Source organism: Rhizobium sp. Root274 (assembly GCF_001429245.1).
In the GTDB taxonomy this organism is placed as follows: domain Bacteria; phylum Pseudomonadota; class Alphaproteobacteria; order Rhizobiales; family Rhizobiaceae; genus Allorhizobium.
Genome location: NZ_LMJE01000001.1, coordinates 1,284,151 through 1,341,821, shown reverse-complemented (window position 1 = coordinate 1,341,821; position 57,671 = coordinate 1,284,151). Strand labels below are relative to the sequence as shown.

At 62.3% G+C, this 57,671-nt stretch carries 50 protein-coding genes and 1 tRNA gene (2 of these 51 only partly in view); 29 read left to right on the top strand and 22 right to left on the bottom strand.

Annotation, left to right across the window (positions count from 1 at the left end; genetic code table 11):
• Positions 1-1,027, top strand: partial view of a 4-hydroxyproline epimerase gene (locus ASE36_RS06635; protein WP_062276692.1) — the 3' portion only. It extends 14 nt beyond the left edge of the window; 1,027 of the gene's 1,041 nt are visible here — the last part of the coding sequence; its start codon lies off the left edge, out of view; it ends in the stop codon at positions 1,025-1,027.
• Between the two features lie 225 nt (positions 1,028-1,252).
• Entirely contained in the window at positions 1,253-1,939 is a 687-nt protein-coding gene (locus tag ASE36_RS06630) for a Crp/Fnr family transcriptional regulator (RefSeq protein ID WP_244474673.1), read from the top strand.
• A gap of 21 nt (positions 1,940-1,960) precedes the next feature.
• On the opposite strand, the gene ASE36_RS06625 is transcribed toward ASE36_RS06630, so the two are convergent.
• Positions 1,961-2,389, bottom strand: coding sequence for an RbsD/FucU family protein (locus ASE36_RS06625; protein ID WP_062278154.1), 429 nt, complete (start codon positions 2,387-2,389; stop codon positions 1,961-1,963).
• Positions 2,373-3,620 (bottom strand): ROK family transcriptional regulator, encoded by a 1,248-nt coding sequence (locus ASE36_RS06620; RefSeq protein ID WP_156378581.1) that lies wholly within the window; start codon positions 3,618-3,620, stop codon positions 2,373-2,375. The genes ASE36_RS06625 and ASE36_RS06620 overlap by 17 nt, the downstream gene beginning before the upstream one ends.
• Before the next feature lie 224 nt (positions 3,621-3,844).
• Between ASE36_RS06620 and ASE36_RS06615 the strand changes: the two genes are divergently transcribed.
• The 10 genes from ASE36_RS06615 (at position 3,845) to ASE36_RS22530 (ending at position 14,748) form a co-directional block, all read left to right on the top strand.
• Entirely contained in the window at positions 3,845-4,870 is a 1,026-nt protein-coding gene (locus ASE36_RS06615; protein WP_062276688.1) for a sugar ABC transporter substrate-binding protein, read from the top strand.
• Between the two features lie 111 nt (positions 4,871-4,981).
• Positions 4,982-6,040 carry an ABC transporter permease gene (locus ASE36_RS06610; RefSeq protein WP_062276686.1) on the top strand — a complete coding sequence of 353 codons (1,059 nt, stop codon included), beginning with the start codon at positions 4,982-4,984 and terminating at the stop codon, positions 6,038-6,040.
• Positions 6,040-6,822, top strand: coding sequence for an ATP-binding cassette domain-containing protein (locus ASE36_RS06605; protein ID WP_062276684.1), 783 nt, complete (start codon positions 6,040-6,042; stop codon positions 6,820-6,822). The genes ASE36_RS06610 and ASE36_RS06605 overlap by 1 nt, the downstream gene beginning before the upstream one ends.
• On the top strand, positions 6,819-7,442 hold the full coding sequence (locus ASE36_RS06600; RefSeq protein ID WP_062276682.1) for a nucleoside triphosphate hydrolase: 624 nt from the start codon (positions 6,819-6,821) through the stop codon (positions 7,440-7,442). Before ASE36_RS06605 ends, ASE36_RS06600 begins: the two co-directional genes overlap by 4 nt.
• Positions 7,443-7,651: 209 nt before the next feature.
• Complete coding sequence (locus ASE36_RS06595; RefSeq protein WP_062276680.1) at positions 7,652-8,050, top strand: response regulator; 399 nt, start codon at positions 7,652-7,654, stop codon at positions 8,048-8,050.
• Positions 8,051-8,077: 27 nt separating this feature from the next.
• A complete protein-coding gene (locus ASE36_RS06590) occupies positions 8,078-8,572 on the top strand; it encodes a molybdopterin-dependent oxidoreductase (RefSeq protein ID WP_062276678.1) in 495 nt (164 codons plus the stop codon).
• Between the two features lie 44 nt (positions 8,573-8,616).
• Positions 8,617-10,836: an ATP-binding protein gene (locus ASE36_RS06585; protein WP_244474672.1), complete on the top strand. Its 2,220-nt coding sequence runs from the start codon at positions 8,617-8,619 to the stop codon at positions 10,834-10,836.
• 16 nt (positions 10,837-10,852) lie between these two features.
• The gene (locus ASE36_RS06580) at positions 10,853-11,953 is read left to right on the top strand and encodes an HD domain-containing phosphohydrolase (RefSeq protein ID WP_062276674.1); all 1,101 of its coding nucleotides are present in this window, start codon (positions 10,853-10,855) and stop codon (positions 11,951-11,953) included.
• A 70-nt stretch (positions 11,954-12,023) separates the two neighbouring features.
• Positions 12,024-13,061: a dihydroorotase gene (gene pyrC, locus ASE36_RS06575; RefSeq protein ID WP_062276672.1), complete on the top strand. Its 1,038-nt coding sequence runs from the start codon at positions 12,024-12,026 to the stop codon at positions 13,059-13,061.
• Between the two features lie 484 nt (positions 13,062-13,545).
• Positions 13,546-14,748, top strand: a complete 1,203-nt coding sequence (locus ASE36_RS22530; protein ID WP_062276671.1) for a hypothetical protein — start codon at positions 13,546-13,548, stop codon at positions 14,746-14,748.
• A 102-nt stretch (positions 14,749-14,850) separates the two neighbouring features.
• Here ASE36_RS22530 and ASE36_RS22145 read toward each other — a convergent pair whose 3' ends face one another.
• Complete coding sequence (locus tag ASE36_RS22145) at positions 14,851-15,006, bottom strand: DUF3096 domain-containing protein (RefSeq protein ID WP_082510950.1); 156 nt, start codon at positions 15,004-15,006, stop codon at positions 14,851-14,853.
• A 199-nt stretch (positions 15,007-15,205) separates the two neighbouring features.
• Here ASE36_RS22145 and ASE36_RS06565 point away from each other — a divergent pair, with 199 nt between their 5' ends.
• Both ASE36_RS06565 and ASE36_RS06560 read left to right on the top strand, forming a co-directional pair.
• Entirely contained in the window at positions 15,206-15,898 is a 693-nt protein-coding gene (locus ASE36_RS06565) for an orotate phosphoribosyltransferase (protein WP_062276667.1), read from the top strand.
• A gap of 77 nt (positions 15,899-15,975) precedes the next feature.
• Positions 15,976-16,902, top strand: a complete 927-nt coding sequence (locus ASE36_RS06560; RefSeq protein ID WP_062276665.1) for a carbohydrate kinase family protein — start codon at positions 15,976-15,978, stop codon at positions 16,900-16,902.
• 47 nt (positions 16,903-16,949) lie between these two features.
• Here the strand turns inward: ASE36_RS06560 and ASE36_RS06555 are convergent, their stop codons facing one another.
• The 4 genes from ASE36_RS06555 to ASE36_RS06540 form a co-directional block, all read right to left on the bottom strand.
• Positions 16,950-17,372 carry a glyoxalase superfamily protein gene (locus ASE36_RS06555; protein WP_062276664.1) on the bottom strand — a complete coding sequence of 141 codons (423 nt, stop codon included), beginning with the start codon at positions 17,370-17,372 and terminating at the stop codon, positions 16,950-16,952.
• The gene (locus tag ASE36_RS06550) at positions 17,369-18,700 is read right to left on the bottom strand and encodes an MATE family efflux transporter (RefSeq protein ID WP_244474671.1); all 1,332 of its coding nucleotides are present in this window, start codon (positions 18,698-18,700) and stop codon (positions 17,369-17,371) included. Before ASE36_RS06550 ends, ASE36_RS06555 begins: the two co-directional genes overlap by 4 nt.
• A gap of 360 nt (positions 18,701-19,060) precedes the next feature.
• Positions 19,061-20,689 carry a glucose-6-phosphate isomerase gene (gene pgi, locus ASE36_RS06545; RefSeq protein WP_062276660.1) on the bottom strand — a complete coding sequence of 543 codons (1,629 nt, stop codon included), beginning with the start codon at positions 20,687-20,689 and terminating at the stop codon, positions 19,061-19,063.
• 99 nt (positions 20,690-20,788) lie between these two features.
• Positions 20,789-22,495 carry a long-chain fatty acid--CoA ligase gene (locus ASE36_RS06540; RefSeq protein ID WP_156378580.1) on the bottom strand — a complete coding sequence of 569 codons (1,707 nt, stop codon included), beginning with the start codon at positions 22,493-22,495 and terminating at the stop codon, positions 20,789-20,791.
• Between the two features lie 303 nt (positions 22,496-22,798).
• Here ASE36_RS06540 and ASE36_RS06535 point away from each other — a divergent pair, with 303 nt between their 5' ends.
• Together ASE36_RS06535 and ASE36_RS06530 are read left to right on the top strand one after the other, a co-directional pair.
• Complete coding sequence (locus ASE36_RS06535) at positions 22,799-23,191, top strand: PRC-barrel domain-containing protein (RefSeq protein ID WP_062276658.1); 393 nt, start codon at positions 22,799-22,801, stop codon at positions 23,189-23,191.
• Between the two features lie 340 nt (positions 23,192-23,531).
• Positions 23,532-24,452 (top strand): alpha/beta hydrolase, encoded by a 921-nt coding sequence (locus tag ASE36_RS06530; RefSeq protein ID WP_062276656.1) that lies wholly within the window; start codon positions 23,532-23,534, stop codon positions 24,450-24,452.
• A 10-nt stretch (positions 24,453-24,462) separates the two neighbouring features.
• Here ASE36_RS06530 and ASE36_RS06525 read toward each other — a convergent pair whose 3' ends face one another.
• The 10 genes from ASE36_RS06525 to ASE36_RS06480 form a co-directional block, all read right to left on the bottom strand.
• Positions 24,463-26,466, bottom strand: coding sequence for a CocE/NonD family hydrolase (locus ASE36_RS06525; protein ID WP_062276654.1), 2,004 nt, complete (start codon positions 26,464-26,466; stop codon positions 24,463-24,465).
• Positions 26,467-26,648: 182 nt separating this feature from the next.
• On the bottom strand, positions 26,649-28,280 hold the full coding sequence (locus tag ASE36_RS06520) for an ABC transporter ATP-binding protein (RefSeq protein ID WP_062276652.1): 1,632 nt from the start codon (positions 28,278-28,280) through the stop codon (positions 26,649-26,651).
• Positions 28,273-29,100, bottom strand: coding sequence for an ABC transporter permease (locus ASE36_RS06515; RefSeq protein WP_062276650.1), 828 nt, complete (start codon positions 29,098-29,100; stop codon positions 28,273-28,275). The genes ASE36_RS06520 and ASE36_RS06515 overlap by 8 nt, the downstream gene beginning before the upstream one ends.
• Positions 29,097-30,104 carry an ABC transporter permease gene (locus ASE36_RS06510; RefSeq protein WP_062276648.1) on the bottom strand — a complete coding sequence of 336 codons (1,008 nt, stop codon included), beginning with the start codon at positions 30,102-30,104 and terminating at the stop codon, positions 29,097-29,099. The genes ASE36_RS06515 and ASE36_RS06510 overlap by 4 nt, the downstream gene beginning before the upstream one ends.
• Before the next feature lie 104 nt (positions 30,105-30,208).
• Entirely contained in the window at positions 30,209-31,792 is a 1,584-nt protein-coding gene (locus ASE36_RS06505) for an ABC transporter substrate-binding protein (RefSeq protein ID WP_062276646.1), read from the bottom strand.
• Between the two features lie 113 nt (positions 31,793-31,905).
• Complete coding sequence (locus tag ASE36_RS06500; protein WP_062276644.1) at positions 31,906-32,688, bottom strand: carnitinyl-CoA dehydratase; 783 nt, start codon at positions 32,686-32,688, stop codon at positions 31,906-31,908.
• 4 nt (positions 32,689-32,692) lie between these two features.
• Positions 32,693-34,759 carry an acetate--CoA ligase family protein gene (locus ASE36_RS06495; RefSeq protein ID WP_062276642.1) on the bottom strand — a complete coding sequence of 689 codons (2,067 nt, stop codon included), beginning with the start codon at positions 34,757-34,759 and terminating at the stop codon, positions 32,693-32,695.
• Between the two features lie 205 nt (positions 34,760-34,964).
• Positions 34,965-36,125: an acyl-CoA dehydrogenase family protein gene (locus ASE36_RS06490; protein ID WP_062276638.1), complete on the bottom strand. Its 1,161-nt coding sequence runs from the start codon at positions 36,123-36,125 to the stop codon at positions 34,965-34,967.
• A 33-nt stretch (positions 36,126-36,158) separates the two neighbouring features.
• Positions 36,159-37,655, bottom strand: coding sequence for a carnitine 3-dehydrogenase (locus tag ASE36_RS06485; protein ID WP_062276636.1), 1,497 nt, complete (start codon positions 37,653-37,655; stop codon positions 36,159-36,161).
• Positions 37,656-37,722: 67 nt separating this feature from the next.
• Entirely contained in the window at positions 37,723-38,625 is a 903-nt protein-coding gene (locus ASE36_RS06480; RefSeq protein WP_062278150.1) for a 3-keto-5-aminohexanoate cleavage protein, read from the bottom strand.
• Between the two features lie 112 nt (positions 38,626-38,737).
• Between ASE36_RS06480 and ASE36_RS06475 the strand changes: the two genes are divergently transcribed.
• Positions 38,738-39,718, top strand: coding sequence for a GlxA family transcriptional regulator (locus ASE36_RS06475; protein WP_062276634.1), 981 nt, complete (start codon positions 38,738-38,740; stop codon positions 39,716-39,718).
• 16 nt (positions 39,719-39,734) lie between these two features.
• Here the strand turns inward: ASE36_RS06475 and ASE36_RS06470 are convergent.
• From ASE36_RS06470 to ASE36_RS06460, 3 genes are all read right to left on the bottom strand, one after another.
• Positions 39,735-39,810: transfer RNA gene (locus ASE36_RS06470), tRNA-Thr, on the bottom strand.
• 149 nt (positions 39,811-39,959) lie between these two features.
• A complete protein-coding gene (locus ASE36_RS06465) occupies positions 39,960-41,033 on the bottom strand; it encodes a DUF1176 domain-containing protein (protein WP_062276632.1) in 1,074 nt (357 codons plus the stop codon).
• A gap of 47 nt (positions 41,034-41,080) precedes the next feature.
• Positions 41,081-42,043 carry an NAD(P)H-dependent flavin oxidoreductase gene (locus ASE36_RS06460; RefSeq protein ID WP_062276630.1) on the bottom strand — a complete coding sequence of 321 codons (963 nt, stop codon included), beginning with the start codon at positions 42,041-42,043 and terminating at the stop codon, positions 41,081-41,083.
• A 249-nt stretch (positions 42,044-42,292) separates the two neighbouring features.
• Between ASE36_RS06460 and ASE36_RS06455 the strand changes: the two genes are divergently transcribed.
• Complete coding sequence (locus tag ASE36_RS06455; protein ID WP_062276628.1) at positions 42,293-43,483, top strand: hypothetical protein; 1,191 nt, start codon at positions 42,293-42,295, stop codon at positions 43,481-43,483.
• 48 nt (positions 43,484-43,531) lie between these two features.
• On the opposite strand, the gene ppk2 is transcribed toward ASE36_RS06455, so the two are convergent.
• A complete protein-coding gene (gene ppk2 / locus ASE36_RS06450; RefSeq protein ID WP_062276626.1) occupies positions 43,532-44,413 on the bottom strand; it encodes a polyphosphate kinase 2 in 882 nt (293 codons plus the stop codon).
• Between the two features lie 292 nt (positions 44,414-44,705).
• Between ppk2 and phoR the strand changes: the two genes are divergently transcribed.
• The 7 genes from phoR (at position 44,706) to phoB (ending at position 52,269) form a co-directional block, all read left to right on the top strand.
• Positions 44,706-45,866 carry a phosphate regulon sensor histidine kinase PhoR gene (phoR, locus tag ASE36_RS06445; RefSeq protein WP_062278148.1) on the top strand — a complete coding sequence of 387 codons (1,161 nt, stop codon included), beginning with the start codon at positions 44,706-44,708 and terminating at the stop codon, positions 45,864-45,866.
• Positions 45,867-46,053: 187 nt separating this feature from the next.
• On the top strand, positions 46,054-47,094 hold the full coding sequence (locus tag ASE36_RS06440; protein ID WP_062276624.1) for a substrate-binding domain-containing protein: 1,041 nt from the start codon (positions 46,054-46,056) through the stop codon (positions 47,092-47,094).
• 66 nt (positions 47,095-47,160) lie between these two features.
• Positions 47,161-48,621 carry a phosphate ABC transporter permease subunit PstC gene (gene pstC / locus ASE36_RS06435; RefSeq protein ID WP_062276622.1) on the top strand — a complete coding sequence of 487 codons (1,461 nt, stop codon included), beginning with the start codon at positions 47,161-47,163 and terminating at the stop codon, positions 48,619-48,621.
• Positions 48,618-49,973 carry a phosphate ABC transporter permease PstA gene (pstA, locus tag ASE36_RS06430; RefSeq protein WP_062276620.1) on the top strand — a complete coding sequence of 452 codons (1,356 nt, stop codon included), beginning with the start codon at positions 48,618-48,620 and terminating at the stop codon, positions 49,971-49,973. The genes pstC and pstA overlap by 4 nt, the downstream gene beginning before the upstream one ends.
• A gap of 35 nt (positions 49,974-50,008) precedes the next feature.
• The gene (gene pstB / locus ASE36_RS06425; RefSeq protein ID WP_246085115.1) at positions 50,009-50,794 is read left to right on the top strand and encodes a phosphate ABC transporter ATP-binding protein PstB; all 786 of its coding nucleotides are present in this window, start codon (positions 50,009-50,011) and stop codon (positions 50,792-50,794) included.
• A gap of 49 nt (positions 50,795-50,843) precedes the next feature.
• Positions 50,844-51,557 (top strand): phosphate signaling complex protein PhoU, encoded by a 714-nt coding sequence (phoU, locus tag ASE36_RS06420; RefSeq protein ID WP_062276618.1) that lies wholly within the window; start codon positions 50,844-50,846, stop codon positions 51,555-51,557.
• A 28-nt stretch (positions 51,558-51,585) separates the two neighbouring features.
• On the top strand, positions 51,586-52,269 hold the full coding sequence (gene phoB, locus ASE36_RS06415) for a phosphate regulon transcriptional regulator PhoB (protein ID WP_062276616.1): 684 nt from the start codon (positions 51,586-51,588) through the stop codon (positions 52,267-52,269).
• Positions 52,270-52,398: 129 nt separating this feature from the next.
• Here the strand turns inward: phoB and ASE36_RS06410 are convergent, their stop codons facing one another.
• On the bottom strand, positions 52,399-52,935 hold the full coding sequence (locus ASE36_RS06410; protein WP_062276614.1) for a GcrA family cell cycle regulator: 537 nt from the start codon (positions 52,933-52,935) through the stop codon (positions 52,399-52,401).
• Positions 52,936-53,365: 430 nt separating this feature from the next.
• Between ASE36_RS06410 and ASE36_RS06405 the strand changes: the two genes are divergently transcribed.
• The 4 genes from ASE36_RS06405 to ASE36_RS06390 form a co-directional block, all read left to right on the top strand.
• Positions 53,366-54,562, top strand: coding sequence for an aspartate aminotransferase family protein (locus tag ASE36_RS06405; protein WP_062276612.1), 1,197 nt, complete (start codon positions 53,366-53,368; stop codon positions 54,560-54,562).
• A gap of 20 nt (positions 54,563-54,582) precedes the next feature.
• A complete protein-coding gene (gene argF / locus ASE36_RS06400) occupies positions 54,583-55,500 on the top strand; it encodes an ornithine carbamoyltransferase (RefSeq protein ID WP_062276609.1) in 918 nt (305 codons plus the stop codon).
• 123 nt (positions 55,501-55,623) lie between these two features.
• Positions 55,624-56,613 carry an Hsp33 family molecular chaperone gene (locus ASE36_RS06395; protein WP_062276607.1) on the top strand — a complete coding sequence of 330 codons (990 nt, stop codon included), beginning with the start codon at positions 55,624-55,626 and terminating at the stop codon, positions 56,611-56,613.
• Positions 56,614-56,804: 191 nt separating this feature from the next.
• Positions 56,805-57,671 carry the 5' portion of a putative bifunctional diguanylate cyclase/phosphodiesterase gene (locus ASE36_RS06390; RefSeq protein WP_200945155.1) on the top strand. The gene runs 1,059 nt beyond the window's last position, so only the first 867 of its 1,926 coding nucleotides appear in the window; its start codon is at positions 56,805-56,807; the stop codon falls past the right edge of the window.

Here is a 57,671-nt window from a genome sequence, read left to right as displayed (position 1 = left end):
TACGATCCAGCTTCTCGACGTGCATGCCGAAGGTGAAATCGGCAAGGTCGCGATCGGGGGTGTTCCGAAGATTCCCGGTAATACGGTGGCCGACCAGTTGGCCTGGCTGAACAGCGATCCCAAGGGCGAGGAACTGCGGCGCATGCTTGTCCTGGAGCCGCGCGGCGCGCCGATCGGTTCGGTCAACCTGCTGCTGCCGCCCAAACACCCGGACGCCGATGCCGCTTTCGTCATCCTTCAGCCGGATCAGGCGCATGCTAGTTCCGGGTCCAACTCTATCTGCGTGACGACGGCGCTGCTCGAAAGCGGCATGGTGGAAATGCGCGAACCTGAAACCATCGTCATGCTGGAAACGGCAGCCGGCCTGGTCAAGGCCACGGCAACATGCCGAGACGGTCGCTGCGAACGCGTCAAGCTGACCATGGTGCCGTCCTTCGTGCACGAACTCGACGTTCGGCTCCATACCGACAACTGGGGCCCTGTTGCCTTCGACCTCGCCTATGGCGGCATCTTCTACGCGTTGGTTGATGTGGCCCAGGTGGGGCTGACCATCGACAAGGCCAATGCGCGGGCGCTGGTCGAGGCGGGCATGATCCTGAAGCAGGAGATCAACGGCAGCATTCCGGTGGTCCATCCGGAAATTCCGGCGATTTCCGGTGTCGCCTATGTCATGTTCCGCGATGTCGACCCCGACGGTGCCATCCGCACCTGCACCACCATGTGGCCCGGGCGCGTCGACCGCTCGCCATGCGGTACCGGCAATTCCGCCAATCTGGCTACACTCCATGCCCGCGGGCGGGTGAAAGTGGGCGATCAGATGCTGTCGCGCTCGATCATCGGTTCGGAATTCGAGGTGGGTCTGTCGGCCTTGTCGGAGGTTGCCGGTCGCCCGGCGGTCATTCCGACGATCAGCGGCCGCGGCTTTACCTTCGGCCTGCATCAGGTGGCGCTCGATCCCTTTGATCCTTTCGAGCGTGGCTTCGCCCTGACCGACGTCTGGGGTCCATCCTCGGGCTCGATCGGGTAAGGGCTTCGGGGCGTGAGAGGCACCGTCTCGCATGTCCGGCATTTGAATTAAATTCGTCTGATGTTGCTAGGCGAATTGTAAGGGTCTTGATCGCAGCCATCTTGCTATCGTGTGGGGCGATGGAGATAAGTACTCTCTCGAAATCGTGATTCAGAAGATCGACAAGTACAATCAAAGATGAAATCGAATTTAGCGGCAGGCTCCATGGTTCAAAATGTTGCAGGCATGCCAACAACACTCCGGGGTTGTAGGGTGTTCTCCGGCCTGAGCCTTGAAGAGGATCGGGAGTGGCTGCAGCGTTGCCATTCGCGCACGCTTTCGGCCGGCGAAAGTCTGGTCGATTTTGAGGACATGTCCAAGGATGTCTTCATTGTTCAGACGGGTGAGATCCGTGCCGTCTTGCGTTTCTCTGTCGGCAAGGAAGCGATCCTTGGCAGTTTCAAGCGGGGCGACATCCTTGGTGAGCAGGCGGCGGTCGACGACCTCGCGCGCTCCGCGAGCCTGATGGCGGTCAGTGATGCCTCGGTCACCGTCATCCCCTATGCCGTGTTTCACGACATCCTGCAGCAGCGCCCCGATGTGGCGCTCGGATTGCTCCAGCATCTGTCACGCCGCATCCGCGGCATGAACGACCGCCTTTCGGAGATGTCTTTCCTCGATACGAAGCACCGGCTCTACAATACGCTGTTGCGGCTTTCGCGGGTGCGCAATGATGGAAGCCGCGAGCGCATTATATCGCCGCCGCTCGTTCATGCGGAACTGGCCGAGCATATCGGTGCCAGCCGCGAGACGGTCTCGCGCGAGATGTCGAGGCTGGCGCGCGAGGATCTTGTCGAGCGGACGAGCCGGGCCATCGTTCTGAAAAACCCGCTCGAGCTCTCCCGCCGCCTGTCCAGGGCCCTGGAAGGCTGATCCTTTCTCGCCTACGCGAGATCAGGGATAGATGACACCCTTGCGCAGGACGACATTGGCGTAAAGCCGCGGCTCACCCGTCTGGATAACCGTATGGGCGGCCTTTACGCGGTTGTAGAAATCGGCCCCGATCAGCTTTGTCACCGGCACTTTCGGCTCATGCCGGGCGCAGCAGTCGATGATCTCCTGATGGACGGGATCGACCTGGTCCGGCTTGCCGCCGACCACCGACCGGAAGATGGCTTCCGGCACGAAGTCGTCGATCGGCATCACGCTCAGCACGGCGTTGAGCACCGGCACCAGATGGTGGCCGTCGAGGCGGACGAGACGGCGGGCATGTTCGAGTGCCGGATAATTGCCATCAACGATGGCGATTTCGTCGCCATGGCCCATGGCACGCAAGGTGGCGAGAAGTTCGGGGCTCAGGAGGGGATCAATTCCCTTCAGCATGATGTGTGTCCTTGAACAATACGGTTTGGTCGATGAGATAGCGATCGAAGATCGGCAGGCTGGCGCCGCCGATGGCGCGGGCCTGGGCGCCGACTTCGCCCTCGATGATGTCTGGTACGACAACGCCCTGCAGGTCGAGGCGGTTCATCGCTTCGATGGTGGCCTGGACCAGACGCTTGCGCACCCAGTCCGGAAAGCCGCCGTCGATGATGGCGGCGGCAAAGTCGATGATCGAGGCGGCGGCGACCACGGCCTGGGCAAGGGCGGCGGCGGTATCCTGGATCCAGATTTCGAGCGGCTCGCCGAAATCGATCCATTGTTCTGCGGCGTACCAGAGCGGCTGCGGATCGATGCCGCGTTCGCGCAGCAGATTTTCGAGGACGAAGATCGAGGCGATGTCCAGGAGCTGTCGCGTCTCGCCATGTTTGTCGCGCACGGGAAGCGGGCCGATCGCGCCGGCAGTGCCAGTGCGCCCGACAAAGAGAGCGGCATTGACGACAATGCCGCCGCCGATGAAGGAGCCGATGTAGAAATAGACGAAATCCGGATAGCGCTGTCCGGCGCCGAAGACGAGTTCGGCCCCACAGGCACTGGTCGCGTCATTGCGTAAGTAAACGGGGTGCCCCATGCGCGCCTGGACGGCCGCCTGCAGATCCACCTGGCGCCAGATGTCCATGGCCCCGGCGGGCGCACCGACTTCTTCCGCCCAGTTCCACAATTCGAAAGGGGCAGCGATGCCGATGCCGGCGATGCGGTTGCGCTGGGCCTCGTCCATGGCGGCCTCCAGCGCATGGATGCCGTCGCAGATGAAGGGCAGGAGGTGGTCGGGATGCGGATAGGGATAGGTCTGGTGCCTCTGCTCGCGGATCTCGCCGGCAAAATCCATCAGCACCAGATCGGCGCTGCGCCGGCCGATCTTCACGCCGAAGGAGAAGACCGCCTCGGGATTGATGTACATCGGCACGGAAGGCTGGCCGACGCGGCCGCGAATGGGCTCGCCGCGCATCAGCAGTTCGTCGCTTTCGAGCGAGCGCATGATGACCGACACCGTCTGCGGCGAAAGCCCGGTCAGCCGGGCGATGTCCGCCTTCGAACAGCCCGGATGCTGACGCACCAGCGACAGCACCAGACGTTCGTTATAGGCGCGCACACGGACCTGGTTCGAGCCTCCGCCGGCGCTCGACTTCAGGCCCTGATCGACCGCTTGCGTATAGCTTTCCTGTGACACCAAGGCCGCTCCTCCCGACCGCTCCCTTTTACGGCAGCTCCGCGAGAATGTCACAGCGATTTAATAATTCAACTGGATTTATTTATTGACAGCTCAAAACTTCTGTAGTTTTTAATGGGTCGTGGAGGAGTGGGGCCGAGAAACCCCGATCGGATTGCGAAGGCGCGATCCGTGCCGACACGTTGCGGCCGGAGGAGCTGGCCCACCAACTTTCGGGAGGATACCTAATGAAAAAGTCTCTGCTTACCGCTGCCTTGTCGACGCTTGCGCTGGGCGTCGTCTTCGCCGCTCCGGCCTCGGCCGCCGACGTTTCGGCCTGCCTCATCACCAAGACCGACACCAACCCCTTCTTCGTCAAGATGAAGGAAGGCGCGACCGCTAAGGCCGCCGAACTCGGCGTCAACCTGAAGGCCTATGCCGGCAAGGTCGACGGTGACCATGACAGCCAGGTTGCGGCCATCGAATCCTGCATCGCCGACGGCGCCAAGGGCATTCTGATCGCGGCTTCCGACACCAAGGCGATTGTCGACCAGGTCAAGAAGGCCCAGGAAGCCGGCCTGCTCGTGATCGCGCTCGACACGCCGCTCGATCCGGCAACCGCTGCCGACGCCACCTTCGCAACCGACAACCTTCTTGCCGGCAAGCTGATCGGCCAGTGGGCTGCTGCCACCCTCGGCGACAAGGCCAAGGACGCCAAGATCGGCTTCCTCGACCTCGTACCGTCGCAGCCGACCGTCGACGTTCTGCGCGACCAGGGCTTCATGATCGGTTTCGGCATCGACCCGAAGGATCCGAACAAGATCGGCGACGAAGATGATGCACGCATCGTCGGCCACGACGTGACCAACGGCAACGAGGAAGGCGGCCGCAAGGCCATGGAAAACCTTCTCCAGAAGGATCCCGACATCAATGTCATCCACACGATCAACGAACCGGCCGCTGTTGGCGCCTACCAGGCTCTGAAGGCTGTCGGCAAGGAAAACGACGTCCTGATCGTTTCGGTCGACGGTGGTTGCCCGGGCGTCAAGGCCGTGGCCGACGGCCAGATCGGTGCCACCTCGCAGCAGTATCCGCTGCTGATGGCGTCGCTCGGCGTGGAAGCGATCAAGAAGTTCGCTGAAACCGGCGAGAAGCCGAAGCCGACCGAAGGCAAGGACTTCTTCGACACGGGCGTCGCCCTCGTCACCGACAAGCCGGCTGCCGGCGTTGAGTCGATCAGCGTCAAGGAAGGTACGGACAAGTGCTGGGGTTGATCCCCGCAGCTTGATGGCGGACCATGAAAAGATCGGGGCGGCTTCTGGCCGCCCCGTGTCAAATACCGGGCCCGGAGTCCGGCACAAGAACCACATCGGGAGGTATGTCTTATGGCGGGAGCCCAGGAATTCGAGAAGGTGCTGACCCAGAGTGAAACGAGCGTGGCATCCTTCGAGGACCGCTCTACTCTGCGCAAGATCCAGCACTTCCTACACTCAACGCCGGCGGCCGTGCCCCTGATCGTCCTTGTCATGTCGATCATCATCTTCGGCCTGACGATCGGTGGCAAATTCTTCTCCAGCTATACGCTGACCCTGATCCTCCAGCAGATCGCCGTCGTCGGCATCCTGGGGGCGGCCCAGACGCTGGTCATCCTGACCGCCGGCATCGATCTGTCGATTGGCGTGGTCATGGTCATCTCCGCCGTGGTGATGGGCAATTGCGCCATCCACTACGGCATCCCCTCCGGAATTTCCGTCATCATCGGCCTGGCCGTCGGCGGATTGTGCGGCCTCCTGAACGGCGTGCTCGTCGCCAAGGTCAAGCTGCCGCCCTTCATCGTCACGCTGGGCACGTGGTACATCGTGATGGCCACCAACTTCATCTATTCGGCTAACGAGACGCTGCGCGATGCCGATGTCGAGGCCATCGCACCCTTCCTTCAGGTCTTCGGCGAGAGCTTCAAGGTCGGCAAGGCGGTCTTCACGCTCGGCGTCGTCTTCATGCTGATCCTGGTCTTAGGGCTTTGGTATGCGCTCAATCACACGGCCTGGGGTCGGCACCTCTATGCGGTCGGCGACGATCCGGAGGCCGCCCAGCTTGCCGGTATCCGCACCGACCGCGTGCTGCTCGGCACCTATACGCTTGCCGGCGTCATTGCCGGGCTCGCAGCCTGGGTCTCGATCGGCCGCAATGGGTCGATTTCGCCGTCGGCCGCGGTCACCGACTATAATCTTCAGGCCATTACGGCTGCGGTGGTCGGTGGCATCTCGCTCTTCGGCGGACGCGGCTCGATCCTGGGCACGCTCTTCGGTGCCCTCATCGTCGGCGTCGTGTCCATGGGCCTCAACATGCTCGGCGCCGATCCGCAATGGAAGGTGCTGCTCACGGGCGTGCTCATCATCGCCGCCGTCGCAATCGACCAGTGGATCAGAAAGGTAGCAGGCTGATGACCCAGGAACCCATTCTCACCGCCCGCGGCCTGGTCAAGCGTTACGGCCGCGTCACCGCCCTCGACAATGCCGATTTCGACCTCTATCCGGGCGAAATCCTCGCCGTCATCGGCGACAACGGTGCCGGCAAGTCTTCGCTCATCAAGGCGATCTCGGGCGCCGTCACGCCGGACGAAGGCGAGATCAAGCTCGAAGGCAAGACGATCAACTTCCGCTCGCCGATCGAGGCGCGCAAGGCCGGCATCGAGACCGTTTATCAGAACCTCGCTCTGTCCCCGGCACTCTCGATCGCCGACAACATGTTCCTCGGCCGCGAGATCCGCAAACCCGGCGTCATGGGCTCGGTCTTCCGCAAGCTCGACCGTCCCGCGATGGAAAAATTCGCCCGCGACAAGCTGACCGAACTTGGCCTGATGACGATCCAGAACATCAACCAGGCGGTGGAGACGCTGTCGGGCGGCCAGCGTCAGGGCGTGGCGGTTGCCCGTGCGGCGGCCTTCGGCTCCAAGGTGATCATTCTCGACGAGCCGACGGCAGCGCTCGGCGTCAAGGAAAGCCGCAAGGTTCTCGAGCTGATCCTCGACGTGCGCTCGCGCGGCATGCCGATCGTGCTCATTTCCCACAACATGCCGCATGTCTTCGAAGTGGCCGACCGCATCCATGTCCATCGCCTGGGCAAGCGGCTCTGCGTCATCAATCCGAAGGACTACACCATGTCGGACGCCGTCGCCTTTATGACGGGCGCCCGGCCGGCACCGGATGCCGGTCTCGCGGCATGAGCATGACGGTCGACGAACTGGCCGACGAGATCGTCAGGCGGGCTGAAGGCAAGGCCCGCTTTCTCGTCGGGATTGCCGGGCCTCCCGGCGGCGGCAAGTCGACGCTCGCCGATGCCCTTTTCGAAAAACTGAAAGAGCTGGAACAGGCACCCGCCGTCCTGCCGATGGACGGTTTCCATCTCGACAACCGGCTGCTGATCGAACGCGGCCTCCTGCCGCGCAAGGGCGCGCCTGAGACCTTCGACGTGCGCGGCCTTCGCGACATCCTGCAGGCTGTGCGCGCCGGCGGCGAAGTGCTGGTCCCGGTTTTCGACCGTGACCGGGAGCTCGCCATCTGTGCCGCCCGCTGTATCGCACCGGAAGACCGCATCATTCTCGTCGAAGGCAACTACGTCCTGCTCGACCGCGAGCCCTGGCGGCCGATTGCCTCTTCCTTCGATCTGACGGTGATGGTCGCGCCGGAAGAAGACGAGTTGGAGCGCCGGCTCGTGGCGCGATGGATCCATTACGGACTGTCCCAGGACGAGATCCGCGCGAAGGTCGAGGACAATGATCTTCCCAACGGCCGTCTCGTCCTGAGCGCCAGCCATCCGGCCGATATTACGTTGCGATTTGCCTAAGTTGCTGGTCCTGTTCGGGACTTCGTTTCATCGTTAATTCTTAAGTTCTAATTAAATGGGCAATCGGTAAAATTGTACCGGTTTGCTTCAGCCAATCTCAGCCTCCCCCTGATACAACTCCTCCATGAAAGATTAACGCGTGCAACGTCTCCCCGGCAGATGGGGAGGCGCGGCAGTCCAGGGGACCAGCGCCGGAGAGGAGTGGTGGCATGACCATACTGATCGTTGAAGACAACCCGACCAATGCGATGATCATCAAGCATCTCGCAAAGAAGGTGACGAACGAAGAGATGGTCGTGGCCACTGACGGGAACACAGCACTGACCTTCTGTCACGCTGAAACCTTCTCGATGCTGATCGTCGACCATCTGCTGCCGGGCATGTCGGGTCTGCAGTTCATCAAGGCGGTGCGCCTAATGGATCGCTACCGCAACGTCCCGGCCGTCATGGTAACCGCCGAGACGGATCCGCGCCTGCGCGAGGAAGCCCGTGCCGCAGGCGTCACCGATTTCCTGCACAAGCCGGTCGAGGCCATGGCCTTCCGCAAGCTGATCGCCGATCACCTCGGCGCTGCTGCGATCGTCCAAGACCTGCCGAAGTCGGCCTGAACCCTCAACGCGACCTGGAGAAATCCCATGAAAGGCATGCTACTTGCGCTCCTGTTAGGCGCGGTCTCATCGACATCCGCGCTCGCGCTCGATGCGCCCACGGGACCTGTGGTCCTGACGGTGAAGGGCGCCATTACCAATACCAATGCGGGCAACACCGCCGAGTTCGACCTTGCCATGCTCGAAGCACTGGCCGGCCGCAAGGCGACGATGGAAACGCCCTGGACGGACGGCAAGGTGACGTTTGAAGGACCGCTCCTCAGCGCATTGCTGGAGGCCGTGGGTTCGACAGGCACACTACTGTCGGTCAAGGCGCTCAACGATTACGCAGCCGAAGTGCCGGCCGAAGACGCCAAGCTCGCGACGATGCTGGCGACCCGGATGGATGGCAAGCCCATGTCCGTGCGTGACAAGGGTCCGCTGATGATCGTCTATCCGTTCGACCAGAACCCAGACCTTTACAACGAGAAATATTTCTCGCGCTCCGTCTGGCAGATCAAGGAAATCGAGGTCAGCAAGTGAACAACCGGGAAGCGACACTCCGAAAGGCAGCGGGAGGAGGCCATGTGGCCTTCATCCTGCAGCTGATTTCGGCTGTCCTTCTCCTGGTGCTTCTCATCCTCTTCGTGGATATCGCCCGTCAATACCGGATCATGGAAGACGGCGTGCGCGAAAATTCCATGTGGTCCGTCTATCAGCTGGACCGGGAGGCCCGGCAGCTTGATTACAGCCTGTCGATCCTGCGCCGGGGCGAGCCGAATCCCGAGGGTTTCCAGGAACTCGGCCTCCGCTACGACATTCTCTATTCGCGTATCGCAATCCTGGATCAGTCGAAGTTCGGCAGTTACTTCGCTCAGGATCTGAAGATCCGTGGTTACATTGACAATATCGCGACGACAATCACCAGCATCCAGCCGGTCTTCGACGGGATCACAGTTGGCGACTATCCAGCGGCGGAGCAGCTGGATGGTCTGGAAGCCGTCGTTTCCGGCCTCGGCCGCATAACCGAGCAGTTCCTGCTCTATACCAATACACGCGTCAGCTCCGAACGTGCTGAAAGCCGACAGATCATCCTCGGGCTCGAACGCACCTCGGGCATCATGCTCGTCCTGCTGATGGTTTCCGTGGTCTTTCTCGTCGTCACCCTGAACCGGCAGCTGAAATCCGTGCGCGAAACCAGCCGCGAACTCCAGGCCATGGCATCCGAACTGACGGAAGCCTATGAAGCGGCCGATGCCGGCAACCGGGCAAAATCTCAGTTCATGGCGACCATGGGCCATGAAATCCGCACCCCGCTCAATGCCATCCTCGGCATGTCGGAACTGCTTGAACTGTCTGAACTGCCCGATGATGCTCTCTCAAGCGTGAAGACGATCCGCTCCTCCGGCGAGGCGCTGCTGGAGATCATCAACGAGATCCTCGACTTCTCCAAGATCGAACACGGCAAGCTGGAACTCGAGGAACGCGCCTTCGATATCTGCGGTCTGGCGGAGAGCACGGTCAGCATTATCCGCGGTCGCGCCGACGATCAGGACAACACGATCATTCTCGATCTGCCCGAATCCCTGCAAGCCCTGTTCGTCAAGACCGACCCGACGCGCCTGCGTCAGGTTCTGCTCAATCTTCTGTCCAATGCGGTGAAGTTCACCAGCCAGGGGACCGTTACCCTCCGCCTGCGCGAGTTCTACCGCGAAGGCAAGTTGATGATCCGCTTCGAGGTGGAAGACACCGGCATCGGCATCGACGAGGCGGGGCTCGACAAGCTGTTCAAGCCCTTCTCGCAGGTCGACGCCTCGATCAGCCGTCGGTACGGCGGAACAGGTCTGGGCCTTACCATCTGCAAGCAGATCGTCGAAAAGCTCGGGGGCGAGCTCGGCATGAGCAGCACCGTCGGCGTCGGCTCGATCTTCTGGTTCGAACTGTCGGTGGTGCCCGTTGGCCGCGAAGAGGCGGAAAAGGTTGTTGCCAAGACGGCCGCGGAAGAGACGCTGCCGCGCTACCGGATCCTTCTCGTCGAAGACAACAAGGTCAACCAGATCGTTGCCACGCGGTTCCTCGCCCGGTTGGGACAGCACGTCGAGATCGCCAATGACGGCGCCGAGGCTGTCGCGATCACCCGTGGACAGGTCTTCGACCTGATCCTGATGGATATGCAGATGCCGGTGATGGACGGGATCGAGGCCACGCGCCGGATCATCGCCGAAGGGGGACCCTGCGCCTCGACGCCGATCATCGCCATGACCGCGAACGCGTCCGACGACGACCGCCGGCGCTGCATGGATGCCGGCATGCAGGGCTTTGAATCCAAGCCCGTGACCCTGGAAAGACTGAAACAGATGATCGCCTATGCCACCACGCCCGATCGCGGCGCGTCGCAAGCCCCGCATGCCGCCCCCAAACCGGCGCTTGAGCGCTTTGAGCTGCCGGAGCCGGACATGAGTGCCATGCCGCTGCAGGCGCTTCCGGGCCTCGGCATCGAGGGACTGGATGAGGCGCGTCACGCCGAACTGGTCGATGCCCTCGGTGAAGACGTTTTCCAGGAACTGGTTGAATCCTTCTTCAACGATGCGGAAGAACTGTTGGCAGAACTGGATGAGGCGCTGCGCAAGCAGGACCCGGACAGGCGCGATCGCGTGCTCCACACGATCAAGGGGGCGGCCTCGAATGTCGGACTGAACGATCTGGCGGTGAAGGCCAATGCGCTGCGCCACCAGGCCCCCGAAGCCGCCGATATCGACATACTGGGCGAAGAAATTCAGGCCCTCAAATTCAAACTCGTTGCATAGAAGCACGGAGGCGTTCATGCGTATCTTGTTGGTTGACGACAACAGCACCAATCTGAAGCTTCTGACCAAGCTGGTTGGCAAACTCGACAATTGCGAAGCGGTGCCCTTTGCCAGCCCGGACGCGGTGCTCTCGGCCCTGCCGGAGCTCGATTTCGACATTGCCATCATCGACTACCAGATGCCGGTCTATAACGGTGTCGAGCTGTTCACCGAGATTGTCCGCTTCGATAAATATGCCGAGGTGCCGGTGATCTTCGTGACTGCCGACAAAGATATGACGACCCGCATGGCGGCGCTCAATGCAGGTGCCATCGACTTCCTGACCAAGCCGGTCAATCCCGTCGAATTCCAGGCCCGCGTGCAGAATATCGTCAGCCTCGCCCGCGCCCGCCGCCAACTGGCCGACCAGGCGGAATGGCTGCGCCGCGAGGTGGAGCGTGCCGTTGGCGAACTGCGTGAGCGCGAGCAGGAGATCATCCATCGCCTTACTCTCGCTGCCGGCTACAAGGATCCGGAAACGGCGCGTCATACGCTGCGCGTCGCTTCCTATTCCGAAGCGATCGCCATCGAGCTCGGCCTGTCGCCGCAACTCTGCCACGACATCCGCCTAGCGGCCCCGATGCATGACATCGGCAAGGTCGCCATGCCCGATACGGTGCTCTTGAAGCAGGGGCGCCTCACCGAAGCGGAATATCGCCAGATGCAGTCGCATGCCGAAATCGGCAGCGACATTCTCGGTCGCTCGCATTCCTCGCTGCTGCAGCTCGCCTCGGAGATTGCCGCCAGCCACCACGAGCGCTGGGACGGGCAGGGCTATCCCAACCGTCTGGCGGGCACCGCGATCCCGATCTCCGGCCGGATCGTCTGCATCGCCGACAACTTCGACGCGTTGACCACCGAGCGTCCCTACAAGCCGGCCTGGAGTTTTGCCCGCACCGTCGAGCATATCCTCGGCCGCGCCGGCACCCAGTTCGATCCGGATTGTGTCGCCGCCTTCGAGCGTGCCCTGCCGCGTATCCAGGCGATCATGGACCAGGACCGGCGCGAACAGGCCGAAGAGGCGGAGCGCGCCATGGCGGCGTCGACGGATCGGTTCCCCGGCGAACGGGTTGCCTGAGATCCTTTGATCCTTCGGACGAACATGCTAAGGGCGGGCAGATTTCTGCAAGCCGGAGGCATGTCGCATTATGGTTTCCCTGACGATCCGTCGCCCCGATGATTGGCACCTGCATCTGCGCGACGGCGCCATGCTGGATGGCGTGATCGGCGACACCAGCCGTCATTTCGCCCGCGCCATCATCATGCCCAACCTCGTGCCGCCGGTCGTCACCACGGCGGATGCAAGGGCTTATCGGGAGCGCATCGTCAAGGCCGTGCCGGCAGGCGACCGCTTCACGCCGCTGATGACCCTCTATCTCACCGAGCACACCGACCCCAACGATGTCGAGGAGGGCAAGCGCTCCGGCCTGATCACGGCGGTCAAACTCTATCCGGCCGGTGCCACCACCAATTCCCATGGCGGCGTGCGCGACATGGACAAGGCCATGCCGGTTCTGGAGCGCATGGCAAAGATCGGCCTGCCGCTCTGCGTGCATGGCGAGGTGACGACGCCTGATGTCGATATCTTCGACCGCGAAAAGGTCTTCATCGACACGGTGCTCGACCCGCTGCGCAAGCGTCTGCCGGAGCTGAAGGTGACCATGGAGCATGTCACCACCTCCGACGGGATCGACTATATTCGCTCGGCCGAGAGGAACCTCGCCGGCTCGATCACGACGCATCACCTGATCATCAACCGCAATGCCATTCTCGTCGGCGGCATCCGGCCGCATTATTACTGCCTGCCGGTGGCCAAGCGAGAGAGCCATCGTCTGGCTTTGCGCAAGGCAGCAACCTCCGGCGACATCAGGTTCTTCCTCGGTACGGACTCTGCACCGCATGTGGACCCGCTGAAGGAATGCGGCTGCGGCTGCGCCGGTATCTATACCTCGATCAACACGATGAGCTGCCTTGCCCATGTCTTCGAGCAGGACAATGCACTGGACAGACTGGAGGCTTTTGCCTCGCTGAACGGACCTGCCTGGTATGGTCTTCCGGCAAACGAGGAGACAATCACGCTGGTGAAGCGGGAAGAGCCGGTCGAATTCCCGGCAAAGATCGAGACCGGAGCTGGCCCCGTCACCGTCTTCGACCCGATGTTCCCCTTGCATTGGAATGTTGCCTGAACTCGGACCCAGCCCTGTAGCCCGATCCGGGCCTCTTTTTTCAACTGAACCCAGCGGACCCTAACATCGGCCGGCCTCTCTCAAACGAGCGGCCGGTCGTTCGCGTTTGAGCGCGTTTGCTCCGGCCTGCGGTTTGTCAGAGGGCGGCGACACACATGGCGAGCCGAACGGTTGCGGCAACGAGATTTGCGCCGACGGCCAAAGTCTCTGCAATTAAGACTTTGTTTACATTAGCAGATCTGGCGTGCGTGTTCGGCGCCGGTCTCCATGGAGGCGCCTTTGTAGCTTCAATAGAGCGGGATGCTCTTTGTATTCACAAGTATTAATTCCTAAAACTTTATTTAAACAAAGAATTTAAAGGAGATCGTTAAAATTTACCATGGTTTACAATCTATTAAAATCAAGATGACACAGAATATAACTGTGGATATCTATCTCCTCACAGACGAATTGGTCGTCTTAAATATTTCGTGGGGAGTTAGTAATGCGTTCTTCCAAGTCATTCCGGGATGTGTACGTCAGCACCTCCAAGTCGATAGTTAACAAGGGTGCAGCCGTTCTTTTGACTGCGCTCTTCGCCTCCACCGCCGTCGGCCTGCAGCCGGTGCTCTTCAACGCCACCGCCTTCGCAGCGGCCTCGAAGCAGGCCGGTAACAAGGGTGGTCAGGGTGGTCAGGGCGGCGAAAGCGGCCAGGGCGATCAGGGCGGCCGTGGTAGCCAGGGTGGTTCGTGGGGCGGCAATCCGTCAGACAATGGCGGCCGTGGCAATCCGTCGGACAACGACAGCCGTGGCAGCCAGTCGGACAACGATAGCCGCGGCAACCAGTCGGACAATGACAGCCGTGGCGGCCGTGGCGACAGTGACAGCCGCGGTGACAACGGCGGCCGTGGGAACCAGTCCGACGACGACGATCAGTCTGATCGTGGCAACCACGACAACGGTCCGAAGCAGGACGACAAGTCCGACAACGGTGATCGTGGTGCCCCTGCGGACCGTGGCAACTCGTCCGACAACACCGACCGCGGTCCGTCCGAGAACAATGATCGCGGTCCGTCTGACGACAATGATCGCGGCCCATCCGATCATGGCGATCAGGGCAATGGCTCGAAGAGTGAAGATGGTCCCAAGCAGGATGACACCTCATCCAACAACGGCGACCGTGGTGCCCCAGAAGACCGCGGCAACAAGCCGGACGATCGCGGCGGCCCCTCTGACGAAGTCAAAGACAAGGATGAGACCCCGCGTCACAGCGACGAGTATCATCCGCGCGGTGACCGCGGTGAACCGCAGGTGAACCACGGCTCGGAAAACGGTCCGAAGAAGGACGATGGCAAGGGTCCTGGCAAGGACCGTCCCGGCAAGGGCCATGGCAAGGGCGACGGCAAGGGCCATGGTAAGGGCGAAGGTAAGGGCCACGGCAAGGGTCATGGAAAGGGCCACGGCAAGGGCCATGGCAAGGGTCACGGCAAGGGTCACGGCAAGGGTCATCACGGCCACGGCCATGGTCACCACGGCGGCAAGCCCTGCCCGGATGACGAAGGCCCGATCGACGGCGGCCCGACCGACCCGACACCGAGTGCTCCGACCAAGTCGACCCTGAAGTCCTCTAGCCGCGATTGCGACGGTCCGACCTGGTACCTCAAGGCATTCCAGCCGACCTGCGAACTGAAGATCGTCAAAGGCTGATCATACGGAATAGAGAAAGGGGCTCGCAGCGATGCGGGCCCCTTTTTGGTGTCGGGCGTCGAAACGGCAGGCGTTCAGCGCGCTGCGCTTCGGCTCCGGGCGTTACGATGTCATCGTCGACAGCTGCGGCCAGAGGCCGGTCAGGCCGACGATGATCAGATAGATCGCGACGACGTAGTTCAAGAGGCGCGGCATGATGAGAATAAGAATGCCGGCGATGAGGGCGACGAGCGGCTGGATGATCAGATAGTTTTCCATTGGATGAAACCTTGTTGTGAGGTGCGGACGCGGGGATAAAATCGCATAGCCGCGCGATTGTTCCATCAGGCCGGGTCGAGAGACATCCAGTCATCTCTCATCCGGACAGTCGGAGGGGCGTGCAGCCCCGCGCCAGCGTCTGGTCAGCCTCGCCTCTTGCTGCTATTGCGCTTCTGACCGCATTTGACAGGAGAGCGCCATGATCCAGACCCCCTTCACCGACCCCGCCGTGATGGCAGACCTCGTGGCGAAGATGCTCTGGGAGATCAAGGCGGTGCATTTCAATGCGGCTGAGCCCTACAAGCTCTCGTCTGGCATGAAGAGCCCCGTCTATATCGATTGCCGCAAGCTTCTGTCTTATCCGCGCGTGCGTTCCACCGTGATGGATTTCGCTGCAGCGACGCTGATGCGCAATGCCGGCTTTGAGCAGTTCGACTGTATCGCCGGCGGTGAGACAGCGGGTATTCCCTTCGCGGCCCTTCTTGCCGATCGCCTGGCCCTGCCGATGATCTATGTGCGCAAGGCGCCTAAGGGCCATGGCCGCAATGCCCAAATCGAGGGCCATATTCCGGAAGGGGCGCGCGTGCTCGTAATCGAGGACCTGACCACGGCCGGCGGCAGCATGTTCAAGTTCATCGATGCGATCAGAGCAGCCGGCGGCGTTGTCGATCATGGCATTGCACTCTTCTACTACGACATCTTCCCGGAAGGTCTGCAGCGCTTTGACGACGGCAAGGTGAAGCTGCATTACATCGCCACCTGGCGGAACGTGCTCACTGTTGCGCGTGAGCAGAAACTCTTTGATGAGAAGACCCTGTCGGAAGTCGAGGCCTTCCTTGATGCGCCGCTCGAATGGTCGGGGCGCAATGGTGGGGTTTCGTCTCTCGCTTGAGCAAATGCTCATAATCGCGCTGGAAATCCGGCATGACTTAGTTTAAATCGATTGAAACAGATCACTGGGAGGTCGAGATGATCCTGTGTTGCGGCGAAGCGCTGATTGACATGTTGCCACGCGAAACCACGCTCGGCGAGCGGGCCTTTTCTCCCTATGCCGGCGGCGCGATCTTCAACACAGCGATTGCGCTGGGGCGCCTCGGCATCGACACCGGCTTCTTCACCGGTCTTTCCGATGACATGCTGGGCGATATCCTGCGTGACACGCTGAAATCCTCCGGCGTCGATTACAGCTATTGCGCTACGCTTTCTCGCCCCTGCACGATTGCGCTGGTCAAGCTGACAAACGGTCAGGCCTCTTACGCCTTCTACGACGAAAACACCGCCGGCCGGATGATCACCGAAGCCGATCTTCCCACCCTCGACGACAGCTGCGAAGCCCTGCATTTCGGCGCGATCAGCCTGATCCCGGAACCCTGCGGCTCGACCTACGAGGCGCTGATGACCCGCGAGCACAAGACCCGCGTGATCTCGCTCGATCCCAACATCCGCCCCGGCTTCATCAAGGACAAGGAAGAGCACAAGGCGCGCATCGCCCGCATGGCGGACATGTCCGACATCCTGAAATTCTCCGACGAAGACCTCGACTGGTTTGATCTCCCGGGCACCCAGGACGAACGTGCCGCCTATTGGCTCACACGCGGCGCCAAGCTCGTGGTGCTGACCAAGGGTGCAGAAGGGGCGACCGCCTATACGGCGAACTTCAAGGTCTCCGTGCCCTCCAACAAGGTCGAAGTGGTCGACACCGTCGGCGCCGGCGACACGTTTGATGCGGGCATTCTGGCTTCGCTGAAGCGTCAGGACCTGCTGACCAAGGAAAAGGTAGCGACGCTGTCGGAAGAGGCCGTGCGTGAGGCGCTGACGGTAGGCGCCAAGGCGGCGGCCGTGACGGTATCGCGGGCAGGGGCCAACCCGCCGACGGCAGCCGAGATTGGGTTCTGAGACGGCGCTGCAACGGCAGGCCCTGTCAGCCGCCCAACAGGCTGGTGCTACAGCGCCGCGATGATCAGGTGCGGCACTCCGTTTGACGTCTTTTCAACGGAACGACCGCTGTCATCCACAACACCTCTTGCGACGCGACGCAGGTTTGAAAAGCTTGCGAAGGTCACGGTGTCGACCGGTTGGTCGAAGCGAATCGACACCGCATGGCCGCTGTTCGAAGATCTGATCTCGACGATTTCGCCCTCGAATGCCTGGCCAAGATAATATCCCCTGACCCTCTGCTGGAGATAAAACCGGGGTGAAGCGGCCCTGGCGAGCTTGGCAGACAAGGTGTTCCAGTCGCGTGCACCGTTCTGATGTGCGACCAGTTCCAGCGCTTTTGCGTGCCCGACTATTGTCCCTTCGGCAGCAAGCCTTGCCCGAAGGGCCTTTGCATGCGCCTTTGCTTCGGCGATGGTCCTGACTGTCATCGCGGAACTCCCTTCGCAGCCAATCCAAGCCCGGCATTGCCCCGCTCTTTGAAGGCAGTAACCAGGAGAAGAACGGTGACAGCTGCCGCGAGAAGATCGGCGGTCGGATAGGCGAACCAGACGTCATGTCCACCCAGCAGCAGCGTAGCAGCCGTCACCAGCAATGGCACCAGAAGGACAGGTTTTACCACCGTCAAGACTGCGGCCCTGGCAGGCTGACCCACCGCTTGGAAATAAAGGCCGAGCACCAGGATGGGCCCGGAAAACAGATAGAGGGCAGACATGATCCGGAGAATCCGGCCAACTGCACTGGTCACAGCGGCATCGGCCACAAAGAAGGCGCCGAGCAGGCTCCCCTGACTGAGGAAAAGAGCCTCAACGGCAACGCAATAAAGCAGTGTTGTCGTCGCTGCGATCCGAAGAACAGCATCGGAACGCGCATAAAGACCAGCCCCGACATTGTGGCCGACGATGCTCTGCATAGCCATGCCGACAGCCATGTTAGGCAAAAAGGCAAATCCGAAAATTCGTGTCGCGATGCCATATGCTGCGATGGTTTTGGCATAGTCGGCGCTTGCCGCAAAGCGCAGGGCCACAACCACACTGGCGGCGGAAAGTGCCATTCCGGCAAAGCCCAGACTGAGCGGTGCACCTAGGACCGCTATCCCTCGCCAATTGCCAGTCCAGCGATGTCGCCAGATACTGCTGAGCGGCAGCATGTCGGACATGAACCGTCGCAAGACGATGAGAAGAGCCAATCCGAGCGCTTGTGCAAGCACCGTGCCGAGCGCCGATCCGGCCACGCCAAGCTCCATGCGCGCCACGAGGACGTAGTTCAGCACAATATTGGCGAGGGTAACCCCAAGCGACATCAGCGCCATCGTCCCAGCGTGGCCCTCGTTGCGGCAGGCATCGGCGTGGACCGCCAGGAGGAACTGGATCGGGGTTCCGGACAGGGTTATCACAAGAAAGACCCAGACCATGTCCGCAATCGTTCCCTCGGAACCGGCCAGGTGGACCGAAAACCCTCTACCGGCGATGCAGAAAAGCAAGATGAGCACGGACGCCATGAACAGGGCCAGGCCGTGCGCAGCTGCGAAGGTTACTGCGGCTTCATCGCGATTGCCAGCGCCGAGTTGGCGGGCGAGAAGGCTCGACATGCCCCCGCCGACAAGGGTCGACAGCGCGATGGTGAGCATCAGGATCGGGAACGTCATGCCGACCGCAGCCATGGCCTCGGCGCCGACGAAATGGCCGAGAAACAAGGCGTCGACGATGCCGAGCACGCCATTCATGCCCATGATCGCGATCATGGGTAGTGCTGTCACAGTGAAAATTCTGCCCGGAGAGGCAGTCAGAAAACGGTTTTCGGGTGATTGCCGCAGAGACATCACTCACTCCTCCAAAGAGGCATTTCGAATGTGATGGGGGCCTGCATTGCCCACCGACGAAATGCTTCGAGGGTGAGAAGAAAACTGCTTACCGGCTTTACCGTGACTTGCGTCTGCAGGCGGCAGGTGCTCGGAACCTGCGCGACTAGAACCATTGAAATGGGAGATTGTCAATGAGGGGCCCGCCTCGTGCCGAATCACTGCGGTGAGGGCGGCGTATGCACAGCGTCGTCTAATCGACAGAGTTTCTTGTCGCTGCTCTTTCCGCGTGGCGCGATGAGCACCGCGTTTCCGCACTCACCCCGTCTTCCGCCCCGCTAGCGCCGAGACCAGCCCGACCGTCGAGCTGTCATGCCCGGTGGCAGCCACCTTGCCCTGCACCACCGGCAAAAGCCCCGTCGCCAGTTCCTTGCCGAGTTCCACGCCCCACTGGTCAAAGGAATTGATGCGGAAGATCACGCCTTCGACGAAGACGCGGTGTTCGTAGAGCGCAATCAGGCGGCCGAGGGTGAAGGGGGTCAGCTGATCGTAGACGAAGGTGATCGACGGGCGGTTGCCGGAGAAGACGCGGTGCGGGGCGAGGAAATCGGCCTCTTCGTCCGATACACCTTTGGCGGTCAGCTGGCTTTTGGCTTCGGCGAGCGTGCGGCCCTTCATCAGCGCTTCCGATTGCGCTAGGCAATTGGCGATCAGGAGGTCGTGCTGGTGGCGCAGTTCCGGTTCGAAGCCGTTGGCGGCGATCATGAACTCGGCCGGGATGACGCTCGTGCCCTGGTGGATGAGCTGATAGAAGGCGTGCTGGCCATTGGTGCCGGGTTCGCCCCAGACGACGGGGCCGGATGCGCCCTGGACCGGCTTGCCGTCGATGGTGACGCTCTTGCCGTTCGATTCCATGTCGAGCTGCTGCAGATAGGCCGGGAAACGCGACAGGCGCTGGTCATAGGGCAGGATCGCGCGGGTCGGGTAGTTCAGGACGTTGCGGTGGAAGACGCCGAGCGCGCCGAGCAGCATCGGCAGGTTGTCGCGGAAGGGGGCGGTGCGGAAGTGCTCGTCCATGGCGTGCGCCCCATCGAGGAACTGCCCGAAATGGTCAGGACCGATGGCAATCATCAGCGGCAGGCCGATCGCCGACCAGATCGAATAGCGACCGCCAACCCAGTCCCAGAAGCCGAAGACGCGGGACTGGTCGATGCCGAAGGCGGCGACCTTGTCGAGCGCGGTCGAGACGGCGCAGAAGTGGTGGCCGACGGCGGCTTCCCCGAGCGCGTCGGCGACGAAGGCGCGCGCCGTCTGGGCATTGGTCATCGTCTCGATCGTAGTGAAGGTCTTCGACGCGACGATAAAGAGGGTTGTTTCGGCGTTGAGCGTCTTCAGCGTGTCGGCAATATGGGCGCCGTCGATATTGGAGACGAAATGCGCGCGCGGGCCGTCATGGAAGGGGGCAAGCGCCAGCGTCGCCATGACAGGGCCGAGATCCGAGCCGCCGATGCCGATATTGACGACATCGGTGATGGCCTTGCCGGTCGCGCCTTTCAATTCGCCGGAGCGGATGCCGTCGGCAAACTTGCCCATGGCTTCGAGCACGCCGTTGACATCAGGCATGACGTCGCGGCCATCGACCAGCACAGGGCGGTTGGAGCGGTTGCGCAGCGCGGTGTGGAGAACGGCGCGGCCTTCGGTGAAATTGATCGGGGCGCCGGAGAACATCTGGTCGCGCTTGTCGGCGACCCCGGCCGTGGTGACCAGTTCCTCAAGCAGGGTTAGAACTTCGTCATTCACGGCGCATTTGGAATAATCCATCAGCAGGTCGCCGAGCGTGACGCTGAAATGCGAGAAACGCTGCGGATCGGCGGCAAAGGCGGCGCGCAGGTCTTCGGCATGGGTGGCGGCAACGGCGCTCGTCAGCTTGTCGATGATGGCTTGCATCGGAATGTCCCTGTTAACATGGTTGCACGGGACATTAGTCGCAGCACAAGGCGCTATCAAGACAGGGGAGGCCTGACGCCTCCCCAAATTTCAATCGATTTATTTCTCGTCCCGCAGCTCGCGACGCAGGATCTTGCCGACATTGGTCTTCGGCAGTTCAGTGCGGAACTCGATGTAACGCGGGCGTTTGTAGTTGGTTAGATTTGCGGCGCAATGAGCCTTCAGCTCGTCGATCGTGAGCGCCTCGTCCTTCTTGACGACGAAGAGTTTCACCGCCTCTCCGGAATGACCATCCGGCACACCGACAGCGGCGCATTCGAGCACGCCCGGATGCATGACGGCGACTTCCTCGATCTCGTTCGGATAGACGTTGAAACCGGAGACGAGGATCATGTCCTTCTTGCGGTCGACGATTTTCACGTAACCCTGTTCGTTCATCAGGCCCATGTCGCCGGAGCGGAAGAAGCCGTCCGCGCTCATCACCTTGGCGGTTTCTTCGGGGCGCTGCCAATAGCCTGCCATGACCTGGGGGCCGCGGATGCAGATCTCGCCGACTTCGCCGATCGGCAGCGTCTGGCCGTCCTCGTCGCGGATCTCTATGTCGGTGGAAGGAAGCGGCAGGCCGATCATGCCGGAGAATTCGCGCGCATCAAGCCGGTTGACGGTGGCAACAGGTGAGGTCTCGGACAGGCCGTAGCCTTCCGTGATCGGCCGTCCGGTCATCTGCAGCCAGCGTTCGGCGACCGGCCGCTGCACGGCCATGCCGCCGCCCAGCACCAGCATCAGCGAAGAAAAGTCGATCTTCTTGAATTCTGGATTGTTCATCATCGCATTGAACAGCGTGTTGAGACCCGGGAAGACATGCGACTTGAAGCTCTGCAACTCCTTGATGAAGGCCGGAATGTCGCGCGGATTAGCAATCAGCAGGTTATGGCCGCCGAGCGCGATGCCCATCAGCGAATTCACGGTGAGTGCGAAGATATGGTAGAGCGGCAGCGCGCAAACGAAGTTCAGTACATCGGGACGCGACTGGCCGGCAAAGGCGGCTTCCAGCCAGAGCGCGATCTGCTGCTTGTTGGCCAAGAGATTGGCATGGGTCAGCGCCGCACCCTTGGAAACGCCGGTGGTGCCGCCGGTATATTGTAGGAAGGCAATGTCGCCGGGAGAAACAGCGACCGGCTTCAGTGTCTGCCTTGCGCCCTCGGCCAGCATGGCCTTGAAGCTGGTATGGCCGGGAATGGTCCAGGCGGGCACCAGCTTCTTCACCTTGCGCACGACAAAATTGACGATATGGCCCTTGAGGCCGAGCATGTCGCCCATGGTGCAGACGACAACATGCTTCACCTCCGTGCGGTCGACGACCTGCTGGACGGTATGGGCAAAGTTTTCGAGCACGATGATCGCCTTGGCGCCCGCATCTTTCAGCTGGTGTTCCAGTTCGCGGGGCGTATAGAGCGGGTTAACGTTCACGACCGTGAGGCCGGCGCGCAGGATGCCGTAGACGGTGACCGGATTCTGCAGGATGTTCGGCGTCATGACGGCGACGCGGTCGCCTTTGGAGAGGCCCTTCGATTGCAACCAGGCGCCGACTTTCCGCGACTGCTCCTCCAGCTCGCGGAATGTCATAGAACGGCCCATGCTGGTGAAGGCCAGACGCTCGCTGTATTTGGCGCAGCTCGCTTCGAACAGGGCGCCGAGCGAGGGATGGGCATGTGGGGCGATCTCCGCCGGCACCGAGGCGGGATAGGATTGGACCCAGATCTTTTCGGCGGCGCGGCCGCTGAGGCGGCTCATAGTTTCCGTCATATTGTCCTCCCGAACCATTTTCAGATGCGCATCCACCAGGCGGGCTCCTCCCCTTAGCCTGGAACCTCATGCTAACGCAAAGGCTGCACAAGTCCCGAAAAAATTATATAACCTTGACGTAAACGTCAATACACCGGGTTCGCTCGCTTGATGGCGACAGGGACGGCGCAGCGTTGCAGGGTGTCGCCTCATTCTTGGGTTCAAGAAGCCGTGTCGGGCGAGGGCGTGGCCTCGGTTATTCGGAACCATTCGACAGGCCTTGCCGTTGACCAGATACGATCAACCAATACAGGAGGATGCATCATGGACCAGGTCAACAGCGCCGTGAGCGGCAAGGACCCTTATGCCAAGGATACCGCAACCCTGATCGCCAGCGACAAGGTCGAAGGTACCGCAGTCTATGGCGTGGACGGAGACCGTATCGGCACTATCCAGCGCGTACTTCTCGAAAAGCGCGGCGGTCGCGTGGCCTATGCCGTTCTGAGCTTCGGCGGTTTCTGGGGCATCGGCGACGAGTATTATCCGTTGCCTTGGGAAACGCTTACCTATGATGACCAGCTCGACGGTTACCGGATCGGTCTGACAAAGGAACAGGTCGAAGGCGCGCCGAAATATCGTGACGACAGCGAGGACTGGTATCGCAACAATGGCCGCTCGGTTTACGACTATTATGGCGTACCGCCCTACTGGATCTGACCCGAGATTATGACATGACAAAGGGCCTCGCTTGCGGGGCCCTTATTCTGTTTGCTTGGCGGAGAGATCGAGAGGACGGCAGCGTAATCGCGCTGCAGCAGGAGAGACGTCAATCAACCCGCCCGAGCCCGTACTAAAGTTTACGGCACTCGCGCCCTCCGGCTCTCCTGACATGAAACACGCTGGGGGAAAAGTCTGATTCTGTGGCGAAGGGTTTGAAACCGGCGGGCTCGCCGGATTTGGCTGTACGTTGCCGCAAACGGAGTGGATTGCAGAGCCGTCCGGGACTAGGCTCCAGAGATACACACCCAAGGCGTCTCACTCTCCGAACGGACAGCGCATGACCGATCCCCACCAGAAGGCTCCGACCGAAGCCGGAATCCTCGACTTCCTCGCCACCTGCGCCGCCTTCTATCCGGACGATGCGGTGGACGCTTCCATCAGCCAGCAGCGTGCGTGGTATGATGCGCTCTGCGCCCATTTTGACAGGCCGCTGCCGGCCGGCATGGTGACGGAGGACCGGAAGGTCGAGGAGCGCATTCCGGTCCGCTGGTACCGTCCCGCGGAGGTCAAAACCGAGACCGTGCTTTATTACATCCATGGTGGCGGTTTCGTCGTCGGCTCGCTCGACAGCCATCATGCGATTTGCGCGGAGCTGGCAGAGCATGCCGGCGCAGAACTCGTGTCGGTGGATTATCGACTGGCGCCGGAGCATGTCTGGCCGGCGGCGCATGATGATGCGTTTGCGGTACTCAAGTCTTTGCTCGATGGCAGCTGCAAAGTGGTGCTGATCGGCGACAGCGCAGGCGGCAATCTCGCCGCCGGACTGGCGCTTCGGGCGCGGGAGGAAGGGATAGCAGGGATCGTGGGTCAGGCGGTGATCTATCCGGCGCTGGGCGGCGATCTCGTCTCCGGCTCCTATGCGGAGATGGCGCAGGCGCCGGGGCTGACGACATCGGACGTTGCATACTACCGGACCGTGCTGCAAGCGCCTGAAGATAGCCCGGTCGCCCATCCGCTTCTCAGCGCATCCCTCACCGGCCTGTCGCCGACCTTCATCACCGTCGCCCATTTCGATCCGCTGCGCGACGACGGCCGCGCCTATGCGAGCCGTCTCGCCGAAGCGGGTGTCGAGGTCTGGTTCCGCGAGGAGCCGCAGATGGTGCATGCCTGGCTGCGCGCCCGGCATATGAGCGAGGGCGCGCGCTTAGGGTTCGAGGCGCTTTGCGCGGCGGTAACACGGTTTGCCGCGCAGGGCTGAGGGCGACGCGTCACATCAGATCGCGCGGGATCGCCTTTTGCGGGAAGAACTTTTCGAACACCTTGATGTCACCTTCATAAGCAATGACCGATGCACTGATCAGCCAGTGGGTTTCTGTGCAGGCGATGCGCGAGGTGGAGACCGTGCGCACGAACCAGCCGGGGCGTTGCATGTCGCAGGTCCAGACCGAGGTGCCCGTCATCGACTGCGGATCACCCGGCGAGATCGACCAAACCTCGTCGCGGACCTGCCGGGTGGAGAGGCCTGTGCCCGGATGTTCGAACATGCCGGTATCCTCGTAGATCGTGTAATCCGTGCGGTTGACCTGGAGATCGCGCAGCACCTGGCGGCGGGTGGCCGACGGCGCATGTTCGATATAGGTCGGCAGCGGGTTCGGATTGTCCGGCTGCTTCATCTCGAAGGTGTCGTGCTCGCCGAGCTTCGGCAGGGCAAGGCCGAGCGTGGCGATGTCGATCGTCAGTTCCGCATCGGTGGGCGCGGGCAGCACCATCGGCCAATAGGCTGTCGACAGCGACAGGCGGATGCGGTGGCCGGGGCGGAAGCGATAGCCGCAGGCATCCAGCGTGAGGCGGATCGGTGTGGGTTCGCCGAGCACCATTGGCTGCGGCTCGGCATTGCCGTTGCGGTGGGTGAGGTTCAGCACACCGAAGGCGACGCGGGTGGCCGTGCCATCGGGATGCACGTCGACGATCCGGGCGATGAGATTGGCGACCGGTGCGTCACTCGACAGCATCACAGAGAGTTCCGGTCTGCCGAAGATGTCGAGTGTTTGGGTGAGCGGCGCCGTCTGGGAGGTCAGCGATCCCGCATCGTCGCCGCGCTGATCGCCGGCGAGTTCTGCATCGGGCTTCAGCGTGAACCATTCGCCGGCGGCGGTGCCCGTGTCGAGGGGAGACTTCAGCGTCACAGTATGGGCCGGCGCATGCGGGACCGGATGCCCCTCTGTCAGAGAGCCGAAGGATTCCACATAGAAGTTCAGCATCTCAGGCGCCTGCCAGCGGTCCTTGGACATCCAGAAACCGGGGTCCACATCGCGGCGCGGCGCGGGCTTGACGGCGTCGAGGATATAGGCCCGCACTTGCGGCACAGCCTCGGTCCCATTTTGCTCGCCGCGCAGCCAGCGGTTCCAGAAGGCGATGGCTTCGCCGTGGAAATCGGCGCGCGGCTTCGGCCAGGCGAAATGCGGATATTTGTGGATCCAGGGGCCGATCAGCGCCTTGGAGCGATCAGGCATGCCCTCGACGGCGAGGAGCGGCGTGTTGCGATAGCCATCGGCCCAGCCGGCGATGACCAACGACGGGATCGCGACGGCGGAAAAATTCTCGCCGATGGACCCGTGTTTCCAGAAGGCATCGCGGCGCTGGTGCTCCAGCCACTCTTCCAGGAAGAAGGGTTCGTTTTCCAGTCGTTCCATCCACATCTCGCGCCAGCGGTCACCGACGATTTCGGGATCCGGCGAGCGCGACTGATAGGCAAGCATGGTGGCGGCCCAGGAGAGCTGGGCCGAGAGGTGGCATCCGTTCTTGTAGTGGATGTCGTCGTTGTAGCGGTCGGTGGTCGAGGCAATCGAGATGACCGCCTTCAGTGCTGGGGGCTGCAAAGCCGCGACCTGCAGGCAGTTGAAGCCGCCCCAGGAGATGCCCATCATGCCGACGGAGCCGTTCGACCAGGGCTGGGCGGCGATCCAGGCGATCAGCTCGCAGGCATTGGCGAGTTCCAGCTCGGTATATTCGCCGTCAATGACGCCGTCGGACTCGCCCGAGCCTCTGATATCGACGCGCACGCCGGCAATGCCGGCGGCTGCAAACACCGGATAGGTGGATTCGTCGCGCGGGCTCGTTCCGTCCCGCTTGCGATAGGGCAGGAATTCGAAGACGGCGGGCACGGGATCGGCTTCAGCGCCATCCGGCATCCAGATGCGGGCGGCAAGCCTTGTACCGTCTGCAAGGGTGATCCACTGGTTTTCGATGGTGGTGAACGGGCGCGATGTCATGCTGTGCTCTCAGGTGGAATTTCAGTTCGTGGTTTTCCCCTCCCAAACCCTCCCCACAAGGGGGAGGGCTTAACCTGGCCGCGCCCATGTGTGGTTGGGGCGAGAGGCATTGCCGCGAAGTCTTCTCCCCCCTTTTTGGGGGAGATGGCCGGCAGGCCAGAGGGGGTCTAAGGGCGGTGCGATCAGTGCCCCGCACTCTCCATGCGGCGGGTCGCAAGCGCCTTCTCCAGCCAGCCCAATTCCATCTCCGGCACGGACTTGAGCAGCAGATCGGTATAGTCGTCGAAGGGTGGCGAGAGCACTTCGGATTTCGGGCCGAAGCGCACAAGCCGGCCGCGATGCATGACGGCCACGCTGTCGGCAATCGCGCGGACGATCGCAATGTCATGGGTGATGAACATGTAGGAGACCTGCGTTTCCGCCTGCAGCCGCATCAAAAGCGAGAGGATGCCCTCCGCCACCAGCGGATCGAGCGCCGAGGTCGGCTCGTCGCAGAGGATGAGTTCGGGTTTGGCTGCAAGCGCGCGGGCAATCGCCACGCGCTGTTTCTGCCCACCGGACAGCTCGGCGGGATAGCGGTCGACGAAGCCGGAGCCCATCTCGATCTGCTCCAGCAACTCCTTGACGCGGGCAGTTTTCGCTGAGCCATGCAGGCCGTGATAGAAAGTGAGCGGCCGTCCGATAATGTCGCGCACAGTCTGGCGCGGGTTCATGGCGGTATCGGCCATCTGATAGATCAGCTGGATACGCCTCAGATCATCGCGGCTGCGTTGCTTCAAGGCCGGCGTCAGCGCCTTGCCGTCGAAGGTGACGGTGCCGGAGACGGGCGGCAGGAGGCCGGTGATGACGCGCGCTAGGGTAGACTTGCCGGAGCCGGATTCGCCGACGACGGCGAGTGTCTGGCCCTTGGGCAGGTGCAGGGACACGTCGTGCAGCACCTTGAAGCCGTTGGAATAGCCGGCCGTCACATTCTCGATCTTGAGCTGTCGATCGCTCTGGTCGGTGGCTTCCTCCTTGCGGGCCTGGCGGACATTGACCAGCGCGCGCGTATACTCCTGACCCGGCGCCTCGATGATCTGCTGGGTCGTGCCGTATTCAACGGTCTTGCCCTGGCGCAGCACCATGATGTCATCCGAGATCTGTGCAACCACGGCCAAGTCATGGGTGATGTAGAGGGCAGCCGTATGCGTCTCCGCGATCGCGTGTTTTATCGCGGCCAGAACGTCGATCTGGGTGGTGACGTCGAGCGCGGTCGTCGGCTCGTCGAAGACGATGAGTTCCGGATTGGAGCACAGCGCCATGGCGGTCATGGCGCGTTGCAACTGGCCGCCGGAGACCTGGTGCGGATAACGATCGCCGAAAGTCTTCGGATCGGGCAGTCCGAGTACGCCGAAGAGGTAGGTGGCGCGGGCGCGGGCTTCTTCGATCGTCATCAGCCTGTGCGCGACGGTTGCTTCGATCACCTGGTCGCCCAGCCGATGGGCCGGGTTGAAGGCGGCGGCGGCCGATTGCGCGACGTAGCAGACGCGGTCGCCGCGCAGCTTGCGAATGCCGGATTTTCCGAGCTTCAGGATGTCCTCGCCATTCAGCAGCACTTCGCCGCCGGTGATGCGCACGCTGCCGCGACCGTAAGCGAGAGCCGACAGGCCGATGGTCGACTTGCCGGCGCCGGACTCGCCGATCAGGCCGAGCACCCGGCCCTTTGGCAGGCTGAAGGAGACGCCTTCGACGATGGTGATGTCCTTGGGCGGCTCGCCCGGCGGATAGGATGTGGCTTCGATCTTGAGATCGCGGACGGTAAGGAGTTCAGACATCGCCACGGCCTCCCTTCAGGCTGGATGTGCGCCCGAGCAGCCAGTCGACTACCAGGTTGACGCAGACGGCAAGTGCGGCAATGGCCGAGCCGGGCACGAGCGCTGCGGAAATGCCGAAGATGATCCCGTCCTTGTTGTCCTTCACCATGCCGCCCCAATCGGCCGCCGGCGGCTGGATGCCGAGGCCGAGGAAGGAGAGGGTGGAGAGGAAGAGGATCGAGAAGGCGAAGCGCAGGCCGAATTCGGCGAGCAGAGGAGAGAGCGTATTGGGCAGGATTTCGCGGAAGATGATCCACAGCGTGCCTTCGCCGCGCAGCCTGGCCGCTTCGACGAATTCCATGACCGCGACATCGAGTGCCACGGCGCGGCCGAGGCGGTAGACGCGGGTGGAATCGAGGATCGCCATGACCAGGATCAGCACGAAGAGGTTCTGCGGCAGGACTGCCAGAACGACGAGCGCGAAGATCAGCGTCGGGATCGACATCATCAGGTCGTTGAAGCGCGACAGCGTCTGGTCGATCACGCCGCGCGAAACGGCGGCGGTGAAGCTGAGGAAGATGCCGAGCGAGAAGGATATGACGGTGGCGGCGAGCGCCACGGTCAGCGTCGTGCGCGTGCCGTATATCATGCGCGAGAGCAGGTCGCGGCCGAGATTGTCAGTGCCGAGCAGAAAGGTGCCACCCATTGGCTCCCATACGGCACCGACGATTTCACGCTCGCCATAGGGCGCGATGAAAGGGGCGAAGAGCGCACAGAAGACGGCAAGCGCAATGCCAAATATGCCGACCCAGGCGCTGATGGGGATCTGTTTCAATCTCATCGCGGATGCCTCAGTCTCGGATTGGCGACAATCGCGATGATGTCGGCCAGCATGTTGAGGAAAATGTAGACGGCTGCGAAGATCAGGCCGCAGGCCTGCACGACGGGCATGTCGCGCACGGTGACTGCATCGACCATGTATTGGCCCATGCCGGGATAGACGAAGACCACTTCGACGACGACGACACCGACGACGAGATAGGCGAGGTTGAGCGCGACGACGTTGACGATCGGGGCAATCGCGTTCGGGGCCGCGTGCTTGACGATGGCGCGGAGCGCCGAGAGACCCTTGAGTTCGGCGGTTTCCATATAGGCCGACGACATCACCGAGAGGATGGCGGCGCGGGTCATGCGCATCATGTGGGCGAGCACGACGAGGACGAGCGTCGCCGTCGGCAGCGCCATGGCTTTCAGCCGGTCGGCAAGCGCCATGCCGTCATGCACCGTCGACGGGAAGGTCGCGATGTTGAGGTTGATGGCAAAGACCAGGATCAAGAGATAGCCGATGAAGAATTCCGGCAGCGAGATGGCGGCAAGCGAGATCACGTTGATGATGCGATCCGGCGTGCGGTTGCGGAAGTGGACCGCGAGCATGCCGAGACCGACCGCGAGTGGGACCGAGATGGCGGCGGCGAGGGCCGCGAGATACAGCGAATTGCCGAGCCGCTTGCCGATCTGTTCGGTGACCGAGTTGCGGCTCGCCCAAGAGGTGCCGAAATCGCCCTGCAGGACGCCGCCGAGCCACTCGAAATAGCGGGTGACGATCGGCCGGTCGAGGCCGAGATCGGCACGGATATTGGCGACCGCCTGGGGCGTCGCCGACTGGCCGAGATAGGTGGTGGCGAAATCACCTGGCAGCGCCTCGACCCCGCCATAGATCAGCATGGAGACGGCGAGCAGCAGCAGCATACTGAGCGCGAGGCGCTGCAGCACCAGCACGGCCAGCGGAAACCGCTGGTAAAGGGAGAGGGCCGGGGGATCACCGGCATCGGTCGATTGGGTCATGCGTTTCCAGCCGCTATCCAGAAAAACGGGTTTGGCCCGCGAACCTCATGTCCGCGGGCCGAGTGACCGGAGCAGTGCCTCAGGCGACTGCCCGTTTCCGGCGATCAGGCTTCGAGCCAGACGCGGGTTGCGACATAGCCGTTCGACATGTCGTTGCCGATGTCGTGGACATAGCCCTTCACGCTCTTCTGCGCGGCGTTCACGAAGTCGTTGAACATCGGCAGGATCAGGCCGCCTTCGTCGCGCACCATCATCGCCATGTCGCGATACATTTCCTTGCGCTTGGCCTCGTCGAGTTCGGCGCGGGCTTCGAGCAGGATCTTGTCGAAGTCCGGGCGCAGGAAGCGGGTGTCGTTCCAGTCGGCCGTCGAAAGGTAAGCCGTGGAATACATCTGGTCCTGGGTCGGGCGCCCGCCCCAATAGGAGGTGGAGAAGGGCTGGACGTTCCAGACATTCGACCAGTAGCCGTCGCCCGGCTCGCGCTTCACCTCGATCTCGATGCCGGCCTTCTGTGCGCTGCCCTGATAGAGGACGGCAGCGTCGACGGCACCCGGGAAGGCGACTTCCGACGTGCGCAGGAGAACCGGGCCGGAATGACCTGACTTCTTGTAGTGGAACGCGGCCTTGTCAGGATCGTAGGCGCGCTGCTCGATGCCTTCGGGGAAGAGGGCATAGGTGCTGTTGATCGGGAAGTCGTTGCCGACCTTGCCGTAACCGCCAAGCACGGTCTCGACCATGGCTTCGCGGTCCATCGCATATTTCAGCGCCAGGCGCAGGTCGTTGTTGTCGAACGGCGCGGTGTTGCAATGCATGATGAAGACGTAGTGGCCGCGACCTGACGTCGAGAGGATCTCGACATTCGGCGAACGCTTCAGCATGCCAACGGTCTTGGGGTCGACGCGGTTGATGAAATGCACCTGGCCCGAGGCGAGCGCTGCGATACGGGCGGTCGCATCGTTCATGCCGATGATTTCGATCGTGTCGACATAGCCGCGGTCCGAGCGCCAATCGTTGGTGTTGCGCTCAAGCGTTGCACGCACGCCGGCCTCGAAGCTGGTGAGCTTGTAGGGGCCGGTGCCGATCGAGGCGAGCGGATCGTCGTTGCCGCCGTTTGGCTGAATGACGAGGTGGTAGTCGGTGAGAAGCAGCGGCAGGTCGGCATTGCCTTCGGTCAGAACGAGAACGAGCTTGTCGCCGTCCTTCTTGATCTCCTTGATCGACTTCATCACGCCGAGCGCGCCAGATTCTGACTTCTCGTCGGTGTGGCGCTTCAAGGTAGCGACGACGTCGTCGATGGTCAGTTCCTTGCCGTCATGGAACTGCACGCCCTTGCGGATGGTGAAGGTCCAGGTGGCAGCGTCAGCCGACGGTTCCCAGCTTTCGGCCAGCGCCGGCACGGCAGCGCCGGTCAAGGGATCGCTTTCGACCAGCATGTCGCCCCAGCAGCGGCCGATGCAGAACATGAACTGCGACAGGAATTTTGCCGGGTCCTTGCTGTCGGTGGCCGAGCCGCCTTCGAGACCGAGCTTCAGATTGCCGCCGCGCTTCGGTTCCTGGGCGGACGCGCTGGTGGCGTAGAGCGAGCTGGCGGCGGTCAGCGTCAGGCCAGCCGCCATGGCGCGGCCCATGAATTCGCGACGGCTCAAGGCCGCCGAAGTGAGGCTGTTGAGAAACTTTTCATTGCTCATAGTCTGTTCCCTTGTCCTGGTTGGTTGATCGCCCGGCATCTTTGTCCGTGACGTTGGCGGTCGTGGAATTCGCAATCGGGCCGACCGCAGACGCCCTCACGCGTTGGCTAACTCTATCTCCCCTTCCAAACGGGGTCGCGCTTCTCGGCAAAGGCGCGCGCGCCCTCGCGCTGGTCCTCGCTTCCGTAAAGCGCATCTACAGTGCGGTATTGCCGCTTGGTGATCTTGTTCATCGTCGACTGAAAATCACGGCCCTCGGCGTCGCGGACGATCTCCTTGATCGCGGCGTAGACAAGTGGCGGGCCGCTTTCGAGCAGCCTGGCCAGCGCCCAAGCCCGGTCCATGAGGGCGTCGGCGGGGAGGATTTCGTTGACGAAGCCCCAGCGATGCGCCTCCTGCGCATCGAGCCATCGGCCGGTCAAAAGCATGTCCATGGCGATGTGGTAGGGAATGCGTTTTGGCAGCTTGATCGAGGCAGCATCGGCAACCGTGCCAGAGCGGATCTCGGGCAGCGCAAAGGTGGCGTGATCGGTGGCGAGAATGAGATCGGCGGAAAGCGCGATCTCGAGGCCGCCGCCGCAACAGATGCCGTTGATCGCGGCGATAACTGGCTTGTTGAGGTCGCGCAATTCCTGGAGACCGCCGAAGCCGCCGACACCATAGTCTCCATCGACGGCATCGCCGTCTGCGGCGGCTTTCAAGTCCCAGCCGGGGCAGAAGAATTTGGTGCCTGCACCCGTGATAATGGCGACCCTCAGCGTCTCGTCATCGCGAAAGGCGGCGAAGATCTCGCCCATGATTCGGCTCGTCCCGAGATCAACGGCATTGGCCTTGGGACGATCGATCGTCACTTCCAGAATGGCGTTTTCGCGGCGGGTGCGGATAGGGGCGGTCACACGTTCAACTCCTTGTCCGGATGAAGGCATCGACGGCGATGACGCCTTCACCTTCCGGCAGCACCAGAACCGGATTAAGGTCCAGTTCTTCCAGTCTCGTTGCGTTGTCTGCGACATAATCTGCGACAGAGGCGACGAGTTGTACCAATGCATTGATATCGCCTGCCGGCCCGCCGCGATAGCCTTTGATCAGAGCTGAAACCTTGAGGCCGGCAATTGCCGCGCGAATCTCGGCATCCGTGGTCGGCAGCAGCAAGACGGTGCTGTCGTCGATCAGATCGACGAGGACCCCGCCCGCACCGAGGGTCAGGACCGGTCCGACGAAGGGGTCCCGGAACGCGCCGACGATCAGCTCGGCCACCGGCTTTTGGGCCATCTTTTCAACGAGAAAACGCTCGGTGATGGCGCCCATGGCCGTCGCCGCCGCAAGCACTTCGGAGGCGCTTCTGATGTTGAGGCGCACCGCGCCGACATCACTCTTATGCGCGATGCCAATGCCCTTGACGGCCACCGGATAGCCGAGCCGATCGGCCACGGAAACCGCCTGTTCCGGATTGCGGGCGATCAGGCCATAGGGGACGGTAACGCCATAGGCGGCAAGCAAGGGTTTTGCGCGATCTTCGAAGAGAGATGTCACATCCGTATCGACGACAGGAGAGCACGAGAGGCAGGCCGGGGCCGGGCTGCTCCAGGCGACGTGGATAGAATGGGCGATATCGATCGCGGCCAGCGCTTCGTCAATGCCGCAGAAGGGCACGACGCCCTCGGCAACCAGACGTGTCGCGACAGCTTCCGGCATGGTCTCGCCAAGGGTCGCCACCACGCCGGTGGCAGCACCCGTCCGACGCTTTGCGTCGATGAACGCCTCGATGGTTGTCGTCCAGTCGCTGACATCGCAGCGGTCGGCCCGTGGGAAATCGAGGACTACGAGATTGATGCCGTAGTCACCTTCCATGACGGTCGAAAACGCCTCGGCTTGCCGCGCCCGGTTGCCCCAGACGAAGGTGTGGTAGTCGAGCGGATTGGAGAGCGTCACCATGGCACCAAGCGTTTCGCGCAGCGCCGGCAGTTGTTGCGGTGACAGATCGCGGAATTCAACCGACCTGCCGATGCCGGCATCCGCCATCAGCGAGGCCTCTCCGCCGGAACAGCTCATCGAGGATACGGTATTGGCGGCAAGGGGCCCGCAGACATGCAGCAGTTTCAATGTCTCCAGCATCTCAGGCAGCGAGTGGACACGCCCGATGCCGAGACGCTTGAGTAAGGCCGAGGAGACGCGATCATTGCCGGCAAGCGAGGCGGTGTGGGAGAGCGCCGCGCGCTGGGCGGCGACCGATTTTCCGACCTTCAGCGCGACAACCGGCTTGCCGAGTGCACGCGCACGGCTGCCAAGCTGTTGCAGGGCCTCTAGGTCGTCGAAGCTTTCGACATGGAGGGCAACCGCAGTCACGCGCTCGTCCTCCAGGGCAGCGGTCGCGAGCGCGGACAGCCCCGTCTGGGCCTGGTTGCCTGCGGTCATCAGATAAGCGATCGGCAGTCCGCGGGCCTGCATCGATATGTTGAGTGCGATATTGGAGGACTGGGTGAGGATGGCCACACCCCTCTCCACCTGTTTCATGCCATGCTGGTCGGGCCAGAGCAGGGCATCGTCCAGCATATTGATGAAACCGTAGCAATTGGGCCCGAGCATCGCCATGTCGCCAGCGGCATCGACAAGCTCGGCCTGCAATTCGGGGCCGTCGGGCAATTCCTGAACGGCCTCGGCAAAACCGGAAGCATAGCAGATGGCACCGCCGGCGCCGCGCTGGCTCAGCGCGCGCAGGATCTCGACCGAGAGGCTGCGGTTGACGCCGATAAAGCTGGCGTCCGGTGCACCAGGGAGCTCCGCGACCGACCGGTAACAGCGATGGCCATGCATCGTCTCGCGAGTGGGATGAACCGGCCAGATTGCGCCGCGATAGCCCGCCTTGCTGCACTGTTCCACCACCCGCGCCGCTTCCTTGCCGCCGAAGACGGCAATGGTTTCAGGGCGGATCAAGCGGGAAAGCGGCGAGCGGGCTTCGGTTGTCATCCAAGCCCCCTGCTAAGCCACCGGGCCTTGAGGACGCTGCCGAACCGGATCGCGGGGAGCGGCGCGAGCAGACCCGTGCCTTCCTGCATCCCAGATGCCGAGACATCAGGGTCGCCGCCTGGCCACAGGCCCTGATACGGGTCCTGTGGCCATCCGGGGGAGGCGCGGGAGGAAGAGGTTGAGTGCAGGGGTCTGTGCGCCATCATTATGCTCCGAACGGACGCAACAGGTCGCGGCTGATGATGTGACGCTGGATCTCCGAGGTACCGTCCCAGATCCGCTCGACGCGCGCATCGCGCCAGAAGCGGGCAAGCGGCAGGTCGTCCATCAGGCCCATGCCGCCATGGATCTGGATTGCCTCGTCGGTGACCCGCGCCAGCATTTCCGAGGCATAGAGCTTGGCCGAGGCGATCTCGCGATTGGCCGGCAAGCCCTGATCGAGACGCCAGGCGGCGGCTAGCGTCAGATAGTCGGCCGCATCGATCTCGGTAATCATGTCCGCAAGCTTGAAGGACACACCCTGGTTCGCGCCGATCGGCTTGCCGAACTGATGCCGCTCGGCGGCATAGGGCACCGAGAGGTCGAAGACACGCCGCGCCCGGCCGACGCAGCTTGCAGCGACGGTTAGCCGCGTGCCGTAGAGCCAGGCATTGGCAAGCTCGAAGCCTTTGTGGACCTCGCCGAGGATCTGCGCCGACGGCAGTCGGCAATCGTCAAAATCGAGGATGCAGTTCTTGTAGCCGCGATGCGAGACCGAGGAATAACCGTCGCGGATGGTGAAGCCGGGTGTGCCGCGATCAACGAGGAAGCAGGTGATCAGCTTCTTCACGCCCTTCGGCGTTTCTTCCTCGCCGGTCGCGACGAAGACGATGACGAAATCGGCGATATTGGCGTGGCTGATAAAATGTTTGGTGCCGTTCAGCACCCAGTCACCGCCATCGGGACGCGCGGTGCAACTCATGCCGCGCAAATCCGAACCGGCGCCCGGCTCGGTCATGGCGAGCGCATCGAACTTGTCGCCGCTAACGGCCGGCAGCAGGTAGCGTTCGCGCTGGTCGTCGTTGCAGCCCATCAGGATGCCGGAGGGGCGGCCGAAGAAGACGGTGAGCGCCATGGAGGCCCGGCCGAGTTCGCGCTCCACCAGCGTGAAGGTCTGGTGATCGAGCCCGCCACCGCCGACCTCTTCCGGCATGTTGCAGGCGAAGAAGCCGAGCGCCTTCACCTTGGCCGCGATCTCCCAGCCCATCTCGGGTGGCACATGGCCTGTCTTCTCGACCTCATCCTCCAATGGATAGAGTTCGCTCTCCACGAAGCCGCGGACCGTCTCGACGATCATCTGCTGCTCTGCGGTGAGGGCGAAATCCATATGTCTATCCTTGTGGCTTCAGGCTGATGGTGTTCATGCCGGCGATCTCTTCTGCCCGACATGGCGACCCGCCCCTTCGGGCACCGGCAGCCCGCCATGGGCGGCGATCAGAGGTTCGAGTTTCAACAGGACGACCGGGAGCGGCGGCATGGTTTTGCCTTCCGCCGACGAGACATGCAGCATCAGGTGTTCGCAGGTCGCAACGACCGCATTGTCGGAAGAGCGGCGCAGCCAGAAGAACGAGTGCAGCTTCTTCCCATCCGAAGGCAGCAACTGCACCTCGACATAGAGCGCGTCACCCAGCTTGCACTCATCGAGCAGGCGCAGGTGGTTTTCGACCGTGTAATAGCTGTGGCCGGCCGAGACGTAATCCATGTCGACGCCGATGAGGCGCAGCAGCGCATCGGAACTGTCGGCAAAACACTGGCTGTAGCGGTATTCCGTCATGTGGCCGTTGTAGTCGACCCAGGACGGATGCACGCGGAAGTCCGCAAGCTTGATCGGCTTGGTGGTGTCTGCGGCAGCGGGCGCCGGCGCAGCCGACCAGAGATGCGCCTCGAACTCCGCCAGGAGTTTTCCGGAACCCCAACCGCGACCGGCATCGCCGGCCTTCAGGGCTTGCATGATGCCGACAAGGTTCTGGTCGCGGATGCGTTCCAGATCGCGAATGCCGTGCGCGCCGGACTGGGCGTCCGACTGTCCGGCGATCTTGTCGACGAGTTCGTCGTTGAGATCGACCACATCGGTGAGCTTGGTCCAGGGCCAGGCGAGGCAGGGGCCGAACTGGGCAAGGAAATGCCGCATGCCGGCCTCGCCGCCGGCGATGCGATAGGTCTCGAACAGACCCATCTGCGCCCAGCGCATGCCGAAGGAATAGCGGATCACGTCATCGAGCGTCTCGGTGTCGCAGATGTCATCCTTGATCAGCCAGAGCGCCTCGCGCCACAGCGCTTCCAGCAGCCGGTCGCCGACGAAGCCCTCGATCTCCTTGTTGAGGATCACGCCCTTCATGCCGATAGGGGCGAGCTTCGCCTTGGCATCTTCCAGCACGGCGCGGCTGGTCTTTTCACCGCCGACGAGTTCGGCAAGCGGCAGGAGATAGACAGGATTGTAGGGATGCGCGACGAACATGCGTTCGGGATGTTTCATGTCGCGCTGCAGATCGGTCGGCAGGATTCCGGAAGTCGAGGAGCCGATCAGCGCCTTGGGGTTGGCGGCTGCATCGATCTCGGTAATCACGCCGCACTTGAGATCGACCCGTTCCGGCACGCTTTCCTGGATCCAGTCGGCGCCCGCGACAGCCTCTTCGAGTGAAGCGGCATAGGTAAGCTTTCCCTTCGGCGGCAGCGGCGCCATGGTCAGCATTTCATAGGCGCGCTCGGCATTGGCGAGCACTTCGCCAATGATGCGCTCGGCCTCCGGATGCGGATCGAAGATCGTCGTGTCGATGCCGGCCAGCACGAAACGCGCCGCCCAGGCTCCGCCAATTACACCCCCGCCGATACAGGCCGCCTTTTGAATTCTGCTCATCACGTTCTCGTCCGCATGTCGGTTTGTCGAGTGACCCGTCCCTACAATCGCGGGAACGGTCGGGGCATCACCGCTTGGTGAGCTTGAGCTTCTTGCGCACCTCGTCCGGCCCGATGATCCGGGCACCCATGCCCTCGATCACGGTCACGGCCTTTTCAACGAGCTGGGCATTGGTGGCGAGCAGGCCCTTGCCGGCATAGAGATTGTCCTCCAACCCGACGCGCACATTGCCGCCGGCAAGGACTGCTGCAGCCGGATAGGCCATGGCATTGCGGCCGATAGAGAAGGCCGAGAAGGTCCAGTTGTCAGGCACATTGTTGACCATGGCCATGAAGGTGTTGAGGTCGTCAGGCGCGCCCCAGGGAATGCCCATGCAGAGCTGGATGAGGACCGGATCCTCGATCAGGCCTTCCTCGACCAGCTGCTTGGCGAACCACAGATGACCGGTATCGAAGGCCTCGATCTCGGGGCGCACGCCGAGATCCGTCATCAGTTTCGCCATGGCGCGCAGCATCGACGGCGTGTTGGTCATCACATAGTCGCCAAGCGAAAAATTCATCGTGCCGCAATCGAGCGTGCAGATTTCGGGCAGGCATTCGGCGACATGGGACACGCGCTCGGTGGCGCCTGCCATGTCTGTGCCCACGGGGTTGAGCGGCAGCGGCTGCTCGACATTGCCGAAAATCAGGTCGCCACCCATGCCGGCGGTCAGGTTGAGAACCACGTCGACATCAGCGGAGCGGATGCGGTCGGTGACTTCCTTGTAGAGATCGTTGCGGCGGCTGGCGGCCCCCGTTTCCGGATCGCGCACATGGCAATGCACGACGGCAGCACCCGCCTTGGCGGCATCGATGGCGGAGTCGGCGATCTGCTTGGGGGTAACAGGCACATGCGGCGATTTCGAGGTGGTGTCTCCGGCGCCGGTGACGGCACAGGTGATGAAGACATCCCGGTTCATGGTCAAAGGCACCAATTATTCTCCCTCGTTCGTTGGCCCTATTACGAGACAGAATGCCGCAGTATGCTTTGCAGTATCGGACAAGTTCTATACACTATCGGCAATATTGCGAGATCCGTGCCGCATGTCCGATCGCTCTTCACCCACCACCGTGCTCGACCTCCTTGTCGTGCCCGACACCAATCTCATTCTGGTCGCTTCCGTGATCGAACCGCTGCGTCTGGCAAACCGAGTAAGCGGGCTGGAACTCTATCGTTGGCGGATCCTCAGCCCCGACGGCCAGACAATCGAAACCAAGAGCCATATCCCGATCCCGGTGGACGGTGCGTTCCAGCCGGGCAGCGAGGAAGATCCCCTCTTCGTCCTCTCAAGTCACAACTGGAAGCGCTACGCCACATCCGACCTGAAGCGCCTGCTGGCAAAGTCGGCCCGCCATCGCAGCCTGGTGGCCGGGATCGAATCCGGTGCCTGGTTGCTGGCCGAGAGCGCGCTGCTCGACAATTTTTCTGCCACGCTGCACTGGGAAGACTATGACGACTTCGCCGCCGCCTATCCGCAGGTGAAGACGGTGCGCGAGCGCTTTGTCATCGACGGCAAACGCATCACCACCGGCGGCTCGCTGCCGACACTGGACCTGATGCTGGAGCTGATCCGCCGCCGCCATGGCTATTCGCTGGCGCTCGAAGTGTCGCGCCAGTTCATCTACGAGCAGGGCGGCGTAAGCCCCGGAGCCACCGCCATGCCCTCGACCGGCAGCATCAGGCTCGCCGACCCCCGTGTGAGCCAGGCGATGCGGGTGATGGAGGAGCATCTGGACCAGCCGCTGCCGCTCGTGCGACTGGCGCGCCGCATCGGCATCAGCGAAAGACGGCTGCAGACCCTGTTCATCGAGGCGATCGGCGCCCCGCCGCACATTCATTACCTAGCGCTGCGCCTCAACGCCGCCCGCCGCAAGGTGATCGAAACCCGCACCCCCTTCGCCGACATCGCCGCCGCCACAGGCTTCAATTCGGCCTCAGCCTTCTCCCGCAGCTACCGCGCGCATTTTCGCGAGAGCCCGTCGGATACAAGAAGGCGGCTGAAGGGCTATGGGGCGGGGGGGTGAGGGCATGTTTGGCAAATGGTGCCGCTTGCAGGACTCGAACCTGCGACCCCATCATTACGAATGATGTGCTCTACCACCTGAGCTAAAGCGGCATCTGCGAACAGGCTGAAAGCCCGTTGCTAATGGTGAGGGGCTGATACAGGGATTGCCGGGTGATTTCAAGCCGGTTTTCGGGTGCCGGGGAAAATTTCCCCGGCGTGCTCGAAGGCGGGCACAGTCACCGGGTGTGCGGGCCGGCGCCTTACTTCACCGGCCAGGTCTTCGGCCAGCTGCCGGGGTCAATCTCGTCGGTCTCGCTGAACTGTTCCGGGCAGTCGCGGAACGTCTCCTCGACCAGCACGAGCTGCGGCCCCATCGCGCCTTCCGCCAGACGCCACTGGCTGTAGGTGCCGCAATCGCCGATGCCACGGCCCTTGAAGAAGGAGGAGAAGCTCTTCTTTTCCCAGTCATAGGCGAGATTGAAGGCCTGGGGTGTGGCGCTGGGGGCGCCGTCGACCATGGTCGGGAAAGCGAGCGGCGCGATCATGCCGAAGGCGTCGACATAGGCTGTATAGGGGACGTTGTAGGCACCGCTCGAGCCGCAGGGCGTGATGTAGATCGCCGTGTCCTCATTAAGCTGATGCGACAGCGCATTGCCGTTGAACATGCCGGGATCGGTGTCGGCGCAGTCGCCGCCCTCCGCGAAATGGGCGCGGATTGCCTCCGGCAGTTCGGTGATGGACGTGATGTCGGTGACCGGCAGGGCCGGATTGGGCGCCTTGTCACCCTTGGCGCTCAGCGCGTCCGTGTGCCCGATCCGGTCCTGATATTCGTCGATGAACAAGAGGCTTGCGGCCGCACCTGCCAGAGGAAGATCACCTTTGGCGGTCTTGTCGCCGCGCGTCAGGGTGATCGTGGCGGTCGTTCCGTTTTTCAGGCTGTCGATAACGCCATTGCCGATGAGATCGCCGCTCACAGTGAAGGAGTAAGCGCCAGGATCGGCCGTGACGGCAGGGCCGCTCAGCACCAACGCTTCGCCCCCGTCGACCGCGATGCGCACCTCCGGCGCGCCCTCGGCTTCGGTGACGGCATTGTCACTCGGCGAGATCACCAGCAGAACCGGCGCATCCGGCTTGCCGCTGCGCTGCAGCTCGAAGCCTGACAGCGGCTTGTCGGACAGGAATTGTCGCATGGTGCAGGCGCGGGTCTGGCTGCAGGAGACTTGCCAGGCCTTGAATTCCTTGTAGGCGCCGTCGTCCGCCTGGCTGGGCAGAGCGCTGCCTAGAATGGCTGCGAGCGTGAGGGTGAGGGTGAGGGTGAGTTTCAGGTGGTGCATGGCGTCCCCGCAAATCAGATCTGCGGGGGACGCTAGCAGCGCAAGTCTCAGCCGCAAATCGCCTTTTTTGCGCCTATGTATTCGCGCTCAAGTCGATCGACGACGGCAGCCACGGGTTCGACCGCCTTGACGGCGCCGATGCCCTGGCCGCAGCCCCAGATATCCTTCCAGGCCTTGGCGCCGCCGGTCGTCGCCTTGTCGAAATCCATCTTCGAAGGATCGGCTTCCGGCAGATGATCGGGGTCCATGCCGGCGGCAGCGATCGATGGCTTCAGGTAGTTGCCGTGGATGCCGGTGAAATAGTTGGAATAGACAATGTCATTCGCATGGGCATCAACCACCGCCTGCTTGTAGGCATCCGACGCGCGGGCTTCGGTGGTGGCGATGAAGGGCGAGCCGATATAGGCCATGTCGGCCCCCATCGCCTGGGCGGCCAGCACTGCGCCGCCATTGGCAATCGCGCCGGCGAGCAGCAGCGGCCCGCCGAACCATTCGCGGATTTCCTGGATGAGCGCGAAGGGTGAGAGCGTGCCCGCATGCCCGCCGGCGCCGGTCGCGACCGCGATCAACCCGTCCGCTCCCTTGCGGATCGCCGAATTGGCATGGCGGTTGTTGATCACGTCATGCAGCACGATGCCGCCATAGGAATGCACGGCGGCATTCACCTCCGGCACGGCGCCGAGCGAGGAGATGACGATCGGCACCTTGTATTTGACGCACATCATCAGGTCGTGTTCGAGCCGCTTGTTCGACATGTGCACGATCTGGTTGACCGCGAAGGGGGCGGCCGGACGATCCGGGTTCCGGGCATTGTGGGAGGCGAGCTCTTCGGTGATTTCGGCCAGCCACTCGTCGAGCTGCGCTTCCGGCCGGGCATTGAGCGCCGGGAAGGAGCCGACGATGCCGGCCTTGCATTGCGCCAGCGTGAGCTGCGGATGCGATATGATGAAGAGCGGCGAGGCGACGACCGGCAGCCTCAGAGTGTCTTTCAGGATCGACGGCAGGGCCATCACTTCACCTCCCATGAAGTTTACGTTTACGCAAACGTCAAATAGCAGATCAGGGGCGGACTGAAAAGAGACGCGGATGAAGGGCGGATTGGCAAAGCTGTGGCAAGATCGATGCGAAAGGTCTCAATCCTGTGTTAATTCGTGACCATAGGAGGTTTCCGGGCTTGCCCTTGAAAAATCGAGCGTCTACCGAATCGAAACTATGGATGCGATGTGGCAGGGGCGATCCCCGAAGGAGTATGGCGACCAATGAGCGGATTGGAAACAGCCATCCGGAACGCCCTAGAGCGCTCTGACCGGGCCAATGCCGAATCACGGGCACGGGTCTATCAGTCGGCGCGTCAGGCGCTCGAAACGGGGCTGCGCAAGCAGAACATCGAGGATGCAGAAGCGATCAACCACCAGCGGCGCCGGTTGGAGGCGCTGATCCACGCAATTGAACTGGAAGAGCGCGCGCGCCTGGATATGCCCGTCGAGCCACCCGTCGCCGCAGCATCCTCCCCGACCGCGGCTGGCGATCGCCGTGTCGAGCCGTCGGTTGCACCACCCGTTTCGGGAGATCGACCGGCCGGTCGCGTGGAACCCGGCTTTGCTGCCGACCCCGTCGAGCACTCGGCCCCGGTGCCACCGGTTGACGATCGTGAGCCGGCCTTCGACGAAGACATCGAGCCACCGAAACCGGATCTGCGCGAGGCGCATCTGGCCGACGAGGGCCCGATGCCTGACATGCGGTCCGAACGCGCCGTCCAGCCGCGCAAGCGCAGGCGCGGCGGCGTGGCCCGGCTGATGATCTTCACCATTTTTCTGGCAACCCTCGGGATCGGGGCCTGGTGGGTTTACACCTCGGGACTGCTGCTGACGGCGGAACAGCGCGATACCAGCGTTCCCAATCCGCCGCCGCGCGCCGAGGAAGAGGACTTTGCCGGCAATGCCCAGCAGCCGGTCGAGGCGCCGAAAGGCCCGCAGGCGATTGATACCCGCGGCGGCTTTACCGACGACTGGATCAGCGTCTTCACGCCGGATCAGGTGTCAGCCCTGCATCCCCGTTCAAATGCAACGGTCGACATGGTGACGGCCAGCGACGGCACGGCCGCCCGTATCGTCTCGCGGAGCGGCGATGCCGCCGGTTCGATCGAGATCACCGTGCCGGCCGACGTTCTGCAGGAACTGGCCGGCCGCACCTCGACCATTGCCTTGACCGTGCAGTCGCCGGACGACAATCCGGTGCAGATCTCGGTGGAATGCGATTTCCCGCGTATGGGCGACTGTCCGCGCCATCGTTTCACCGTCAATCCGCAGAAGCTCGACGCGCTGTTCCGCGTCACCTTCGACAGCGGCATGGCGCCCTCGACGCCCGGTCGTCTGATCGTCAATGCGGATGTGACAGGCAAGGGCAGGGGTATCAACCTTTATGCCGTGCGGGTTCTGCCGGGGCAGTGAGTGCCCTGGCCGAGGCCTAAGGGCGGCTTTCCCTCCCAATCGACGGTTTCAGTCGAGGAAGCCGGGCCCGCTGCCGATGATCTTCTTGTCCAGCTTGCCGATCTTGTCCTTATCCTTGCCCTCGTAGTCGAGAGACAGAAGGATATGGCGGATCAGGTTCAGCCGCGCTCGCCGCTTGTCGTTGGCATGCAGCACCGTCCACGGCGCCCGTTCCGTATGGGTTTCCTTCAGCATGCGGTCGCGCTTCTGCGTGTAGTCATCCCATTTGTGCAGGGCCGCGATATCCATCGGCGACAGCTTCCAGCATTTCAGTGGATCATGGGCGCGATCGTGGAAGCGCTTGAGCTGCATCTCCTGCCCTGTATCCAGCCAGAATTTGAAGAAGTGGATGCCTTCCTGCTCGATCAGCTTTTCGAAGCGCGGCACCTGCTTGAGGAAGGCCTCGTATTGTTCGGGCTTGCAGAAACTCATCACCGGTTCCACGCCGGCCCGGTTGTACCAGGAGCGGTCGAACAGCACGAATTCGCCAGCTGACGGGAAATGCGAGATGTAGCGCTGGAAATACCATTGCCCCATCTCGGTCTCGGTCGGCTTGGTGAGCGCCACGACGCGGGCGGAGCGAGGGTTCATGTAGGCGAGGGTGGCGCTGATCGCACCGCCCTTTCCGGCGGCATCCCGGCCTTCGAACAGAGCCATCACGCGCTGCCCGGTTTTCTGCATCCAGAACTGCACCTTGACCAGCTCGATCTGCAGCTCCGTCAGTTCCGCCAAATAGGCCTTGTCCGAAAGCTTCTTGTCGTAGGGAAAGCCACCGGACTTCAGCGCCGCGTCCTCGATCCAGTCCGGCAGCTCCGGCTGGTCGATGTCGAAGATCCGTTCCTTGCCCCGGATCTTCAGGGTAACGGCGCGGCTTTGCGTCTGTGCGTCCATGGTCTTCCTCCGGCCCGATCGCCTTTGTCTGTTTTCCATAATTGAGCGCAAGCGAAGATAGAGCGCAAGGCTCGGGCGCGAAGATGGCGGGCTTGGTGACGCGTGTGGGGGATAAAGCCGCACCAGCCATGGCAGGCCACCGGAACTTCTGTCATGAATCGCGTCTATCAGGCTTGATAGGATTGAAACGCGAGGTGCGTCGCAGGTGGCAGACAACGGGCAGAGCAGCGGCTGGCGCCGTCCCCTGAGACACATTCTGTCGCGCTGGCTGGCCATCGTCGCTTCGGGCCTGATGGCCTTGGCCGCCTGGTATTCCGGCGCGGCTGCCGGTTATGCCCTCGTCCTTTTCGTTTTGCTCATCGGCATCGTGATGGTGCTTGATCCGCCGGGCGAAGAGGAAGCCGGCCCGACGATTTCAATCCCGCAGCCGGCCCTGCCGGCCGATCCGCTGCCATCGATCTGCGCTTCGGTCGAGGCGCTCGACGTACCGGTCCTCGTGATGGGGCCGCAAGCAGACTTGCTGGCCCAGAATTCGGCGGCCGAGCGCGCCTTTGGTGACCTGGGGGAGGGGCAGCACGTCTCCGCCCGTTGGCGCTCCCCCGGCATTCTCGACATGATCAGGGAGACGATCGAGACAGGATCGCCCAACCAGATCGAGCATTCGGAGCGGCTGCCGTCGGAGCGCGTCTATATCGTACGTGTCGCACCGGTTCAGACTGAGGGGCGGCAACTGTTTCTCCTGTCCTTCCGCGACATCTCCGAGCTGCGTCGCCTCGACCGCATGCGCAGCGATTTCGTCGCCAATGCCAGCCATGAGTTGCGCACGCCGCTTGCCTCTCTGCGCGGTTTCATCGAGACGATGCAGGGTCCGGCGAAGGACGATGCGAAGGCCAAGGAACGCTTCCTGGCCATCATGCTCGACCAGGCGAACCGTATGAGCCGTCTCGTGGACGATCTCCTGTCGCTGTCGCGGCTCGAATTGAAGGCGCATCTGCCGCCCGACCAGATGGTCGATCTGAAGCCGGTGCTCGGTCATGTGCGCGACAGCCTCGCGCCTCTGGCGACGGATCTCGGCGTCGAGATCCGCCTCGACCTGCCGGAGGAGAAGATCGAGGTCATGGGCGACCGGGACGAACTCGTCGAGGTTTTCGAGAACCTCATCGAGAATGCCTGCAAATATGGCCAGGACGGCAAGGTCGTGGACGTTATTGTCCGTCGCGAGCCGGGGGTCGGCACCGAGGTTCGCGTCCAGGATCGGGGACCGGGCATTCCGGCCGAACATGTTCCGCGCCTGACGGAGCGCTTCTACCGGGTCAATGTCGAGGACAGTCGCTCGAAAAAGGGCACCGGGCTAGGGCTTGCGATCGTCAAGCACATCCTCACGCGCCACCGTGCACGCCTGATCGTGAAGTCGGAACTGGGCGTCGGCAGCGAGTTTACCGTCCGTTTTTGACATAAAACCTACGTCCAAGTGGGATGGTTCGGAAAATACCCAGTATTTTCAATCGCTTGATCTGTCACAAATGTTTCACCCAACTGACATAAAAGCGTGAGCTGAGAGCCGCTATGAACGCAGCTGCCGGTGCTTGGCAGACGCCGCACGGCCGCAAAGACACACAAGCCCATTCCGGGAGATGACTATGACCGCTCTGAAACTTTCCCTCGCTGCCTTGGCGGCCACCGTGGCCTTCGCTGGCGCAGCAATCGCTCGCGACCAGATCCAGATCGCCGGCTCTTCGACTGTTCTTCCCTATGCCTCGATCGTTGCCGAAGCCTTCGGTGAAAACTTCGACTTCGGCACGCCGGTTGTTGAAGGCGGCGGCTCTGGCGCCGGCCGCAAGAAGCTCTGCGAAGGCGTGGGTGAAAACACCATCGACATCGCAAACTCCTCGTCGCGCATCAGCAAGTCCGACATCGAGCTCTGCAAGTCCAACGGCGTGAACGACATCCAGGAAGTTCGCATCGGTTACGACGGCATCGTGTTCGCTTCTGAAATCAGCGGCCCGGAATATGCCTTCACCGCTGCCGATTGGCACAGCGCTCTGGCCGCTCAGGTCGTCAAGGACGGCAAGCTGGTCGACAACCCGTACAAGAACTGGAACGAGATCCGCGCCGACCTGCCGGCTCAGCCGATCCTCGCTTTCATCCCGGGCACCAAGCACGGCACCCGCGAAGTCTTCGACGTGAAGGTCATCGAAGCCGGCTGCGAAAAGGACGGCACGATGGAAGCCCTTCTCGCCGCCAACAATGGTGACAAGGATGCTGCCAAGAAGGGCTGCAACGTCCTGCGCACCGACGGCGTGTCTGTAGACATCGACGGCGACTATCCGGAAACGCTCGCCCGCATCGCTGCCAACAAGAACGCCATCGGCGTCTTCGGCCTGTCCTTCTACCAGAACAACACCGACAAGCTGCGTGTTGCCACCATGGAAGGCGTCGTTCCGTCGGTTGAAACCATCGCCAAGGGCGAATACCCGGTTTCGCGTCCGCTCTACTTCTACGTCAAGAACGCTCACCTCGACGTTATCCCGGGTCTCCAGGAATACGTAGAGTTCTTCGTTTCGGACGAAATCGCTGGCCCGAACGGCCCGCTCGCAGCCTACGGCCTGGTTTCGGATCCGGAGCTGGCCAAGACGCAGGCAGCCGTCAAGGCTCGCACGCCGATGGCGCCGCTGAACTAAGTCTCGACCTGACCGGCGGCACACCAGTGCCGCCGGTTTTCGTTTCCGAAGGCATGGCGGGGCAACATGGACGTAAGTATCATCATCCTGGGCGTTTTGGCCCTAGCGGCGATCGGTTACGCGCTTGGGCGGCGGCGGGCGATGTCCCTCTCGACCGAACGTGGCATGAAGCTGCATTCTCTTCCCGGTTTTTATGGTCAGACCGTCGCGCTGATCACCGCCGTGCCGGCGCTGATCCTGCTGATGCTCTGGCTGACCGTTCAGCATCCCATCATCGACGGCCGCATCAGCGGCATGATCACGGATGCGTCGGTTCCTGAAGGCGGCGCCCACAGCCTCGTCATGGCGGATGTTCGCCGCATCGGCGACGGCCTCGCCGTCCTGCGTGAAGCCGAAGCGAAGGCTGGTAGCGACGTCGACATCAAGGCGCTGGATGCCGACAATATCCGTAGTCGTCTGGCCGCTTCCGGCATCGCGCTCGGCGCGGATGTTCCGGCCGAAGTCTTCGAGGCAGCCAAGGCTTACCGCGCCGACATCGACTTCAGTCAGCTTCTGATGACCATCGCCGTGTTCGCGCTCGCCATCGGTGCGCTGCCGCTCGCCTATATCCGCATCGATCCCGAGCTCCGCGCCCGCAACATCAGCGAGAGCTTCGTCAAGGCGATCCTGATGATCTCCTCGCTGGTGGCGATCATGACCACGGTCGGCATCGTCGGCTCGCTGGTCGTCGAAACCTATGTCTTCTTCACCATCTATCCGGCTCAGGACTTCTTCTTCTCGACGGTCTGGAACCCGCAGTTCCGCGGCGGCTCCGACCTCGGCATCCTGCCGCTGCTATGGGGCACCTTCTACGTCTCGCTGATTTCGCTGGTGATCGCCGTTCCAATCGGCCTGATGATCGCAGTCTTCCTGTCGGAATATGCCGGCCCGAAGACCCGCAGCATCGTGAAGCCGGCGATCGAAATGCTGGCCGGTATCCCGACCATCGTCTACGGCCTTTTCGCCCTCGTCACGGTCGGTCCCTTCCTACGCGACTGGCTTGCCCAGCCGCTCGGTCTCGGAAGCTCGTCGTCGTCCGTCCTGACCGCCGGTCTCGTCATGGGCGTGATGATCATCCCCTTCGTTTCCTCGCTGTCGGACGACATTATCAATGCCGTGCCCCAGGCGCTGCGTGACGGTTCGTATGCGCTCGGTTCCACCCAGTCGGAGACGATCAAGCAGGTTGTCCTGCCGGCCGCTCTCCCGGGCATCGTCGGTGCCGTCCTTCTCGCCGCCAGCCGCGCGATCGGTGAAACCATGATCGTCGTGCTCGGGGCAGGGGCCTCGGCCAAGCTCGATCTCAATCCCTTCGAGGCCATGACGACGGTGACCGTCAAGATCGTCAGCCAGCTGACGGGCGACACCGAATTCGCCAGCCCCGAAACGCTGGTCGCCTTCGCGCTCGGCCTCACCCTCTTCGTCATCACGCTTCTCCTGAACGTGATCGCCCTCTACATTGTCCGTAAGTACCGGGAGCAGTACGAATGACCGACCTCACCGCATTCGGAGCCCCCGCAGCAAAGGGGCAGTCCAAGTCTCTCCTGAACCTCGATGAACGCACCCGCAAGCGCAATGCCGCCGAAGCCCGCTTCCGCATGCTCGGCAAAGCCGCCGTTGCCTTCGGCATCATCGCGCTCGTCGGCCTGCTCGCCTCCATCCTGTCGAACGGCCTGTCGTCGTTCCAGCAGACCTACATCACGATCGATGTCTATCTCGATCCGGCCAAGCTCGATCCGTCCGGCACCAGTGATCGCGCTGCCATCGCCAAGGTCTCGACCTTCGGCTATGCGCCGCTGATCGAAAAGGCTCTCGGTGATGCGATTGCGGCGAAGGGGCTCGTTGCAGACGGCCTGACGCCGAAGGCTGTTGGCGAGCTGATCTCCAAGGATGGCCCGGCCAACTTGCGCAACTACGTGCTGGCCGATCCCTCGGTCATCGGCAAGACGGTCTCGTTCGACCTGCTCGCCGCCGGCCGTATCGACGGTTACTACAAGGGCCGCGTGACGATGGAGAGCGCCAAGCTCGACCGCAACGTCTCTCCCGAGCAGCTGGTGCTGGCTGATACGCTGAAGCAGGCCGGCATTCTGGTGACCAAGTTCAACTGGTCCTTCTTCACCTCGGCCGATGCTTCGGACACACGCCCCGAAGCAGCCGGTCTCGGCATCGCCATCATCGGCTCCGCCTATATGATGCTGATCGTGCTCGCTTTGTCGCTGCCCATCGGGGTTGCCACATCGATCTATCTCGAAGAGTTCGCGCCGCAGAACTGGTTTACCGACCTCATCGAAGTGAACATCGCCAATCTGGCGGCCGTTCCTTCCATCGTCTTCGGTATCTTGGGCCTTGCCGTGCTGATCAACTTCGTCGGTCTGCCCCAGTCGGCGCCGATCGTCGGCGGCCTGGTTCTGACCCTGATGACCCTGCCGACCATCATCATTGCGACCCGTTCGGCGCTGAAGGCCGTGCCGCCTTCGATCCGCGACGCCGCCCTCGGTGTCGGCGCCTCGAAGATGCAGTCGATCTTCCACCATGTGCTGCCGCTTGCCATGCCCGGCATCCTGACCGGCGCGATCATCGGCCTGGCCCGTGCGCTCGGCGAAACGGCTCCGCTGCTCCTGATCGGCATGGTCGCCTTCGTCAAGGAATTTCCCTCCGGACCGCCGGACGGCTTCTTTCAGCCCGCCTCGGCGCTGCCGGTGCAGGTCTACAACTGGACCCAGCGCGGCGACCCGGCTTTCGTGGAGCGCGCTTCCGGCGCCATCATCGTCCTCCTGGTCTTCCTGATCATGATGAACCTGGTAGCAATCATTCTTCGTCGCCGCTTTGAGCGCCGTTGGTAAGGGGGTGTATGATGATGAACAATCTCTCGACAAAGATGACGACGACGAAAGCGCCAATCATGACTGAATCCAAGATCACCGCACGCGATGTGCAGGTTTACTACGGTGAGAAGCAGGCCCTGCGGGACGTGAACATCGAGATCCGTCCGCGCTCGGTTACCGCCTTCATCGGCCCGTCGGGTTGCGGCAAGTCGACCTTCCTGCGCTGCATCAACCGGATGAACGACACGATCGCCAGCTGCCGCGTCGAAGGCAACATCCTGATCGATGCCGAGAACATCTACGATGCCAAGGTCGACCCGGTGCAGCTCCGCGCCAAAGTCGGCATGGTCTTCCAGAAGCCGAACCCGTTCCCGAAGTCGATCTATGAGAACGTCGCCTACGGACCGCGGATTCATGGCCTGGCCAAGAACAAGGCCGATCTCGACGAGATCGTGTCCACCGCCCTGCAGAAGGCAGGCCTCTGGAACGAAGTCAAGGATCGCTTGGACGCCGCCGGCACGGGTCTCTCCGGCGGTCAGCAGCAGCGTCTCTGCATCGCGCGCGCCGTTGCCGTCAGCCCGGAAGTCATCCTGATGGACGAGCCCTGCTCGGCGCTCGACCCGATCGCAACGGCCAAGGTCGAGGAACTCATCCACGAACTGCGCGAGAACTATACGATCGTCATCGTCACCCACTCGATGCAGCAGGCTGCCCGCGTCTCTCAGCGTACGGCCATGTTCCACCTGGGCGAACTTGTCGAAGAAAACGACACCGACAAGATGTTCACCAATCCGGACGACCAGCGCACGCAGGACTACATCATGGGCCGCTTCGGCTGAGCCCCCTCGGCGCACCTTCCGGCTCTCTTCACAATCAAGGATCTAGGCTATGGCTTCCTCACACATCTATTCGGCCTTCGACGAGGAACTGAAATTTCTGATGCGCCGCATCTCCGAAATGGGCGGTCTGGCGGAGCAGATGGTCGCCGAAAGCGTCCGCTCGCTGGTGAACTCCGACGCGGCACTTGCTCAGAAGGTCATTTCCGATGACGTCGTCATGGACGCCATGGAAAAGGAAATCGGCGAAAAGGCCGTTGTCACCATCGCCAAACGCCAGCCGGTTGCCTCGGACCTTCGCGAGATCATCGGTGCCCTTCGCATCGCCGCCGACCTCGAACGTGTCGGTGACCTCGGCAAGAGCAATTGCAAGCGCGTCGTCGCCATCCAGGCGACCGGCGTGCCGCGCAAACTCGCCCGCGGTCTCGAGCATCTCTCCGATCTGGCTTTGGCCCAGCTCAAGGAAGTGCTGGACGTCTACACGACCCGTTCTGCCGAGAAGGCGAAGTCGATCCGCGATCGCGACGAGGAGATCGATGCGATCTACACCTCGCTGTTCCGCGAGCTTTTGACCTACATGATGGAGGATCCGCGCAACATCACCAGCTGCACGCATCTACTCTTCTGCGCCAAGAACATCGAGCGCATCGGCGACCATGCGACCAACATCGCCGAAACCATCTACTACATGACGACAGGTGCGGTGCCGGAAGGCGAACGCCCGAAGGAAGACCTGACGTCTTCCGTCGGCGCGATCACCGAATGAGCCTTGGCCACAGCGAGGTGATGGTCTGATGCAGCCGAAGATTGCCGTGGTCGAAGACGAGGAGGCGCTGAGCGTCCTCCTGCGTTACAATCTGGAATCGGAAGGATACGAGGTCGAAACGATCTTGCGCGGCGACGAGGCCGAGATCCGTCTGCAGGAACGGGTACCCGACCTGTTGATCCTCGATTGGATGCTGCCGGGCGTCTCCGGCATCGAGCTCTGCCGTCGCCTGCGCGTCCGGCCGGAGACCGAGCGCCTGCCGATCATCATGCTGACGGCGCGCGGCGAGGAAAGCGAACGGGTTCGCGGACTGGCGACGGGGGCGGACGATTATGTGGTCAAGCCCTTCTCGACGCCGGAACTGATGGCGCGCGTGAAAGCCATGCTCCGCCGGGCAAAGCCGGAAGTGCTGTCGAGCGTTCTCCGTTGCGGCGACATTGAACTGGACAGGGAAACGCACAGGGTTCATCGCAAGAGCCGCGAAGTCCGCCTCGGCCCAACCGAATTCCGCCTGCTGGAATTCCTGATGACTTCGCCAGGCCGCGTCTTCTCACGCTCGCAACTGCTGGACGGTGTCTGGGGCCACGACATCTATGTCGACGAACGCACAGTCGATGTGCATGTCGGGCGCCTGCGCAAAGCGCTCAACTTCTCCAACATGCAAGACGTCATCCGCACCGTTCGTGGTGCGGGCTATTCGATGGAAGCCTGAGACTTCAATCACTTGCAACCAACAGGGGCCGCACGGATCATCCGTCGCGGCTCTTGTGTTTGGCGTATCGGGCAAAAGAAAACGGGCCCCGAAGGACCCGTCTACGTCATCTGATGTTCTTTTGATCGCTTAGCGAGCGGCCTTGCGGCGGTCGCTCACCGGCTGATAGGCCAGCTTTGCGTGATAGGTGCAGTAAGGCGATGCGTCGTTGATTTCGCAGCCGCAGAAGTGGAAGTCGTCCTTCATCGGATCGCCGATCGGCCACTTGCAGGTGCGTTCCGTCAGTTCCGTCAGCGCCAGACGGCGCGAGATCGGAACGACGACGTTCAGCGGACGGCTGACTTCGACTTCCTGGAAAGTGTCGACTTCGACTTCTTCCTTCAGCATGGTGGCGCCGGAAGCCCGGGCAACGGTGCGGGTGGTGGTGTTCGCTGCCGGACGGGCCTGGAAGGTCGTCGGGCGTTGCGTCTGCGTGGCGCGCTTGGCGGGCCGTGCAGACGAGGTGCTGCCGCCGGCCTTGGCCCGGCCCGGCAGGTTCAGCCGGTGTACTTTGCCGATAACGGCGTTTCGGCTCACGCCACCCAATTGCGCTGCGATCTGGCTCGCGCTCAGGCCTTCGGCCCAAAGACGCTTCAGTCTTTCAACCCGCTCATCAGTCCAATTCATGCCATACTTCTCCGCCGCTCGCGTGTGTCATGGCAGAATCCGTCACCGTTGCTTCGAACGAATTCGAAACAAAACCGCCTCGTAACTGTCGGTGATCACTTCCGCCGCATGCAATCTCTTAATGAAATTTAACCTAGTGGCAGGCTGACTCTGTGACAAGAGTCGCAGGAATCATCTGGAATCGATTTCGCGGTTTTCCCCAACTTGCTTCCCGAGTGAGTCAAGTATGCAACAGGTGGAATCTGCGCCCGGGACTCGCGCGCGGTTCGGATCCGTTTTTCCGCCAGGGACCCGAGTTTTGCCAAGTTTCGTTGACATTGCAGGGTTAAATGAAGATAGTGCCCACGCCGCCGCAAGGCGGCATTTTTAATTGTCTTGAGCCCGCAGGGGCTCGGCCCCCGTACGGGCATCAAGAAGGAATGCAATCGCCATGGCAGACGCTACGCCGCTCTATCAGACCTACAATCGGGCGCCGCTGCGTTTCGAGCGAGGCGAGGGCGTCTGGCTGATCACCGAGACCGGCGAGCGCTATCTCGATTTTGCAGCCGGCGTCGCCGTGACCTCGGTTGGCCATGGCAATCCGCATGTGGTGGGCGCGCTCAAGGATCAGGCCGACAAGGTCTGGCACCTGTCGAACCTTTATGAAGTGCCCGGCCAGGAGAAGCTGGCCAAGCGGCTGACCGACGTCACCTTTGCCGACCGCGTTTTCTTCACCAATTCTGGTGCGGAGGCGCTGGAATGCGCGATCAAGACGGCGCGCCGCTATCATTTCGCCAAGGGTCACCCGGAGAAGTTCCACATCATCACGATGGAAGGCGCCTTCCATGGCCGCACCATCGCGACGATCGCGGCCGGTGGTCAGGAAAAATATCTCGAAGGCTTCGGCCCCAAGGCGCCGGGCTTCGATCAGGTACCCTTCGGTGATCTCGATGCCGTCAAGGCAGCGATTACAGAAGCGACGGCCGGTATTCTCGTCGAGCCGGTGCAGGGGGAAGGCGGCATCCGCCCGATCCCGGTCGAGATGCTGCGGGCACTCCGCGACCTGTGCGACGAGCACGGCCTGCTCCTGATCCTCGACGAGGTCCAGTGTGGCGTCGGCCGTACCGGCAAGCTCTTCGCCCATGAATGGGCCGGCATCACCCCGGACATCATGGCGGTTGCCAAGGGTATTGGCGGCGGCTTCCCGCTCGGCGCCTGCCTGGCGACTGATGAGGCCGCCTATGGCATGAAACCCGGCACGCATGGCTCGACCTATGGCGGCAATCCGCTTGCCATGGCCGTCGGCAATGCCGTTCTCGACGTGGTGCTGGCCGAAGGCTTCCTCGACCATGTCCGTGACGTGGCCCTCGTCTTCCGGCAAGGCTTAGCGTCGCTCGGCGATCGTTACCCCGACGTCATCGAAGAGGTGCGCGGCGAGGGGTTGATGCTCGGCATGAAAGCCAAGGTGCCGAACACCGAGCTGCTGATGGCCATGCGCGACGAGCATCTGCTCGGGGTTCCTGCCGGCGACAATGTTATCCGCCTGCTGCCGCCGCTCACCGTCACCGCTGCCGAAGCCCGTGAGGGCATCGCCCGCATCGAGCGCGCCGCCGAACACATCCGGGCCAAGGCCGCCGCAACCGCGTAAGTGCAAGACAGGTATCATCCATGGCATCCCCGAAGCATTTCCTCGATCTTTCTGCCGTTTCCGCGCAGGACCTGCGTCACATGCTCGACGACGCGCGCAGCCGTAAGCAGGCGACGAAGGCCGGCAACGCCGATAAGCCGCTCGCGGGCAAGATGCTGGCGATGATCTTCGAGAAGCCCTCCACCCGTACCCGCGTCTCCTTTGACGTCGGCATGCGCCAGCTGGGTGGCGAAACGCTGTTTCTCTCGGGTACCGAAATGCAGCTTGGCCGCGCCGAGACCATTGGCGATACCGCCAAGGTCCTGTCGCGTTACGTCGATGCCATCATGATCCGCACGACAGACCATTCGCGCCTGCTGGAGCTGGCCGAACACGCAACGGTGCCTGTCATCAACGCGCTGACCGATCTGACCCATCCCTGCCAGATCATGGCCGATATCCTGACGGTCGAAGAACATCGCGGCCCGATCGCCGGAAAGACGCTGGCCTGGACCGGGGACGGCAACAATGTCCTGCATTCGCTGGTCGAGGGCTCTGCCCGCTTTGGCTACAAGATGAACATGGCGGTTCCGCTCGGCTCCGAGCCGGACGACAAGATCCTCAACTGGGCCCGCAACAATGGCGGCGAGATCATGCTCTGCCATGACGCCGACCGGGCCGTTGCCGGCGCCGATGCCGTGATTACCGACACCTGGGTGTCGATGAACCAGGAACACAAGGCCCGCGGCCACAACGTCTTCCAGCCTTTCCAGGTCAATGCCGAGCTGATGAAGAAAGCGAAGGACGAGGCGCTCTTCCTCCACTGCCTGCCGGCCCATCGCGGCGAGGAAGTGACGGACGAGGTGATCGACGGCAACCAGTCGGTTGTCTTCGACGAGGCGGAAAACCGCCTGCATGCGCAGAAGTCCATCCTCGCCTGGTGCCTCGGCGCCATCTGAGGCGGCCACGCGCGGCCGGCCCGGCTTCGTCTTGACCTTTGGCGCAGGTGATCCCATCTGTGCGGTTTCTGATCGGGCTGCTCAGGCCCTGCGATTGGGCGTTCCGGCGCCAGGAGTACATTTATGTCGAATAGACAAGCAGAACTCGGCGAATTCGGTTTCGCCGGTGACGATAGCGTGGTGCCCTTTCAGGTCGAGGGGCTCGATGTGCGTGGCCGTGCCGTCCAACTCGGGCCGCTGATCAACACCATTCTCGACCGCCACGCCTATCCCCAGCCGGTCGCGCGCCTGCTGGCGGAAGCCATCGTGCTGACCGTCCTGATCGGCACCTCGCTGAAGTTTGAGGGCAAGTTCACCGTCCAGACCAAGGGTGATGGTCCGGTCGATCTGCTGGTCGCCGATTTCACCTCTCCGGAAAACGTCCGCGCCTATGCGCGTTTCGACGAAGAGGCTCTTACCGAAGCAGTGGCCGCAGGCCGGGCATCGCCGGAGCAGCTGCTGGGCACGGGCGTGCTCGCCTTCACCATCGACCAAGGCACGTTCATGCAGCCCTACCAAGGCATTGTGCCGCTGGACGGCACCTCGCTCGAAGACATCGCCGGCGTCTATTTCCGTCAGTCGGAACAGATCCCGACCCGGGTGCGCCTGGGGGCTGCCGAACTCTTCGACCGCGACGAGAACGGTAAGCCGCGTCGCACCTGGCGTGCCGGCGGCCTGATCGCGCAGTTCCTGCCTGAGGCGCCGGAGCGCATGCGTCATCCGGACCTTCATGGCGGCGATGGTGACGATCGCGAAACCGACCTGCATGGTGACGAGGCTTGGGACGAGGCCCGCATGCTGGTCGACACGATCGATGCCGACGAGCTGACCGACCCCCAGGTCGGTGTCGAGCGGTTGCTGTTCCGGCTCTTCCACGAGCGCGGCGTACGCGCCTTCGCGCCGCAGGCAGTGCATGACCGGTGCAATTGTTCGCGCGACAAGATCAAGGGCGTGCTGCAGGGCTTTTCCGCAGACGAGATCGAGTCAAGCACGGAGGAAGGTCAGGTGACGGTGACCTGTGAATTCTGTTCGACTAGCTATCACTATGAGCCGAGCGAGCTTACCGCCGCTTGAGCATGAAATCTGCCGGCCGGGGTTAACCCGGCCAATCTGCGCTCGAAAGACGTTTGAACGCCGCTAATAGTTGTAAGCTATCGCGATATTCATTTATTCTAAACGGCAGGCACATAAACTCCGGCAATACCTGCGCGAGGGATGCCATGGGGTTTGATGCAAATACAGCGGTGCCGCACGACACATCGCGCATGAAAAGGGAGACGGAGGGGACTGCTGATCCCCTCGGTTTTGGCAAATTCCTCGGTCATCTCAAGAGCCAGTACCACGTCTGGACCAGCGCCACGCGGCGGCGCGCCATGGCAGATGCCTATCGGCCGATTGTCCGGGGCTTCCTGCTGCCGGGCTGTGCCTATTATGTTTTCGTGACATGGGGACACTGGCAAGACGAGACGGGACTCCCGTTTCTGATCCTCGGCGGCATCAGCCTTTCTACGGCGATCCTTTATGCCATATTCCGCTGGGTCATGCTGCCTGCGGGCGGAACGCCGCTCCGCAGGCTTGAGGCGATCGGTCTGATCACGAACCTGCTGATGTATGCAAACGTCGTAGCCTATATGACGCTGCATTTCGAAGAGCAGAAGCTCATTTATTTCGTGCTGATGGCCGTGGTTTTTTCAACCACCGGCGTCACACTGCGCGCAACGCTTGCGAGCGTCATCATTTCGATCGGTACGCTCTTCATTTTCGCCCGTCAGGCCGCGCCCGAGATTGCACATCAGTTCGCCTTTATCGGCGTTGCCACCTCCTTCGCCTCGCTGGGCATGGCGACACTGTTGCGCAAGGCGATCCTGCGCCAGATCGACGCGCGCCTCTTTGCCGATCAGCTTGCGGCTCTCGATAGCCTTACGGGGTTAGCCAATCGACGCTCGATCTTCGCCCACGTCGACAGGCTGGTGGAGGAGAAGACTCCCTGTTGGATCGGCATTCTCGACCTTGATGGTTTCAAGTCGATCAATGACATCTATGGCCATGCCGTCGGTGATCATGTCCTATGCGAAGTCGTGGATCGACTGGGCGATCGAGGTAATACCGGCATCCAGTTCGGCCGCATCGGA

Coding starts and splice junctions, on each gene's coding strand:
- pstB (WP_246085115.1), top strand. CDS start 50,009: ATGACGACGACGAAAGCGCCAATCATGACTGAATCCAAGATCACCGCA.
- ASE36_RS06495 (WP_062276642.1), bottom strand. CDS start 34,759: ATGACAACCGAAGCCCGCTCGCCGCTTTCCCGCTTGATCCGCCCTGAA.
- ASE36_RS06405 (WP_062276612.1), top strand. CDS start 53,366: ATGGCAGACGCTACGCCGCTCTATCAGACCTACAATCGGGCGCCGCTG.
- ASE36_RS06485 (WP_062276636.1), bottom strand. CDS start 37,655: ATGAGCAGAATTCAAAAGGCGGCCTGTATCGGCGGGGGTGTAATTGGC.
- ASE36_RS06555 (WP_062276664.1), bottom strand. CDS start 17,372: ATGACAGTCAGGACCATCGCCGAAGCAAAGGCGCATGCAAAGGCCCTT.
- pgi (WP_062276660.1), bottom strand. CDS start 20,689: ATGCAAGCCATCATCGACAAGCTGACGAGCGCCGTTGCCGCCACCCAT.
- ASE36_RS06440 (WP_062276624.1), top strand. CDS start 46,054: ATGACCGCTCTGAAACTTTCCCTCGCTGCCTTGGCGGCCACCGTGGCC.
- ASE36_RS06460 (WP_062276630.1), bottom strand. CDS start 42,043: ATGGCCCTGCCGTCGATCCTGAAAGACACTCTGAGGCTGCCGGTCGTC.
- ASE36_RS06505 (WP_062276646.1), bottom strand. CDS start 31,792: ATGAGCAATGAAAAGTTTCTCAACAGCCTCACTTCGGCGGCCTTGAGC.
- ASE36_RS06610 (WP_062276686.1), top strand. CDS start 4,982: ATGGCGGGAGCCCAGGAATTCGAGAAGGTGCTGACCCAGAGTGAAACG.
- ASE36_RS06605 (WP_062276684.1), top strand. CDS start 6,040: ATGACCCAGGAACCCATTCTCACCGCCCGCGGCCTGGTCAAGCGTTAC.
- ASE36_RS06515 (WP_062276650.1), bottom strand. CDS start 29,100: ATGAGATTGAAACAGATCCCCATCAGCGCCTGGGTCGGCATATTTGGC.
- ASE36_RS06455 (WP_062276628.1), top strand. CDS start 42,293: ATGAGCGGATTGGAAACAGCCATCCGGAACGCCCTAGAGCGCTCTGAC.
- ASE36_RS06630 (WP_244474673.1), top strand. CDS start 1,253: ATGCCAACAACACTCCGGGGTTGTAGGGTGTTCTCCGGCCTGAGCCTT.
- ASE36_RS06410 (WP_062276614.1), bottom strand. CDS start 52,935: ATGAATTGGACTGATGAGCGGGTTGAAAGACTGAAGCGTCTTTGGGCC.
- ASE36_RS06540 (WP_156378580.1), bottom strand. CDS start 22,495: ATGACGGAAACTATGAGCCGCCTCAGCGGCCGCGCCGCCGAAAAGATC.
- ASE36_RS06580 (WP_062276674.1), top strand. CDS start 10,853: ATGCGTATCTTGTTGGTTGACGACAACAGCACCAATCTGAAGCTTCTG.
- ASE36_RS06510 (WP_062276648.1), bottom strand. CDS start 30,104: ATGACCCAATCGACCGATGCCGGTGATCCCCCGGCCCTCTCCCTTTAC.
- phoR (WP_062278148.1), top strand. CDS start 44,706: ATGGCCTTGGCCGCCTGGTATTCCGGCGCGGCTGCCGGTTATGCCCTC.
- ASE36_RS06615 (WP_062276688.1), top strand. CDS start 3,845: ATGAAAAAGTCTCTGCTTACCGCTGCCTTGTCGACGCTTGCGCTGGGC.
- ASE36_RS22145 (WP_082510950.1), bottom strand. CDS start 15,006: ATGGAAAACTATCTGATCATCCAGCCGCTCGTCGCCCTCATCGCCGGC.
- ASE36_RS06525 (WP_062276654.1), bottom strand. CDS start 26,466: ATGACATCGCGCCCGTTCACCACCATCGAAAACCAGTGGATCACCCTT.
- pyrC (WP_062276672.1), top strand. CDS start 12,024: ATGGTTTCCCTGACGATCCGTCGCCCCGATGATTGGCACCTGCATCTG.
- pstA (WP_062276620.1), top strand. CDS start 48,618: ATGACCGACCTCACCGCATTCGGAGCCCCCGCAGCAAAGGGGCAGTCC.
- ASE36_RS06565 (WP_062276667.1), top strand. CDS start 15,206: ATGATCCAGACCCCCTTCACCGACCCCGCCGTGATGGCAGACCTCGTG.
- ASE36_RS06465 (WP_062276632.1), bottom strand. CDS start 41,033: ATGCACCACCTGAAACTCACCCTCACCCTCACCCTCACGCTCGCAGCC.
- ASE36_RS06490 (WP_062276638.1), bottom strand. CDS start 36,125: ATGGATTTCGCCCTCACCGCAGAGCAGCAGATGATCGTCGAGACGGTC.
- phoU (WP_062276618.1), top strand. CDS start 50,844: ATGGCTTCCTCACACATCTATTCGGCCTTCGACGAGGAACTGAAATTT.
- ASE36_RS06395 (WP_062276607.1), top strand. CDS start 55,624: ATGTCGAATAGACAAGCAGAACTCGGCGAATTCGGTTTCGCCGGTGAC.
- argF (WP_062276609.1), top strand. CDS start 54,583: ATGGCATCCCCGAAGCATTTCCTCGATCTTTCTGCCGTTTCCGCGCAG.
- ASE36_RS06600 (WP_062276682.1), top strand. CDS start 6,819: ATGAGCATGACGGTCGACGAACTGGCCGACGAGATCGTCAGGCGGGCT.
- ASE36_RS06535 (WP_062276658.1), top strand. CDS start 22,799: ATGGACCAGGTCAACAGCGCCGTGAGCGGCAAGGACCCTTATGCCAAG.
- ASE36_RS06520 (WP_062276652.1), bottom strand. CDS start 28,280: ATGTCTGAACTCCTTACCGTCCGCGATCTCAAGATCGAAGCCACATCC.
- ASE36_RS06560 (WP_062276665.1), top strand. CDS start 15,976: ATGATCCTGTGTTGCGGCGAAGCGCTGATTGACATGTTGCCACGCGAA.
- ASE36_RS06530 (WP_062276656.1), top strand. CDS start 23,532: ATGACCGATCCCCACCAGAAGGCTCCGACCGAAGCCGGAATCCTCGAC.
- pstC (WP_062276622.1), top strand. CDS start 47,161: ATGGACGTAAGTATCATCATCCTGGGCGTTTTGGCCCTAGCGGCGATC.
- ASE36_RS22530 (WP_062276671.1), top strand. CDS start 13,546: ATGCGTTCTTCCAAGTCATTCCGGGATGTGTACGTCAGCACCTCCAAG.
- phoB (WP_062276616.1), top strand. CDS start 51,586: ATGCAGCCGAAGATTGCCGTGGTCGAAGACGAGGAGGCGCTGAGCGTC.
- ASE36_RS06595 (WP_062276680.1), top strand. CDS start 7,652: ATGACCATACTGATCGTTGAAGACAACCCGACCAATGCGATGATCATC.
- ASE36_RS06590 (WP_062276678.1), top strand. CDS start 8,078: ATGAAAGGCATGCTACTTGCGCTCCTGTTAGGCGCGGTCTCATCGACA.
- ppk2 (WP_062276626.1), bottom strand. CDS start 44,413: ATGGACGCACAGACGCAAAGCCGCGCCGTTACCCTGAAGATCCGGGGC.
- ASE36_RS06475 (WP_062276634.1), top strand. CDS start 38,738: ATGTCCGATCGCTCTTCACCCACCACCGTGCTCGACCTCCTTGTCGTG.
- ASE36_RS06625 (WP_062278154.1), bottom strand. CDS start 2,389: ATGCTGAAGGGAATTGATCCCCTCCTGAGCCCCGAACTTCTCGCCACC.